Annotated in this window: 51 protein-coding genes (1 of these 51 running past the window's edge); 26 read left to right on the top strand and 25 right to left on the bottom strand. The window is 63.0% G+C overall.

Going from position 1 to position 57,671, the window contains the following annotated elements; translation table 11 throughout:
• The 5 genes in view from UCMB321_RS02735 to UCMB321_RS02715 are tightly spaced (at most 11 nt apart) and all read right to left on the bottom strand, a layout consistent with a single transcriptional unit that may run on beyond the window.
• A protein-coding gene (locus UCMB321_RS02735) for a type IV pilus secretin PilQ (protein WP_040063718.1) crosses the window boundary here: on the bottom strand, window positions 1-2,014 show its 5' portion. It extends 56 nt beyond the left edge of the window; 2,014 of the gene's 2,070 nt are visible here — the first part of the coding sequence; the start codon lies at window positions 2,012-2,014; its stop codon lies beyond the left edge, outside the window.
• Between the two features lie 11 nt (window positions 2,015-2,025).
• Window positions 2,026-2,553 carry a pilus assembly protein PilP gene (locus tag UCMB321_RS02730; protein ID WP_040063671.1) on the bottom strand — a complete coding sequence of 176 codons (528 nt, stop codon included), beginning with the start codon at window positions 2,551-2,553 and terminating at the stop codon, window positions 2,026-2,028.
• Window positions 2,550-3,179: a type 4a pilus biogenesis protein PilO gene (pilO, locus tag UCMB321_RS02725; RefSeq protein ID WP_040063670.1), complete on the bottom strand. Its 630-nt coding sequence runs from the start codon at window positions 3,177-3,179 to the stop codon at window positions 2,550-2,552. Before pilO ends, UCMB321_RS02730 begins: the two co-directional genes overlap by 4 nt.
• Window positions 3,176-3,742, bottom strand: coding sequence for a PilN domain-containing protein (locus tag UCMB321_RS02720; protein ID WP_040063668.1), 567 nt, complete (start codon window positions 3,740-3,742; stop codon window positions 3,176-3,178). Before UCMB321_RS02720 ends, pilO begins: the two co-directional genes overlap by 4 nt.
• A gap of 1 nt (window position 3,743) precedes the next feature.
• Window positions 3,744-4,808, bottom strand: coding sequence for a pilus assembly protein PilM (locus tag UCMB321_RS02715; protein WP_040063666.1), 1,065 nt, complete (start codon window positions 4,806-4,808; stop codon window positions 3,744-3,746).
• A gap of 206 nt (window positions 4,809-5,014) precedes the next feature.
• Between UCMB321_RS02715 and UCMB321_RS02710 the strand changes: the two genes are divergently transcribed.
• Window positions 5,015-7,447, top strand: coding sequence for a penicillin-binding protein 1A (locus UCMB321_RS02710; RefSeq protein ID WP_425338521.1), 2,433 nt, complete (start codon window positions 5,015-5,017; stop codon window positions 7,445-7,447).
• Between the two features lie 209 nt (window positions 7,448-7,656).
• Here the strand turns inward: UCMB321_RS02710 and UCMB321_RS02705 are convergent, their stop codons facing one another.
• Both UCMB321_RS02705 and rpmE read right to left on the bottom strand, forming a co-directional pair.
• Window positions 7,657-8,925, bottom strand: a complete 1,269-nt coding sequence (locus tag UCMB321_RS02705; protein WP_040063661.1) for a malic enzyme-like NAD(P)-binding protein — start codon at window positions 8,923-8,925, stop codon at window positions 7,657-7,659.
• A 289-nt stretch (window positions 8,926-9,214) separates the two neighbouring features.
• The gene (rpmE, locus tag UCMB321_RS02700; RefSeq protein ID WP_040063659.1) at window positions 9,215-9,436 is read right to left on the bottom strand and encodes a 50S ribosomal protein L31; all 222 of its coding nucleotides are present in this window, start codon (window positions 9,434-9,436) and stop codon (window positions 9,215-9,217) included.
• Between the two features lie 186 nt (window positions 9,437-9,622).
• Between rpmE and UCMB321_RS02695 the strand changes: the two genes are divergently transcribed.
• From UCMB321_RS02695 to UCMB321_RS02650, 10 genes are all read left to right on the top strand, one after another.
• Window positions 9,623-11,842: a primosomal protein N' gene (locus tag UCMB321_RS02695; protein WP_040063658.1), complete on the top strand. Its 2,220-nt coding sequence runs from the start codon at window positions 9,623-9,625 to the stop codon at window positions 11,840-11,842.
• Between the two features lie 220 nt (window positions 11,843-12,062).
• The gene (gene argS / locus UCMB321_RS02690) at window positions 12,063-13,799 is read left to right on the top strand and encodes an arginine--tRNA ligase (RefSeq protein ID WP_040063656.1); all 1,737 of its coding nucleotides are present in this window, start codon (window positions 12,063-12,065) and stop codon (window positions 13,797-13,799) included.
• 1 nt (window position 13,800) lies between these two features.
• Window positions 13,801-14,505: an SPOR domain-containing protein gene (locus UCMB321_RS02685; RefSeq protein ID WP_040063654.1), complete on the top strand. Its 705-nt coding sequence runs from the start codon at window positions 13,801-13,803 to the stop codon at window positions 14,503-14,505.
• 140 nt (window positions 14,506-14,645) lie between these two features.
• Window positions 14,646-15,176, top strand: coding sequence for an ATP-dependent protease subunit HslV (hslV, locus tag UCMB321_RS02680; RefSeq protein ID WP_040063652.1), 531 nt, complete (start codon window positions 14,646-14,648; stop codon window positions 15,174-15,176).
• 43 nt (window positions 15,177-15,219) lie between these two features.
• The gene (gene hslU, locus UCMB321_RS02675; protein ID WP_040063649.1) at window positions 15,220-16,557 is read left to right on the top strand and encodes an ATP-dependent protease ATPase subunit HslU; all 1,338 of its coding nucleotides are present in this window, start codon (window positions 15,220-15,222) and stop codon (window positions 16,555-16,557) included.
• A 132-nt stretch (window positions 16,558-16,689) separates the two neighbouring features.
• Window positions 16,690-17,070: a gamma-butyrobetaine hydroxylase family protein gene (locus UCMB321_RS02670; protein ID WP_040063648.1), complete on the top strand. Its 381-nt coding sequence runs from the start codon at window positions 16,690-16,692 to the stop codon at window positions 17,068-17,070.
• Window positions 17,071-17,327: 257 nt separating this feature from the next.
• Window positions 17,328-19,007 carry a class II poly(R)-hydroxyalkanoic acid synthase gene (gene phaC, locus UCMB321_RS02665; RefSeq protein WP_040063646.1) on the top strand — a complete coding sequence of 560 codons (1,680 nt, stop codon included), beginning with the start codon at window positions 17,328-17,330 and terminating at the stop codon, window positions 19,005-19,007.
• 202 nt (window positions 19,008-19,209) lie between these two features.
• Window positions 19,210-20,067 carry a poly(3-hydroxyalkanoate) depolymerase gene (gene phaZ, locus UCMB321_RS02660; protein WP_040063644.1) on the top strand — a complete coding sequence of 286 codons (858 nt, stop codon included), beginning with the start codon at window positions 19,210-19,212 and terminating at the stop codon, window positions 20,065-20,067.
• Between the two features lie 130 nt (window positions 20,068-20,197).
• A complete protein-coding gene (phaC, locus tag UCMB321_RS02655; RefSeq protein WP_040063642.1) occupies window positions 20,198-21,880 on the top strand; it encodes a class II poly(R)-hydroxyalkanoic acid synthase in 1,683 nt (560 codons plus the stop codon).
• A 63-nt stretch (window positions 21,881-21,943) separates the two neighbouring features.
• Window positions 21,944-22,564, top strand: a complete 621-nt coding sequence (locus UCMB321_RS02650; RefSeq protein ID WP_040063640.1) for a TetR/AcrR family transcriptional regulator — start codon at window positions 21,944-21,946, stop codon at window positions 22,562-22,564.
• 406 nt (window positions 22,565-22,970) lie between these two features.
• On the opposite strand, the gene UCMB321_RS02645 is transcribed toward UCMB321_RS02650, so the two are convergent.
• The 3 genes from UCMB321_RS02645 to UCMB321_RS02635 all read right to left on the bottom strand — a co-directional run bounded on the left by UCMB321_RS02645 (window position 22,971) and on the right by UCMB321_RS02635 (window position 24,592).
• The gene (locus tag UCMB321_RS02645; protein WP_040063638.1) at window positions 22,971-23,744 is read right to left on the bottom strand and encodes a phasin family protein; all 774 of its coding nucleotides are present in this window, start codon (window positions 23,742-23,744) and stop codon (window positions 22,971-22,973) included.
• Window positions 23,745-23,754: 10 nt separating this feature from the next.
• A complete protein-coding gene (locus tag UCMB321_RS02640; protein ID WP_040063636.1) occupies window positions 23,755-24,177 on the bottom strand; it encodes a phasin family protein in 423 nt (140 codons plus the stop codon).
• A gap of 139 nt (window positions 24,178-24,316) precedes the next feature.
• Window positions 24,317-24,592, bottom strand: coding sequence for a polyhydroxyalkanoic acid system family protein (locus UCMB321_RS02635; RefSeq protein WP_040063634.1), 276 nt, complete (start codon window positions 24,590-24,592; stop codon window positions 24,317-24,319).
• 154 nt (window positions 24,593-24,746) lie between these two features.
• Between UCMB321_RS02635 and ubiE the strand changes: the two genes are divergently transcribed.
• The 14 genes from ubiE to UCMB321_RS02565 all read left to right on the top strand — a co-directional run bounded on the left by ubiE (window position 24,747) and on the right by UCMB321_RS02565 (window position 37,339).
• Entirely contained in the window at window positions 24,747-25,517 is a 771-nt protein-coding gene (gene ubiE / locus UCMB321_RS02630) for a bifunctional demethylmenaquinone methyltransferase/2-methoxy-6-polyprenyl-1,4-benzoquinol methylase UbiE (RefSeq protein ID WP_040063633.1), read from the top strand.
• Entirely contained in the window at window positions 25,517-26,140 is a 624-nt protein-coding gene (locus UCMB321_RS02625; RefSeq protein WP_040063630.1) for a ubiquinone biosynthesis accessory factor UbiJ, read from the top strand. Before ubiE ends, UCMB321_RS02625 begins: the two co-directional genes overlap by 1 nt.
• Window positions 26,137-27,741: a ubiquinone biosynthesis regulatory protein kinase UbiB gene (gene ubiB / locus UCMB321_RS02620; protein WP_040063628.1), complete on the top strand. Its 1,605-nt coding sequence runs from the start codon at window positions 26,137-26,139 to the stop codon at window positions 27,739-27,741. The genes UCMB321_RS02625 and ubiB overlap by 4 nt, the downstream gene beginning before the upstream one ends.
• Window positions 27,742-27,821: 80 nt before the next feature.
• Window positions 27,822-28,214, top strand: coding sequence for a phosphoribosyl-AMP cyclohydrolase (gene hisI, locus UCMB321_RS02615; RefSeq protein WP_040063627.1), 393 nt, complete (start codon window positions 27,822-27,824; stop codon window positions 28,212-28,214).
• A 2-nt stretch (window positions 28,215-28,216) separates the two neighbouring features.
• A complete protein-coding gene (locus UCMB321_RS02610) occupies window positions 28,217-28,549 on the top strand; it encodes a phosphoribosyl-ATP diphosphatase (protein WP_040063626.1) in 333 nt (110 codons plus the stop codon).
• Window positions 28,550-28,572: 23 nt separating this feature from the next.
• Window positions 28,573-28,851, top strand: coding sequence for a twin-arginine translocase TatA/TatE family subunit (locus UCMB321_RS02605; protein WP_040063625.1), 279 nt, complete (start codon window positions 28,573-28,575; stop codon window positions 28,849-28,851).
• Window positions 28,852-28,861: 10 nt separating this feature from the next.
• Window positions 28,862-29,323 (top strand): Sec-independent protein translocase protein TatB, encoded by a 462-nt coding sequence (gene tatB, locus UCMB321_RS02600; protein ID WP_040063624.1) that lies wholly within the window; start codon window positions 28,862-28,864, stop codon window positions 29,321-29,323.
• Window positions 29,320-30,102: a twin-arginine translocase subunit TatC gene (gene tatC / locus UCMB321_RS02595; RefSeq protein WP_040063623.1), complete on the top strand. Its 783-nt coding sequence runs from the start codon at window positions 29,320-29,322 to the stop codon at window positions 30,100-30,102. The genes tatB and tatC overlap by 4 nt, the downstream gene beginning before the upstream one ends.
• Entirely contained in the window at window positions 30,099-30,806 is a 708-nt protein-coding gene (locus UCMB321_RS02590; protein ID WP_040063622.1) for a 16S rRNA (uracil(1498)-N(3))-methyltransferase, read from the top strand. The genes tatC and UCMB321_RS02590 overlap by 4 nt, the downstream gene beginning before the upstream one ends.
• A 420-nt stretch (window positions 30,807-31,226) precedes the next feature.
• Window positions 31,227-31,484, top strand: a complete 258-nt coding sequence (locus tag UCMB321_RS02585) for an Os1348 family RiPP precursor (protein ID WP_040063621.1) — start codon at window positions 31,227-31,229, stop codon at window positions 31,482-31,484.
• Between the two features lie 112 nt (window positions 31,485-31,596).
• The gene (locus UCMB321_RS02580) at window positions 31,597-32,073 is read left to right on the top strand and encodes a GNAT family N-acetyltransferase (RefSeq protein WP_040063620.1); all 477 of its coding nucleotides are present in this window, start codon (window positions 31,597-31,599) and stop codon (window positions 32,071-32,073) included.
• Between the two features lie 14 nt (window positions 32,074-32,087).
• Window positions 32,088-33,245 carry an aKG-HExxH-type peptide beta-hydroxylase gene (locus tag UCMB321_RS02575; RefSeq protein ID WP_040063619.1) on the top strand — a complete coding sequence of 386 codons (1,158 nt, stop codon included), beginning with the start codon at window positions 32,088-32,090 and terminating at the stop codon, window positions 33,243-33,245.
• 16 nt (window positions 33,246-33,261) lie between these two features.
• Window positions 33,262-35,235, top strand: a complete 1,974-nt coding sequence (locus UCMB321_RS02570) for a multinuclear nonheme iron-dependent oxidase (RefSeq protein ID WP_040063618.1) — start codon at window positions 33,262-33,264, stop codon at window positions 35,233-35,235.
• 160 nt (window positions 35,236-35,395) lie between these two features.
• Window positions 35,396-37,339: a methyl-accepting chemotaxis protein gene (locus tag UCMB321_RS02565; RefSeq protein WP_040063617.1), complete on the top strand. Its 1,944-nt coding sequence runs from the start codon at window positions 35,396-35,398 to the stop codon at window positions 37,337-37,339.
• A gap of 6 nt (window positions 37,340-37,345) precedes the next feature.
• Here UCMB321_RS02565 and UCMB321_RS02560 read toward each other — a convergent pair whose 3' ends face one another.
• The 5 genes from UCMB321_RS02560 to pip all read right to left on the bottom strand — a co-directional run bounded on the left by UCMB321_RS02560 (window position 37,346) and on the right by pip (window position 44,355).
• Complete coding sequence (locus UCMB321_RS02560) at window positions 37,346-38,143, bottom strand: transporter substrate-binding domain-containing protein (RefSeq protein WP_040063616.1); 798 nt, start codon at window positions 38,141-38,143, stop codon at window positions 37,346-37,348.
• Window positions 38,144-38,351: 208 nt separating this feature from the next.
• Window positions 38,352-40,922: a glucans biosynthesis glucosyltransferase MdoH gene (gene mdoH, locus UCMB321_RS02555; protein WP_040063615.1), complete on the bottom strand. Its 2,571-nt coding sequence runs from the start codon at window positions 40,920-40,922 to the stop codon at window positions 38,352-38,354.
• Window positions 40,915-42,684 (bottom strand): glucan biosynthesis protein G, encoded by a 1,770-nt coding sequence (locus tag UCMB321_RS02550; protein WP_040063717.1) that lies wholly within the window; start codon window positions 42,682-42,684, stop codon window positions 40,915-40,917. Before UCMB321_RS02550 ends, mdoH begins: the two co-directional genes overlap by 8 nt.
• 265 nt (window positions 42,685-42,949) lie before the next feature.
• Complete coding sequence (gene dtd, locus UCMB321_RS02545) at window positions 42,950-43,387, bottom strand: D-aminoacyl-tRNA deacylase (protein ID WP_040063613.1); 438 nt, start codon at window positions 43,385-43,387, stop codon at window positions 42,950-42,952.
• Window positions 43,384-44,355, bottom strand: coding sequence for a prolyl aminopeptidase (gene pip / locus UCMB321_RS02540; RefSeq protein WP_040063612.1), 972 nt, complete (start codon window positions 44,353-44,355; stop codon window positions 43,384-43,386). Before pip ends, dtd begins: the two co-directional genes overlap by 4 nt.
• Window positions 44,356-44,627: 272 nt before the next feature.
• Here pip and UCMB321_RS02535 point away from each other — a divergent pair, with 272 nt between their 5' ends.
• Window positions 44,628-45,548, top strand: a complete 921-nt coding sequence (locus UCMB321_RS02535) for a CgnE/CgnB domain-containing protein (RefSeq protein ID WP_040063611.1) — start codon at window positions 44,628-44,630, stop codon at window positions 45,546-45,548.
• A 105-nt stretch (window positions 45,549-45,653) separates the two neighbouring features.
• Here UCMB321_RS02535 and hutG read toward each other — a convergent pair whose 3' ends face one another.
• The 10 genes from hutG to hutU all read right to left on the bottom strand — a co-directional run.
• Window positions 45,654-46,457: an N-formylglutamate deformylase gene (gene hutG, locus UCMB321_RS02530; RefSeq protein WP_040063610.1), complete on the bottom strand. Its 804-nt coding sequence runs from the start codon at window positions 46,455-46,457 to the stop codon at window positions 45,654-45,656.
• A gap of 11 nt (window positions 46,458-46,468) precedes the next feature.
• Window positions 46,469-47,674, bottom strand: a complete 1,206-nt coding sequence (gene hutI, locus UCMB321_RS02525) for an imidazolonepropionase (protein ID WP_040063609.1) — start codon at window positions 47,672-47,674, stop codon at window positions 46,469-46,471.
• A gap of 17 nt (window positions 47,675-47,691) precedes the next feature.
• Complete coding sequence (locus tag UCMB321_RS02520) at window positions 47,692-49,101, bottom strand: amino acid permease (RefSeq protein ID WP_040063608.1); 1,410 nt, start codon at window positions 49,099-49,101, stop codon at window positions 47,692-47,694.
• A 188-nt stretch (window positions 49,102-49,289) separates the two neighbouring features.
• Window positions 49,290-50,828, bottom strand: coding sequence for a histidine ammonia-lyase (gene hutH / locus UCMB321_RS02515; protein WP_157015840.1), 1,539 nt, complete (start codon window positions 50,826-50,828; stop codon window positions 49,290-49,292).
• A 111-nt stretch (window positions 50,829-50,939) separates the two neighbouring features.
• Window positions 50,940-52,463: an HAL/PAL/TAL family ammonia-lyase gene (locus UCMB321_RS02510; RefSeq protein ID WP_040063712.1), complete on the bottom strand. Its 1,524-nt coding sequence runs from the start codon at window positions 52,461-52,463 to the stop codon at window positions 50,940-50,942.
• 16 nt (window positions 52,464-52,479) lie between these two features.
• Window positions 52,480-53,310 carry a quaternary amine ABC transporter ATP-binding protein gene (locus UCMB321_RS02505; RefSeq protein WP_052451057.1) on the bottom strand — a complete coding sequence of 277 codons (831 nt, stop codon included), beginning with the start codon at window positions 53,308-53,310 and terminating at the stop codon, window positions 52,480-52,482.
• Window positions 53,307-54,158, bottom strand: coding sequence for an ABC transporter permease (locus UCMB321_RS02500; protein WP_040063607.1), 852 nt, complete (start codon window positions 54,156-54,158; stop codon window positions 53,307-53,309). Before UCMB321_RS02500 ends, UCMB321_RS02505 begins: the two co-directional genes overlap by 4 nt.
• A gap of 71 nt (window positions 54,159-54,229) precedes the next feature.
• Entirely contained in the window at window positions 54,230-55,198 is a 969-nt protein-coding gene (locus tag UCMB321_RS02495; RefSeq protein WP_040063606.1) for an ABC transporter substrate-binding protein, read from the bottom strand.
• 50 nt (window positions 55,199-55,248) lie between these two features.
• Entirely contained in the window at window positions 55,249-56,718 is a 1,470-nt protein-coding gene (locus UCMB321_RS02490) for a purine-cytosine permease family protein (protein ID WP_040063605.1), read from the bottom strand.
• Window positions 56,719-56,897: 179 nt separating this feature from the next.
• Window positions 56,898-57,671, bottom strand: a 774-nt coding sequence (gene hutU, locus UCMB321_RS02485; RefSeq protein WP_040063604.1) for a urocanate hydratase, incomplete at its 5' end; no start/stop codon positions are given.

Genomic DNA, 57,671 nt, shown 5'->3' with positions numbered 1-57,671 from the left:
GCAGCTCGGATTTTGCTTCCGAGACAATGTCTCGACGGAAAAGACGGCCAACATACGGCACATCGCCGAGAAATGGCACCTTCTCTTCGGTTTTGCTCTGGGTATTGGAGAACACGCCGCCAATCACCACGGTTTCGCCGTCGTTGACCAGGACCTTGGCGTTGACCTGGTTCTTCTTGATCGGCGGCACGTTGTTCAGCACGTTCTGGTAGTCCGGCTCATCCTTGGTCACCTTCACTTCCATGATGATCCGGTTGTCCGGGGTGATCTGCGGGGTCACTTCCAGGGACAACGAGGCTTCCTTGAAGGCCACCGAGGTCGCGCCGCTGGAACTGGATTCCTGGTACGGAATCTCGGTGCCCTTGAGGATCTTGGCGGTTTCCTTATCGGAAGTGACCACCTTGGGCTGGGAAACCACTTCGCCGTTACCGGTTTTTTCCATGGCACTGAGTTCCAGGTCCAGGGTCGTGTTGTTGGTCACGAAGCCGATGCCGATCCCGGAGGTGGCGGTGGTCGCCCCGAGGTCGACGAACGGCGTGCTGCTGCTCTGGCCGGTCAGCTTGGAGAGGGTCGGCGAGCCACCCGAGGTATTCCAGTTGCCGCCACTGATCTTGCCGCCCCAGCGGGCGCCGAGCTGCTTGTCATAGCCGACGTTGGCTTCGACGATACGCGCCTCGATCATCACCTGGCGTACCGGAATGTCCAGCTGGGCAACGATGCGCCGCAGCTCGTCGAGACGGTCCTGGGTCTGGTAGGCGATGATGTTGTTGGTGCGCTCATCCACGGTGATCGAGCCACGCTCGTCGGCCTTGGACTCGGCGCTGGTCACCGACTGGAACAACTTGGCGATATCCGCCGCTTTCGCGTAGTTGACCTGCAACAGCTCACGGCGCAACGGCGCCAGCTCGGCGATCTGTTTCTGCGACTCCAGCTCCTGGCGCTCGCGGGCGGCGATCTCGTCCGCCGGGGCCACCAGCAGCACGTTGCCGATCTTGCGCTTGTCCAGGCCCTTGGTTTTCAGCACCAGGTCCAGCGCCTGGTCCCAGGGCACGTTCTGCAGGCGCAGGGTGATGCCGCCCTGCACCGTGTCACTGGCCACCAGGTTGAGGTTGGTGAAGTCGGCGATCAGTTGCAGCACCGAACGCACGTCGATGTCCTGAAAGTTCAGCGAGAGCTTTTCGCCGCTGTAGACGAAACGCTCGGTGTTACGCCGCTGCACATCGTCGGCGGTGAGCGGGCGCACGCTGATGGTCAGCTTGTTGTCGGTCTGGTACGTCGAGTAATCGAAGGCACCGCTGGGTTCGATGGAAATGCTCGCCTTGTCGGCGGCGGCACTGGCGTTGACGAACTGCACCGGCGTGGCGAAGTCCTTCACGTCCAGGCGAACCCGCAGTGGATCGGGCAATTGGGTCTTGGCGAAGTCCACGCTGATCTTGCCGCCACGTTCCTGGATATCCGGGCTGATGGACGGATCGGACAGCTCGATGATCACATTGCCCTCACCCTGCTCGCCACGCTGGAAGTCGACATTACGGATCGCCCGGCCCACCGCCGCATAGGGTCTGGGCGCCGTCCGCGCCGGCAGTGCCACCGCCGCCGCGGGCCTTGGCATGCTGGCTGCTGCCGGGGCACCCGTACCCTGCCCCACCACCACGAACAGGTTGCTGCCTTCGATACGCGTACTGTAGGGCGCCGGCTTGGTCAGGTTGATGATCAGCCGTGTGCGGTCCTTGGCCTCGACCACGGTGACGCTGCGCGCATTGCCCACCCCCAGGTCGCGGGTCTTGTTGGCCAACTGGCTGGAGACACCGGCCAGGTCCAGGGCGATACGCGCCGGCTGGTCGGTGGTGTAGCCGTGGGGCGCGCTGGGCGGGCTGTCGAAGCCCAGCTTCAGCTCCACCCGATCCCCGGGCAACGCCGCCACATCCAGGGTTTTCAGGTTGGCCGCCAACACCATCGGCGATACCAGCGCTATCCATAGCGAAATGCCGAGGGAGGAAATGATCCTGTTCATATCGAATTCCACTATGAGTGCTCTTTCAAAGGGATGGTGCGCGGTCGTTCCAGCCAGGCGCCTTCGCCATCCGGAACGATCTCGATCACCTCGACCTGGGAGTCGGTGATGGCCACGATACGGCCATCATTGCGTCCCAGGTAGTCGCCCACTTTCAATCGATGAACACCACCGGCCCCACGCAACAAGGCAAAGGTGCCGCTGGCATTGGATAGCGTGCCGACCATCTCGAACTGCTCGATGTTGAAGCCCTCGAGGAACTGCTTGGTCCGATTCGGATCAGGCTTGACCTCGTGGGAGCCTTTCTGGCGATTGACCAGGTCGATCTTCATCGGCGGCTGGAACGGGCTGCGCAGCGCGGCGGCACTGTAGGTGAACGTCTCGTAGGCGCGAAACTTCGGCGTCGGCTCGATACTCCCCGCCGGACGCGCCCGCACCTCTTTCATGTACGCATCCAGGTCGCTGAAGTCGTTGCCGTTGCCGCAGCCACCCAGCATCAGCGCCAGCAGGGCCATACAGATCGCTTGCAAGCGGCTCATTTCTGCAGCCCCTTGTCGTTGTAGCGATAGGTCTTGGCCAGAATGCTCATGCGCAACTTGTTGCCGCCGGACGCGGACGGGGCAATCGGCTTGATCTCGAAATCATGCAGGGTCACGATCCGTGGCAGGGCGGCCACGCCACTGACAAAGGTGGCCAGGTCGTGATAGGCACCGGTCACGGTGATCTGGATCGGCAACTCGATATAGAACTGCTGCGTGACTTCGGGCAAAAGCTTGATCTCCTCGAACTCCAGCCCGCTGCCCAAGCCTGTGCGCGTGATGTCTTCCAGCAGTCCCGGCACTTCGGTGTCGCTCGGCAACTGCTTGAGCAAGGCGCCGAACGAGTCCTCCATCTCCTGCATCTGTCGGGTATAGGCTTCAAGGTTGGCGGCCAGGTGCGCCTTGGTGGCGAACTGCTCCTTGAGGGTCACTTCCACCCCGCGCTGCTGATCCAGTTGATCGGTCAGGTCCTTGATATAGAAGTTGTACCCCAGGGCCAGGACCAGGATCGCGGTCAGTACGCCACTCGCCACCTTGACCACCACCGGCCAGGAGCCGATGTTCTGCATGTCGAGGTCGGCAAGGTCGATCTTGCGCAGGCTTTCCATCCAGGTGGAAACATTCATTTGGCCGCCCCCTCGGACTTCGGCTGGGTCTGGCGCACGCTCAACTGGAACGTATTGGCCTGGTCCACCGCGCCGGCGGTGGTCGCCTTGACCTCGGTCAACGTGGGGCCGGTGAGCCAATCGGAGGCTTCGAGGTTGCGCATCAGATCCGAAACCCGGTTGTTGGACTCGGCCGCACCGCTGATCGCGATGGTCTTGTCTGTCATCTTCACTGCGGTGAAATACACGCCGTCCGGCAGGGTCCGGACCAGTTGATCGAAGACCCGCCCACTGATGGAGCGGTTGCCCTGCAGGTCCTGGATGATCTTCATGCGCTCGATCAGTTGCTGGCGACGCGCCTTGAGCTCGCTGATCTGCTTGATCCGGCTGTCGAGCTGGGCGATTTCCTTGTTCAGGTAGGCATTGCGAGCGACCTGCCGGTCGACGGCGCCGCTGAAGTAGCGGTCCGTCAGCAAGACCACGCCGACCGCCACCACCAGCACGCCGACCAGGGCCGTCAGGAAACGCTTGCGACGCTCTTCGCGCAGTTGCTCGCGCCAGGGCAGAAGGTTGATGCGCGCCATATCAGTCGAAACTCCTCAAGGCCAGACCGCAGGCGATCATCAGGGCCGGCGCATCACTGGCCAGGGCGCCGGCGTTGACCTTGCTGCTCAAGGCCATGTCGGCGAAGGGGTTGGCCACCAGAGTGGGCGTACCGAGCCGCTGCTGGATCAGGTGATCGAGCCCGGCAATGGACGCCGTGCCGCCGGCGAGCAGGATGTAGTCGACATCGTTGTACTGTCCGGAGGCGAAGAAGAACTGCAGGGAACGGGACACCTGCTGGACCACGGCGTCCTTGAACGGTTGCAGGACCTCGGCGATATAGTCGTCCGGCAGGCCGCCCTGCTTCTTCGCCAGCCCCGCCTCTTCGTTGGACAGGCCGTAGCGCCGCTGGATTTCCTCGGTGAGCTGGCGACCGCCGAACAATTGTTCGCGGGTGTAGATGATCCGGCCGTTATGCAGGACGCTGAGGGTGGTCATGGTGGCGCCGATGTCCACCACCGCCACCGTCAATTTCTCGTAGTCGCTGGCCAACTGCGCGGCGAGCAGGCCGAAGGAGCGCTCCAGGGCGTAGGCCTCGACATCGACCACCTGGGCTTCGAGGCCGGCCAGGGCCAGGGCCGCTTCGCGGACCTCGACGTTTTCTTTCCGACAGGCGGCAAGCAGCACTTCGACACGCTCGGGATTGCGCGCCGAATAACCCTGGATCTCGAAATCGATGGCCACTTCTTCCAGGGGATAGGGAATATACTGATCAGCCTCGATCTTCAGCTGGTTTTCCATTTCGTCATCGGAAAGCCCGGCATCCATCTCGATGGTCTTGGTGATCACCGCGGAACCGGCCACCGCCACCGCCACGCCGCGCACACTGGTCTTGGCCTTTAGCAGCACCCGCGCAAGGGCCTGCCCGACGCCTTCGAGCTCGGCGATGTTCTTTTCGACCACGGCATTGGCCGGCAGCGGTTCCACGGCATAGGACTCGACTCGATAGCGATGGCCGGAACGGCTCAATTCGAGGAGTTTTACCGAGGTGGAACTGATGTCTATCCCCAGGAGCGAATGCGCTTTTTTGCCAAAGAGTCCAAGCACTACCGATTCCCTTTTACTATCCGCGACTTACGGACCCTTTATGATCAAGGGCATTTAATAGCAGTCTTGACATAAGCGCAAATGACGCTCACGCCCAAAAATGCTTATAATGCCCAGCGTTTTTTTCCGAATCGCGGAACCTGCGCTTGCTGCGAATTTAGCCTGACGCCTAACTCATTCTTTTATCTGGAAATCCACAAGCCTTGATTCGTCTGCTGAAGTTTTTCGGGTGGTCTTTCGTCGCCGTGTTCTGCGGGCTGCTGCTCGTCTTGAGCGGCGCATTTCTTTATCTTAGTCCGGGCCTGCCGTCCGTCGAGACTTTGCGCAGCATACAGTTGCAGATTCCGCTCAGGGTCTACACCAGCGATGGCAAGCTGATCGCCGAGTTCGGCGAAATGCGCCGTTCGCCCCTGCGTTTCGCCGACATTCCGCCGAACTTCATCAACGCCTTGCTGAGCGCCGAGGATGACAACTTCGCCAACCACTATGGCGTCGACCCCAGCAGCCTGATGCGCGCCGCGACCCAGCTGGTCAAGAGCGGGCACATCCAGTCAGGCGGCAGCACCATCACCATGCAGGTGGCGAAGAACTTCTTCCTGTCCAGCGAGCGCAGCTTCTCGCGCAAGACCAACGAAATCCTCCTCGCCTTGCAGATCGAGCGCCAGCTGACCAAGGACGAGATCCTCGAGCTGTACGTGAACAAGATCTACCTGGGCAACCGTGCCTATGGTATCGAAGCGGCGTCACAGGTTTATTACGGCAAGTCGATCCGCGACATCACCCTGGCCCAGATGGCCATGATCGCCGGCCTGCCGAAGGCCCCGTCGCGTTTCAACCCGCTGGCCAACCCGGTGCGCGCCAAGGAGCGCCGCGACTGGATCCTGGGCCGCATGTACAAATTGGGCAAGATCGATGAAGCCGCCTACCAGGCCGCCATCGTCGAGCCGATCAACGCCAGCTACCACGTGCCGACGCCGGAAGTGAACGCGCCGTACATCGCCGAAATGGCTCGCGCGGAAATGGTCGGTCGTTATGGCAGCGACGCCTACACCGAAGGCTTCCGCGTCACCACCACCGTGCCGAGCAACCTTCAGGAACTGGCCAACCACGCGGTCGAGGAAGGCCTGATCACCTATGACCAGCGCCACGGCTACCGTGGGCCGGAATCGCGCCTGCCGGGCAAGACCCGCGACGCCTGGATCGCCGAGCTGGGCAAGCAGCGCACCATCAGCGGCCTGGACCCGGCCATCGTCACCCAGGTGGACAAGACCAGCCTGCACGTGCTGACCCGCAACGGTCCGGAAATCGTCGGCTGGGACAGCATGAAATGGGCCCGTCCGTACCTCAACACCAACAGCCTCGGTGCCGCGCCCAAGCAACCGGCCGACGTGGCCCAGGTCGGCGACCTGATCCGCGTACAGCGCCAGGCCGACAACAGCCTGAAGTTCAGCCAGATACCGGCGGCCCAGAGTGCGCTGGTCTCGCTCGACCCGCAAAACGGTGCGATTCGTGCCCTGGTCGGTGGTTTCGCCTTCGAGCAGAGCAACTACAACCGTGCCACGCAGGCCAAGCGCCAACCGGGCTCGAGCTTCAAGCCATTCATCTACAGCGCCGCCCTGGATAACGGCTATACCCCGGCCAGCCTGGTGAACGACGCGCCGATCGTGTTCGTCGACGAATACCTGGACAAGGTCTGGCGGCCGAAAAACGACACCAACACCTTCCTCGGCCCGATCCGCATGCGCGAGGCGCTGTACAAGTCGCGCAACCTGGTTTCGATTCGCCTGCTGCAAAGCCTGGGCGTCGACAAGACCATCGACTACATCGCCAAGTTCGGCTTCAACAAGCAGGACCTGCCGCGCAACCTGTCCCTGGCCCTGGGCACCGCGACCCTCACGCCAATGGAGATTGCCACTGGCTGGAGCACCTTCGCCAACGGCGGCTACAAGATCGCGCCGTACCTGATCGAGAAGATCGAAAGCCGTAATGGCGACACCCTGTTCGTCGCCAACCCACCGAGCGTGCCGACGGGCGCGGCGGCCAGCAGCGGCATCGCGGTACCAAGCCAGCCAGCCTTCACCGTCAACAACACCAGCGAAGCACCTGCGCCGGCGGCCCAGGCACCGGCGGTGGCCGAACAGATCATCGACGGACGGACCACCTTCATCCTCAACAGCATGCTCGAAGACGTGATCAAGCTCGGCACCGGGCGTCGCGCACTGGCACTGGGTCGTGGCGACCTGGCGGGCAAGACCGGTACCACCAACGAATCCAAGGATGCCTGGTTCACTGGCTACAACTCCGACTACATCACCACCGTCTGGACCGGCTTCGACCAACCCGAGAGCCTGGGTCGCCGCGAATTCGGCGGCACGGTGGCGTTGCCAATCTGGATGGACTACATGGGCGCCGCGCTCAAGGGTCGACCGCTCCACACCCAGGCGGAGCCGGAAGGCATCCTCAGCCTGCGAGTGGATCCGGTGAGCGGCCGTGCGGCGACACCGGGCACGCCGAACGCCTACTTCGAACTGTTCAAGAGCGAAGACACGCCGCCGTCGGTCAACGAAATCGGCAATGGCGGCAGCGCCCCGGGCAGCCCGCTGCCGGCGGACGAGGCGGCGCCGATCGACCTGTTCTGATCCGAGAGGGTCATCACGCCCTCTCTGTAGGAGCTGGCTTGCCAGCGATGAGGCCTCCGAGCCATGCACCGCTCATGCGGACGCCATCGCCAGCAAGCCGGCTCCTACAGGAGATCGCGTCCAGCCTCACTGATTTACCCCTCAAACGGCAGCCACAAAAAAGCCCCGACTCATTCGAGCCGGGGCTTTTTGTTTGACGCTACAACGACTTAGCCGTTGAACACGTCATCCACGCTTTTCAGCGGGTAGTGCTTCGGATACGGAAGGGTCGCCACGCCGGTCTCGATCGCGGCCTTGGCCACGGCATCGGAGATCAGGGTGATCAGGCGAGCATCCATTGGCTTCGGAATGATGTACTCACGACCGAATTCCAGCTTGATACCGCCGTAGGCGTCGCACACTTCCTGAGGCACCGGCAGCTTGGCCAGTTCACGCAGGGCATTGGCCGCCGCCACTTTCATCTCTTCGTTGATGCGCTTGGCACGAACGTCCAGGGCGCCACGGAAGATGAACGGGAAGCCGAGGACGTTGTTGACCTGGTTCGGGTAGTCCGAACGACCGGTGGCCATGATCACGTCGCTGCGAGTGGCGTGAGCCAGCTCTGGCGAGATTTCCGGATCCGGGTTCGAGCAGGCGAACACGATCGGGTTGGCCGCCATGGACAGCAGGCCTTCAGCGTCCAGCAGGTTCGGGCCGGACAGGCCGACGAACACGTCAGCGCCCTTCAGCGCGTCAGCCAGGGTGCGCTTGTCGGTCGCGTGGGCGAACACCGCCTTGTACTGGTTCAGGTCGTCACGGCCGGCGTGGATCACGCCAGTACGGTCAACCATGAAGATGTTTTCGATCTTGGCGCCCATGCTCACCAGCAATTTCATGCAGGAGATCGCGGCGGCGCCGGCGCCCAGGCAGACGATCTTGGCTTCCGGCAGGGTCTTGCCGGCGATTTCCAGGGCATTGATCATGCCGGCCGCGGTAACGATCGCGGTACCGTGCTGGTCATCGTGGAACACCGGGATATCGCACTGCTCGATCAGAGCACGTTCGATTTCAAAGCACTCAGGTGCCTTGATGTCTTCCAGGTTGATGCCACCGAAGGTGATGGAGATACGCTTGACGGTGTCGATGAAGGCTTGCGGGCTTTCCGAGTCGACTTCGATGTCGAACACGTCGATACCGGCGAAGCGCTTGAACAGCACGCCCTTGCCTTCCATGACCGGCTTGGACGCCAATGGGCCGAGGTTACCCAGGCCGAGAATCGCGGTGCCATCGGAAATGACTGCAACCAGGTTGCCCTTGCCAGTGTACTTGTAGGCCAGCTCAGGATCGCGGGCGATTTCGCGTACTGGTTCGGCTACGCCAGGGCTGTAGGCCAGCGACAGGTCACGGGCGGTAGCGGTGGCTTTGGTGAGCTCGACGCTCAGCTTCCCCGGACGAGGATTGGCATGATACTCGAGAGCGGCAGTTTTCAAATCTGACATGTGGGCATTCCGCTTTTTACTGTGGGACAGACGGACCGCCGAGGATACTCGTGTCGCCAAGTCCTCACAAGACTGACCAGTCACTGGTGTCAAGCACCTGTCCCTACTACTTTGGCCCAAGAGCCAGGAAATACAAGGGCCAAGACTGTGCACAATCGAGCAGAAAAATGTCTACAATTTTTTATACAGAGGCCGCCGACACAAACGGCGCCCACAAAAAAGGCGTCCACGCGGGACGCCTTTTTCATCGACCGGGAAAAACCAGCGGCTTTTCCCGGAGCGATCAGCCTCAGGCCTTTTTGACAGCGCCGAACATGCCGAAACGGTCGGCGAACTTCTGAACGCGGCCGCCGGTGTCCAGGGTCTTCTGCTTACCGGTGTAGAACGGGTGGCATTCGTTGCACACGTCGATCGGCAGTGCCTTGGCGTGGGTCGAACGGGTCACGAACTTGTTACCGCAGCTGCAGGTAACGTCGATGTCTACGTATACTGGATGGATATCGGCTTTCATGGGGACTTCCTCAGGCTGGCGTGCCGCCGCTCAACACGATTGTTGAACACCGCACGTAATTTAGCCGGCGATCATACCAGACCTTTGCCATGACGCAAGCGGCCATGAGGCCCTCCGTCGGGAAGACACTGCCCGGGCGGTCTGCTAGGCTCGCGCCCTCCATGAAGCCCTCCCTGAGAAAACCGCGTGCCCGACGCCATCCTGCGCCTTGCCCTGCCCTCGCCACTGCGTCGTCTGTTCGATTATCGGGCGCCGGAGGGCGTGCCGCGTAGCGCGCTGCAACCCGGCATGCGCCTGCGGGTACCGTTCGGCCGCCGGGAGATGATCGGCATCCTGGTGGAGGTCGCCGCGCACAGTGAAGTCCCGGCGGACAAGCTCAGGCGCGCCACGGCCCTGCTCGACGCCACCACCCCGCTGCCGCCAGCATTGTTCAAGCTGTGCCTGTGGACGGCCCAGTATTATCAGCACAGCCTCGGCGACACCCTGAACTGGGCGCTGCCGGTGCTGCTGCGTCAGGGCGAGCCGGCCGAGGTGCGCCAGGAACGCTTCTGGTCGATCGCCCCCGGCGCCCGCCTCGACGATCCGCGCATCGCCCGCGCCCCGCGCCAGCGCGAAGCCCTGGCGACCCTGGCGCAGCATCCCCACGGCGTGGCCCATCAACTGCTGAGCAAACTGATGCTGAGCAAGGACAGCCTCGACCTGTTGCTGGCCAAGGACCTGGTGCAAGTGGAGGTTCGCCGCCACGCCCCCGGCGAGCGCCACGAACACTGGCTGGCGCAACCGGAGCTGCCGCTCAACAGTGAACAACGCGCCGCCTGCGCCGCCATCCGCGCCGGGCTCGACAGTTTTCACGCGTTCCTGCTGGCCGGCGTCACCGGCAGCGGCAAGACCGAAGTCTACCTGCAACTGATCCGCGAGACCCTGGAAGCCGGCAGGCAGGCGCTGGTGCTGATCCCCGAAATCAACCTGGGTCCGCAGACCCTGGCGCGCTTCGAACAGCGCTTCAATGCGCGCATCGCCCTGCTGCACTCGGCGGTGAACGACCGCGAGCGCCTGGACGCCTGGCTCGCCGCGCGCGACGGTGAGGCCGACATCATTATCGGCACACGTTCGGCGCTGTTCACCCCGATGAAAAATCCCGGGCTGATCATCATCGACGAAGAACACGACGGCTCCTATAAGCAGCAGGAAGGCTTGCGCTATCACGCCCGCGACCTGGCGCTGGTGCGGGCCCGCCAGGAAAACATCCCGATCGTGCTGGGCTCGGCCACGCCGTCCCTGGAAAGCCTGCACAACGCCTACACCGGGCGCTATGGCCTGTTGCGCCTGAACGAGCGAGCCGGCGGTGCCAAGCAACCGCGCTTCCTGCGCCTGGACGTGAAAAGCCGCCCGCTGGACAGCGGTATTTCCGGCCCGATGCAGCAGGCCATCGGCCAGACCCTCGCCGCCGGCCAACAAGTGCTGGTGTTCCTCAACCGTCGCGGCTTTGCGCCGACGCTGCTGTGCCACGACTGCGGCTGGATGTCCGAATGCTCACGCTGCGATGCGCGCATGACCGTGCACCAGCGCTTCGGCGAGCTGCGCTGCCATCACTGCGGCTATGTCGAACGGGTGCCGCGCAATTGCCCGCAGTGCGGCAAGGTCGACCTGCGACCGGTAGGCGCCGGGACCGAACGCGCCGAAGAACGCCTGGGCATCCTGTTTCCCGACTACCCGGTACTGCGGGTCGACCGCGACAGCACCTCGCGCAAGGACGCGATGAACCAGTTGTTCGCCACGATCCAGAAAGGCCAGCCGTGCATCCTGGTGGGCACGCAGATGCTTGCCAAAGGCCATCACTTTCCCCGGGTAACCCTGGTGTCTATCCTCGACGCCGACGGCGGCCTGTTCTCCGGCGACTTCCGCGCCAGTGAGCGCATGGCCCAGCTGATCGTCCAGGTGGCGGGCCGGGCCGGGCGGGCGGAAGAGCCGGGCAAGGTGATTATCCAGACGCACCTGGCGGACCATCCGCTGTTGGTCCAGCTGACCGAGCAGGGCTATTTCGCCTTTGCCGAGCAGGCCTTGAGCGAGCGCCGGGGGGCCGGACTGCCGCCCTTCGCGCACCTGGCACTGCTGCGGGCCGAAGCCCACAAGCCAGGGCAGGCCGAGGGATTTCTCGACGAAGCCTGCAGCGAGGCCGAGCGTTTGCTCGCCGAGATGGGCCTGGGCGGCCTTGAGCTGCTGGGGCCGGTACCGGCGCCCATGGAGCGCCGGGCCGGACGTTACCGGGCGCAGTTGTTGTTGCAGGCCAATGGCCGGGCCTCACTGCACCGACTGTTGAGTAGTTGGTTGCTGGTACTGGAACAGATGCCCAGCGGGCGCCAGGTGCGCTGGTCGCTGGATGTCGATCCGGTGGATTTGTATTGACCCAACGGACGTCATCGCCGGCAAGCCGGCTCCCACAGGGGACCGTATGTTATCCACAATCATTGTAGGAGCCGGCTTGCCGGCGATAGCGATCTGAAGGGCACCACGACACAGCGGCCTGTCGACTGAGGTTGGCAAGCTCGCCCCGGCAACGGATAATGCCCAGTTTTTCCACCTGCGCCTCGAAGCGCCGCCGCGCTTGCGGTCGAAAGAGAAGACCATGAAAGACACCATTCGCCAGCTGATCCAACAAGCCATCACCCAACTCGTCACCGAAGGTGTGTTGCCTGAAGGGCTGTCGCCGGCGATCCAGGTGGAAAACACCCGGGACAAGACCCACGGCGACTTCGCCAGCAACATCGCGATGACGCTGGCGAAGCCGGCCGGCCTCAAACCCCGCGACCTGGCGGAAAAGATCATCGCCGCGCTGCCCGTCGTCGATAGCGTCAGCAAGGCCGAGATCGCCGGCCCCGGCTTCATCAACTTCTTCCAGAACACCCAGGCCCTGGCCGCGCGCCTCGACGCCGCCCTGGCCGACGCCCGGGTCGGCGTGCGCAAGGCCGGCGTTGCGGAGCGCGTGGTGGTCGACCTGTCGGCCCCCAACCTGGCCAAGGAAATGCACGTCGGCCACCTGCGCTCGACCATCATCGGCGACGGCGTGGCGCGTGTCCTGGAGTTCCTCGGCGATACCGTGATCCGCCAGAACCACGTCGGCGACTGGGGCACCCAGTTCGGCATGCTGATGGCCTACCTGCAGGAAAACCCGATTGCCAGCGACGAGCTCTCGGACCTGGAAAACTTCTACCGCGCGGCGAAGAAACACTTCGACGAATCGCCGGAGTTCGCCGACCGCGCCCGCGGCCTGGTGGTCAAGCTGCAAGCCGGCGATCCGGACTGCCTGGCGCTGTGGACCCGCTTCAAGGACATCTCGCTGTCCCACTGCCAGAAAATCTACGAGCTGCTGAACGTCAAGCTGAGCATGGCCGACGTCATGGGCGAAAGCGCCTACAACGACGACCTGATCAACGTCGTCAACGACCTGCGGGCCAAGGGCATGCTGGTGGAGAGCAACGGCGCCCAGTGCGTGTTCCTCGACGAGTTCAAGAACGCCGAAGGCGAACCGCTGCCGGTAATCATCGTCAAGGCCGACGGCGGCTACCTGTACGCCACCACCGACCTCGCCGCCGTGCGCTACCGCAGTGGCCAGCTCAAGGCCGATCGCGCCCTGTACTTCGTCGACCAGCGCCAGGCCCTGCACTTCCAGCAGGTATTCGCGGTCGCCCGCAAGGCCGGCTTCGTGACCCATCCGATGGAAATGGAGCACATGGGCTTCGGCACCATGAACGGCGCCGACGGCCGTCCGTTCAAGACCCGCGACGGCGGCACCGTGAAGCTGATCGACCTGCTGACCGAAGCCCAGGAGCGCGCCTATGCCCTGGTCAAGGAAAAGAACCCGGCGCTCGCCGAGGAAGAACTGCGCAACATCGCCCGCGTGGTGGGCATCGGCGCGGTCAAGTACGCCGACCTGTCCAAGCACCGCACCAGCGACTACAGCTTCAACTTCGAGCTGATGCTCAACTTCGAAGGCAACACCGCGCCCTACCTGCTGTATGCCTACACCCGCGTGGCCGGTGTGTTCCGTAAACTGGGCACGGACTTCACCCAGGTCGACGGGCAGATCAGCCTGGACGCCCCCCACGAGCAGGAACTGGCCGCCAAGCTGGCGCAGTTCGGCGAAGTGCTGGGCAGCGTTGCCGAGAAAGGCACGCCGCATGTGCTGTGCACCTACCTGTACGATGTCGCCGGCCTGTTCTCCAGCTTCTACGAGAACTGCCCGATCCTGGCTGCCGACACCGCCGAACAGAAACAGAGCCGCCTGCGCCTCGCCGCACTGACCGGCCGCACCCTCAAGCAAGGCCTGGAACTGCTGGGTCTGGAAACCCTGGAGCGTATGTAAGTTGGCTGCCAAGAAAACCCCCGCACCCAAACGTGGCGCCAGCCGTTACCAAGCTCCTGCAAAAAAACCGATCCCGGGTTGGTTGTGGCTGGCGATCGGCCTCGGCGTGGGCGCGTTCATCGTCTTCCTGATGAAGCTGGAACCGGGCAAGGGCGATGACGTCAAACGGGTCAAGCAGGAACAGGTGAAGGCGAGCAAGATCGCCGAAGCCAACAAGACGCCGCCGAGTCCGACCCAGCCGGTGAAGCCCAAGTACGACTTTTATACCCTGCTGCCGGAATCGGAAGTCATCGTGCCGCCGGAAGCCGTGCCGGAGAAAACCCTGCCGACGCCGCAGACCGTGCCGACGCCGACCACGCCGGTCACCCCGGCCGAAGCGGCGAAGATCGACACCGCCCGGGCCCAAGCCGCCCTGGCCGGCATCACCCCGCCGCCACCGCCGCCAGTGGCCAAGCCGGCGGCGGTGATACAGTTCTTCCTGCAAGCCGGCTCGTTCCGCAAGGAAGCCGATGCGGACAAGGTACGGGCGCAAATCATCCTGCTCGGGCAGTCGGTGTCGGTGGAATCCGGGACTGTGAAGGACGAAACCTGGTATCGGGTATTGGTCGGACCGTTCAGCAACCGCGAACAACTGACCAAGGCGCAGAAACAACTGGCCGGCAGCGGCTTCAACAACCTGTTGCTGCAACAGCGCCAGAGCCGCTGAAAAGGGTAGTGAGCGGGCTTGCCCGCTCACCCTTTCCTACGCCGCTCATCCTCTACTCCCGCCCACGGTTGAAAAACCCACCACCACCCCCATATGAGTTTCCATCAGGCATTTTCGCCCCGCTGCGTGGAGATTCTCCCTTGACCACCATCGTTTCAGTTCGTCGCCACGGCAAAGTCGTCATGGGTGGCGACGGCCAGGTTTCCCTCGGCAACACCGTCATGAAGGGCAACGCGAAAAAAGTCCGGCGCCTCTATCACGGTGAGGTCATCGCCGGTTTCGCCGGTGCCACCGCTGACGCCTTCACCCTGTTCGAGCGCTTCGAAGGCCAGCTGGAAAAACACCAGGGTCATCTGGTCCGCGCCGCTGTCGAACTGGCCAAGGAATGGCGGACCGACCGCTCCCTGAGTCGCCTGGAAGCCATGCTGGCGGTCGCCAACAAGGATGCTTCGCTGATCATTACCGGCAACGGCGACGTCGTCGAGCCGGAAGACGGCCTGATCGCCATGGGCTCCGGTGGCGGCTACGCCCAGGCCGCGGCCAGCGCGCTGCTGAAGAAAACCGATCTGTCGGCCCGGGAAATCGTCGAAACCGCCCTGGGTATCGCCGCCGACATCTGCGTCTTCACCAATCACAACGCCACCATCGAGGAGCAGGACCTCGCGGAATAACCAGCCCGTCCGGCTGCCGTTCCCGCTTGAGGACCCACATATTATGCCCATGACCCCCCGCGAAATCGTCCACGAACTCAATCGCCATATCATTGGCCAGGACGATGCCAAGCGCGCCGTCGCCATTGCCCTGCGCAACCGCTGGCGGCGGATGCAGCTCCCCGAGGAACTGCGCGTCGAAGTGACCCCCAAGAACATCCTGATGATCGGCCCGACCGGCGTCGGCAAGACCGAAATCGCCCGGCGTCTGGCCAAGCTGGCCAACGCGCCGTTCATCAAGGTCGAAGCGACCAAGTTCACCGAAGTCGGCTATGTCGGCCGCGACGTCGAATCGATCATTCGTGACCTGGCGGACGCCGCCATCAAGCTGCTGCGCGAGCAGGAGATGACCAGGGTCCGCCATCGCGCCGAAGACGCCGCCGAGGACCGCATCCTCGACGCCCTGCTGCCGCCGGCACGCATGGGCTTCAACGAGGACTCCGCCCCGGCCCAGGACTCCAACACCCGTCAACTGTTCCGCAAGCGCCTGCGCGAAGGCCAGTTGGACGACAAGGAGATCGAAATCGAGGTGGCCGAGTCGTTCGGCGTCGAGATCGCCACGCCGCCGGGCATGGAGGAAATGACCAACCAGTTGCAGAACCTGTTCGCCAACATGGGCAAGGGCAAGCGCAAGAGCCGCAAGCTCAAGGTCAAGGAGGCGCTCAAGCTGGTGCGCGACGAGGAAGCCGGACGCCTGGTCAACGATGACGAGTTGAAGGCCAAGGCCCTGGAAGCCGTCGAGCAGAACGGCATCGTGTTCATCGACGAAATCGACAAGGTCGCCAAGCGCGGCAACGTCGGCGGCGCCGATGTGTCCCGTGAAGGCGTGCAGCGCGACCTGCTGCCGCTGATCGAAGGCTGCACGGTGAACACCAAGCTGGGCATGGTCAAGACCGACCACATCCTGTTCATTGCCTCCGGCGCGTTCCACATGAGCAAGCCGAGCGACCTGGTGCCCGAACTGCAAGGCCGCCTGCCGATCCGTGTCGAACTCAAGGCCCTGAGCCCGGAAGACTTCGAGCGCATCCTCAGCGAACCGCACGCCTCGCTGACCGAGCAGTACCGCGAACTGCTGAAAACCGAAGGCCTGACCATCGAGTTCCAGCCGGACGGCATCAAGCGCCTGGCGGAGATCGCCTGGCAGGTCAACGAGAAGACCGAGAACATCGGTGCCCGCCGCCTGCACACGCTGCTTGAGCGCCTGCTGGAAGAAGTCTCGTTCAGCGCCGGCGACCTGGCCAGCACCCACAGCGAAGAGCCGATCCGCATCGACGCCGACTACGTCAACAGCCACCTGGGCGAATTGGCGCAGAACGAAGACCTGTCGCGGTATATCCTGTAATCCTCGACCTGTAGGAGCCGGCTTGCTGGCGATAGCGGTGTATCAGGCGACAACGATGTCGACTACCAGACCGCTATCGCCAGCAAGCCGGCTCCCACAGGAGGCTCTTACATCGACAGGTCAGCGTTAACCATGACTACCAGACTGCCCACCGCCATCAACCTGCACAAAGCCTCGAAAACCCTGACCCTCAAGTACGGTCCGGACGAGGAATACCACCTGAGTGCCGAATTCCTGCGGGTGCACTCGCCCTCCGCCGAGGTCCAGGGCCACGGCAAACCCATCCTGCAATTCGGCAAGCTCAACGTGGCTTTGAGCAAGCTCGAACCCGCCGGCCAGTACGCACTGAAATTGACCTTCGACGACGGTCATGACAGCGGATTGTTCACCTGGGAATACCTCTACGAGTTGGCGCGCCGCCAGGATGAGCTGTGGGCCGACTATCTTGTCGCACTCCAGGCGGCCGGAAAATCCCGCGACCCGTCCGAGTCCGTCGTCAAGCTGATGCTCTAGCCCGGACCTCTGGTCGTTTTGGGGGGCATTTTCTAATCACATCTGATTCAATCCCCCACGGCGTGGCTAACGACTGGCGCGCTTGCGAAATAAATAAAACTCGGGTAACCAATGGGGCTGGCAAGTTCCGTGCATTTAACGATGCGCAATCAACGGTCACCCGAGCAGTAGTGCCTGGTATCAGAAGCAAGTGGCATTCGCTGTGCCATTTGCACAGCTGTACCCGGTACTCGTCTCAGGACAATGGAGCGTCGTAGATGAGTAACAAGAACAACGATGACCTGCAAAGACAAGCCTCGGAAAACACCCTGGGCCTGAACCCCGTCGTCGGCTTGCGTAGAAAGGATCTTCTTACTTCTGCACGAATGGTACTGACCCAAGCCATCAAACAACCCATCCACAGCGTCAAGCACGTCGCCCATTTCGGCGTCGAGCTCAAGAACGTGCTGCTGGGCAAGTCCGGCCTGCAACCGGAAAGTGACGACCGTCGCTTCTGCGACCCGGCCTGGAGCCAGAACCCGCTGTACCGGCGCTACCTGCAAATCTACCTGGCCTGGCGCAAGGAACTGCACGCCTGGATCGACGAGAGCGCGCTGTCGCCCCAGGACATCAGCCGTGGCCATTTCGTCATCAACCTGATGACCGAGGCCATGGCCCCGACCAACACGGCCGCCAACCCGGCGGCAGTCAAGCGCTTCTTCGAGACCGGCGGCAAGAGCCTGCTCGACGGCCTCTCGAACCTGGCCAAGGACCTGGTGCACAACGGCGGCATGCCCAGCCAGGTGAACATGAGCGCCTTCGAGGTCGGCAAGAACCTCGGCACCAGCGAAGGCGCGGTGGTGTTTCGCAACGACGTGCTGGAGCTGATCCAGTACAGCCCCATCACCGAGCAGGTGCATGAGCGTCCGCTGCTGGTGGTGCCGCCGCAGATCAACAAGTTCTACGTGTTCGACCTGAGTCCGGACAAGAGCCTGGCGCGCTTCTGCCTGCGCAGCCACGTGCAGACCTTTATCGTCAGCTGGCGAAACCCGACCAAGGCGCAGCGCGAGTGGGGCCTGTCGACCTATATCGACGCCCTGAAGGAAGCCGTCGACGTGGTGACCGCCATCACCGGCAGCAAGGACGTGAACATGCTCGGTGCCTGCTCAGGCGGCATCACCTGCACCGCCCTGCTCGGCCACTACGCCGCCCTCGGCGAGAAGAAGGTCAACGCCCTGACCCTGCTGGTCAGCGTGCTCGACACCACCCTCGACACCCAGGTGGCGCTGTTCGTCGACGAAGAGACCCTCGAAGCCGCCAAGCGCCACTCCTACCAGGCCGGCGTGCTGGAAGGCAGCGACATGGCCAAGGTCTTCGCCTGGATGCGACCCAACGACCTGATCTGGAACTACTGGGTCAACAACTACCTGCTGGGCAACGAGCCGCCGGTGTTCGACATCCTGTTCTGGAACAACGACACCACGCGCCTGCCGGCCGCCTTCCACGGCGACCTGATCGAGATGTTCAAGAACAACCCACTGGTACGCGCCGATGCCCTGGAAGTGTGCGGCACGCCCATCGACCTGAAGAAGGTCGATGCCGACATCTTCTCCCTGGCCGGCACCAACGATCACATCACGCCCTGGAAGTCCTGCTACAAGTCGGCGCAACTGTTCGGCGGCAAGGTCGAGTTCGTGCTCTCCAGCAGCGGCCATATCCAGAGCATCCTGAACCCGCCGGGCAACCCGAAATCGCGCTACATGACCAGCACCGAGATGCCGGCCAAGGCCGACGACTGGCAGGAGAACTCCACCAAGCACACCGACTCGTGGTGGCTGCACTGGCAGGCATGGCAGGCCGAGCGCTCGGGCAAACTGAAGAAATCACCGACCAGCCTGGGCAGCAAGGCCTACCCGGCGGGCGAGGCAGCGCCGGGCACCTACGTGCACGAGCGGTAGGGATTCAAAAACACCGCGCTACCTATAGGAGCCGCTTGCCGGCGATGAGGCCCTTGAGCCTTGCGGTGTCCATTCGGACGCCATCGCCGGCAAGCCGGCTCCCACAAGGGCCGCGCCCAGCTTCAACATCAGGACACACACCCTGAACCAACAGGGACCACGTTAGATCAGGAAAACCGGTTTTAACCACAGGGCTTCGAGCATGCCGCAACCGTTCATCTTCCGAACCATCGATCTGGATGGCCAGACCATCCGCACCGCGGTTCGCCCCGGCAAGCCTCATCTGACGCCCTTGCTGATCTTCAACGGCATCGGCGCCAACCTGGAGCTGGTGTTTCCGTTCGTCCAGGCCCTGGACCCGGACCTGGAAGTCATCGCCTTCGACGTTCCCGGCGTCGGCGGCTCGTCGACCCCCAACCGGCCGTATCGCTTTCCCTGCCTGGCCAAACTCACCACGCGCATGCTCGATTACCTGGATTACGGCCAGGTCAATGTGGTGGGGGTGTCCTGGGGCGGCGCCCTGGCGCAACAGTTCGCCCATGACTACCCGGAGCGCTGCAAGAAGCTGATCCTCGCCGCCACCGCCGCCGGCATGGTGATGGTCCCGGGCAAGCCCAAGGTGTTGTGGAACATGGCCAGTCCGCGGCGCTACCTCCAACCGTCCCACGTCATCCGCATTGCGCCGACCATCTACGGCGGCGCCTTTCGCCGCGATCCGCACCTGGCCGCCGAGCATGCCGCCAAGGTCCGCTCCGCCGGCAAGCTGGGCTACTACTGGCAACTGTTCGCGGGCCTGGGCTGGACCAGCATCCACTGGCTGCACAAGATCAACCAGCCGACCCTGGTGCTGGCCGGCGACGACGATCCGCTGATTCCGCTGATCAATATGCGCCTGCTGGCTTGGCGAATTCCCAATGCCCAGCTACACATAATCGACGATGGCCATTTATTCCTGATCACCCGGGCCGAGGCCGTCGCACCGATCATCATGAAGTTCCTCGAGGAAGAACGTCTGCGGGCGGTGATGCACCCGCACCCGACACCTTTCAAGAGTACCTAGCAGTCTTTTTCCTGGCAGTAGGCGTGCACGGGTAGGAAGCCCGTGTCGCGCAACGAGGTCCGGGACCGACGAGCCTGCCCGCGCGGCCCCGGTGTTGGTTGATAGCTTGATGACGAAGGAGTGTTGACTCATGCGAGACAAACCAGCGACGGGTTCGATGCCCACACCCGCCACGTTCATCAACGCACAGAGTGCGATTACCGGCCTGCGCGGCCGGGATCTGTTTTCCAGCCTGCGCAGCGTAGCCGCCCATAGCCTGCGCAATCCGTTCCACACCGCCCGGCATGTCCTGGCCCTGGGCGGACAACTGGGCAAGGTGCTGCTCGGCGACACGCTGCACAAGCCCAACCCGCAAGACGCGCGCTTCGCCGACCCGACCTGGAGCCTCAATCCGTTCTACCGCCGTGGCCTGCAAGCCTATCTGGCCTGGCAGAAAGAGGTCAGGCTCTGGATCGACGACAGCCGGATGAGCGCCGACGATCGCGCCCGGGCGCACTTTATCTTCACCCTGCTCAACGACGCCCTGGCCCCCTCCAACACCCTGCTCAATCCGTTGGCGATCAAGGAGCTGTTCAACACCGGCGGCAACAGCATCGTGCGCGGCATCAGCCACCTGGTGGACGACCTGCTGCACAACAATGGCTTGCCCAGCCAGGTCACCAAGCACTCGTTCGAAGTCGGCAAGTCCGTGGCGACCACCCCCGGTTCGGTGGTGTTTCGCAATGAACTGCTGGAACTGATCCAGTACCGGCCCATGAGCGAAAAGCAGTACGCCAGGCCGTTGCTGATCGTGCCGCCGCAGATCAACAAGTACTACATTTTCGACCTGAGTCCGTCCAACAGCTTTGTGCAGTTCGCCCTCAAGAACAACCTCCAGGTGTTTGTCATCAGTTGGCGCAACCCGGATGTACGTCACCGCGAATGGGGCCTGTCCAGCTATGTCGAGGCCGTGGAAGAGGCCATGAACGTCTGCCGGGCGATCACCGCCAGCCGCGAGGTCAACCTGATGGGCGCCTGTGCCGGCGGCCTGACCATTGCCGCCCTGCAAGGCCACCTGTTGGCCAAGCGGCAACTGCGCCGGGTGTCCAGCGCCACCTACCTGGTCAGCCTGCTCGACAGCCAGCTGGACAGCCCGGCCGCCCTGTTCGCCGACGAACAGACCCTGGAAGCGGCCAAGCGCCGCTCCTACCAGCAAGGCGTACTCGATGGCCGCGACATGGCCAAGGTCTTCGCCTGGATGCGGCCCAACGACCTGATCTGGAACTACTGGGTCAACAACTACCTGCTGGGCAGGGAGCCGCCGGCGTTCGACATTCTCTACTGGAACAACGACAACACCCGCCTGCCCGCGGCGTTTCACGGCGACCTGCTGGACTTCTTCAAGCACAACCCGCTGAGTCATCCGGGCGGCCTGGAAGTCTGCGGCACCCCCATCGACCTGCAGAAAGTCACGGTCGACAGCTTCAGCGTCGGCGGCATCAACGACCACATCACGCCCTGGGATGCGGTCTACCGCTCGACCTTGCTGCTGGGGGGCAATCGCCGCTTCGTGCTGTCCAACAGCGGCCATGTCCAGAGCATCCTCAACCCGCCGAGCAATCCCAAGGCCAACTACGTCGACAACCCGAAGTTGAGCAGTGATCCGCGGGCCTGGTACTACGACGGCAAACAGGTCGATGGCAGCTGGTGGAACCAGTGGCTGCTGTGGGTCCAGGAACGCTCGGGAGCCCAGCGTGAAACCCAGATGGCCCTGGGCAATGCCAATTACCCCCCTATGGAGGCGGCACCCGGCACTTATGTCCGGGTGCGCTGACGATGACCGATCACGGCTGCCGGGCAGCCGTGGCGAACTGCCGGAACGACCTAAGAAGGCTGGATGAAAACCCGCGACCGGATCCTTGAATGTGCCCTGCAACTGTTCAACCAGAAAGGCGAACCCAACGTTTCGACCATGGAAGTGGCCAATGAAATGGGGATCAGCCCGGGCAACCTCTACTACCACTTCCACGGCAAGGAGCCCCTGGTCCTGGGCTTGTTCGAGCGCTTCCAGGGCGAACTGACTCCCTTGCTCGACCCACCGGCCGACGCCCGGCTGGCGCCCGAGGACTACTGGTTGTTCCTGCACCTGATCGTCGAGCGGCTGGCCCATTACCGCTTCCTGTTCCAGGACCTGTCCAATCTGTCCGGGCGCCTGCCCAAGCTGGCCAAGGGTATCCGCAACCTGCTCAATGCCCTTAAACGAACACTGGCGTCACTGCTGGCGCGGCTGAAGGCGCAAGGGTTGCTGATGAGTGAAACCCAGGCCCTAGGGCAACTGGTGGAGCAGATCACCCTGACGCTGCTGTTTTCCCTGGATTACCAACGGATCCTCGGGCGCGAAGGCGAGGTGCGACTGGTGGTGTACCAGATCATGATGCTCGTGGCCCCACACCTGCTGACCCCGGCGCGGCTGGCGACGGAGCAGATGGCGCTGCACTATCTCGAAGATCACGACTGAGATGTAGGAGCCGGCTTGCCGGCGATGGCGCCCGGACGGACACCACAAGACTCAAGGGCCTCATCGCTGGCAAGCCAGCTCCCACAAAGGTCCTGGCAACACGATGTTTCGCGGTGATACGCAGACTTATTGTGGGAGCCGGCTTGCTGGCGATGGCGCCCGTGCAGTCGCTGCAAGACTCAAGGGCCTCATCGCTGGCAAGCCAGCTCCTACAAAGGTCGTGGCAACACCATGTTTCGCGGTGAGACGCAGATTTATTGTGGGAGCCGGCTTGCTGGCGATAGCGCCCGGATGGACACCGCAAGACTCAAGGGCCTCATCGCTAGCAAGCCGGCTCCCACAAACAGGCCCAAACAAAAACGCCCGACCTTCACAGGTCGGGCGTTTTCATTCAGCGGGTAACGACTCAGGCTTGAGAGGCTGGAGTCGGTGTGCTGGGTGTCGCCGCCGGAGCGGGCGCCGATGCCGGAGCCGCAGCGGAGTTGGCGGCCGATACCGGAGCCACGGCAGGCTTGGCCGCAGCGGTAGGAGCCGGCTTCGCGGCAGCAGGCTTTTTCGCCGCTGCCGGTTTGGCGGCTGGCTTCACAGCCGGTTTGGCCGCTGCTGGTTTCGCCGCGGGCTTGGCGGCGGCTTTCGCGGCTGGCTTGGCCGCTGCGGTTTTCGCCGCAGGCTTGGCAGCAGGTTTGGCCGCGGCCTTCACCAAGGGCTTGGCTGCCGCTTTTGCCGCAGGCTTGGCCGCAGCCGTTTTCGTCGAGGCCCGGGGCACTGCCTCACCCGTGAGTTTCTCGATCTGCTTGGTCAGGGTATCGACCTTGCTGTGCAGCGCTTTCACTTCATTGCGGCTCGGTACGCCCAGGCGCGAAATAGCGCTGTTCAGGCGCTTGTCGAAAGCCCCTTCCAACTCGTCCCACTTGCCCAGCGCACGGTCCTTGACCCCGGCGATGCGCGACTTGGCGGAACTGGCGGAGTCCTTGGCCGCATCGACTTTCTTGTCGACCGCGGTCTTGGTGAGTTTCTCGGCCTTCTCGCCGTCCTTGACCAGCGACTCGAAGAGTTTGCTGCCGTCGGTATCGATCTTCGAGTACACGCCTAAACCAGCCAGCCAGATTTTGCGGGAATACTCCTCAACCTTCCCGATCCACGAGCTGCCTTCTTTCTCGGTATTCTTCTTGCCAGCCATCCCGTTCTCCTTAATGTTTACGCGCAACACGTTCGAGCAATGCCGTCAGCTCATCGAGCTTGGCAGAAAGTGTTTCCACATCATGTTTAGACGGAATCCCAATGCGATTCAAGGCACTGGCGACCCGATGGTCGAAGGCTTTCTCGACCTTGTCCAGTTGCACTTCCACCTTGCCCTTGAGACTGGTGACTTCGCCCTTCACGCTGTCGATCTGACTGTTGGCCGCTTCACGCTGCACGCCAATCAGTTTTTTACCTTCCTTTTCAACGTCTTGACCGGCTTTCACGAGCTCCTTGAAGTACTCGCTGCCTTCCCGGCCGACCTTGGTATAAGCACCCAGACCCGCCAGCCAGATCTTGCGCGCATACACTTTCACTTCAGCCAGGGCGGTTGGCTGACCGTCGGATTTTTTCTTCAGACTTACTTTGGCCATGGTGCACCTCACGGGTGAACGGTTGGAGGATCTGCCCACCGGAATGGGGGCTCATGCACAAAGTAATGAGAAAAATTAGAATGGGCACCCTAACCCGAAGCCACCCTGCTCCCCTCTTCGCGGGAGCAGGAACGGCGTATCAGGCCAGCGCCTTGTCCAGGGCCCTTTCGATCTCGGCCTTGATGGTGCCGCTCATGGCCGACATCAGCAGGCCCAGTTCGACATCGATGCGGATCGTCTCGTCGCCCACATGCACCGCGCCCTTGACCCCGGAACGCCTGAGGTTCAGGGTGTCGCCGGACCACTGCGGCTCCAGGCCATACTGCCCGGCCAACTTCTGCGCCAACTGATCGGCCTTCTCGCGCGCACCGGCCTTACCCAGGCGGTGGACGCGTTCAACACTAATACGGGCCATCGAATGACTCCTGCTCTATCGGGTCTTGCCCGGCGAATCCTGACCCTGAATGCGTCAAAACGTCCCGGCGGTTGCCTATCTTACATGCACCCTTGCCAAGACAAAGCCGCCCACCGGGATTAGAATGCCCGCACTCTCTTCTGGTGACAGCGACATGACTGATCAGCGCAAAGGCAGCGATGCCGAACCCACCACACACTTCGGCTTCAAGAACGTACCGGAAAGCCAAAAGGCGGAAAAGGTCGCCGAGGTGTTCCACTCCGTGGCCGCCAAGTACGACTTGATGAACGACGTGTTGTCCGGTGGCCTGCACCGCCTCTGGAAGCGCTTCACCATCGAGCTGTCCGGCGTGCGCCCGGGTAACCGGGTGCTGGATATCGCCGGCGGCACCGGCGACCTGACCCGCAAATTCTCGCACCTGGTAGGCCCCACCGGCCAGGTGGTGCTGGCCGACATCAACGCCTCCATGCTCAAGGTCGGCCGTGACCGCCTGCTGGACCTGGGCGTGGCCGGCAACGTCGAGTTCGTCCAGGCCGACGCGGAGAAACTGCCCTTCCCGGACAACCATTTCGACTGCGTGACCATCGCCTTCGGCCTGCGCAACGTCACCCACAAGGAAGACGCCCTGCGCTCCATGCTGCGGGTACTCAAGCCCGGCGGCCGCCTGCTGGTGCTGGAGTTCTCCAAGCCGACCAGCGCGCTGATGTCCAAGGTCTACGACGCCTACTCGTTCGCCTTCATGCCACTGGCCGGCAAGCTGATCACCAACGACTCGGAAAGCTATCGCTACCTGGCCGAATCGATCCGCATGCACCCGAACCAGGAAACCCTGAAATCGATGATGGTGGAGGCCGGTTTCGACCGCGTGACCTACCACAACATGACCGCGGGCATCGTCGCCCTGCATCGCGGCATCAAGCCCTGATGCTGCTCAGCGGCCTTCTCGCCGGCGTCGAGCACGGTCTCAACCGGGTGCTGCGCCTCGACGGCACGGCCTTGAGCCGCCTGGGCCACCTGACGGGCAAGCTCATCGAAGTCGACTGCGCCAGCCCGGCCCTGAAGCTGTTCATCCTGCCCAGCGACCAAGGCCTGCTGCTGGCCGCGCACTGGGCCACCGAGGCCGACTGCATCCTCCACGCCCCGGCCTCGAGCCTGCTGAGCCTGGCCCTGAGCCGCGACAAGACCGCCGTCCTGCACAGCCCCGAGGTCAGCCTGGAAGGCGACAGCGCGGTGCTGCTGGACCTGGCCGGGGTCCTCCAGGACCTGGAGCTGGACTGGGAGTATGAACTCTCGCGCTGGCTCGGCCCGATCGCCACACCCTTGCTCAGCGGCCACTTGCGCAGCCGGGCCGGCTTGTACCGGCAGGGCCTGGTCAGCCTGAAGCAAAACCTGGCCGAATACCTCAGCGAAGAATCCCGTGCCCTGGTGGGCACCCACGAGGCCGAAGCGCGCTTCGACGAACTGGACCGGGTCAAGCTCGACCTGGAACGTCTCGAGGCGCGCGTCGAGCGCCTTTCCCGATCCCTCAACTCCAGCGATAACGCATGAAGCTGCTTGCCGTCCGCCGTCTGTTGCGCATCCAGCGCGTCGTGATCCGTTACCGTCTCGATGACCTGCTGTTCGAGCTGCCCCTGCCCTGGTTCCTCCTGGCACTGCGCTTTGCCCTGCCCTGGCGCTGGCTCCCGCGCAAGACCCTGGCGCTGAGCCGCGGGGAGCGGTTACGCCTGGCCTTGCAGGACCTGGGACCGATCTTCATCAAGTTCGGCCAGATCCTCTCCACCCGCCGCGACCTGCTGCCCGAGGACATCGCCGACGAGTTGATGCTGCTGCAGGACCGCGTGCCGCCGTTCGACTCGCAGACCGCCGTCGCGCTGATCGAGGCGCAACTGGGCAAGAAGGTCGGCGAGGTCTTCAACCGCTTCGACATCGAACCGCTGGCCTCGGCCTCGGTGGCGCAGGTCCATGCGGCACAGTTGAAGAACGGCGAAGAAGTGGTGGTGAAGGTCATCCGTCCTGGCCTCAAACCGGTCATCGCCCAGGACCTGGCCTGGCTGTTCCTGCTCGCCCGGGCCGCCGAGCGGGTCTCGGCCGACGCCCGCCTGCTGCACCCGGTGGACGTGGTCAGCGACTACGAAAAGACCATCTACGACGAACTCGACCTGCTCCGCGAAGCGGCCAACGCCAGCCAGCTGCGGCGCAACTTCGAAGGCTCGGACATGATGTACGTGCCCCAGGTCCATTGGGACTGGTGCCGGCCGAAAGTGCTGGTGATGGAGCGCATCTACGGCATCCAGGTCACGGACCTGGCGACCCTGGCCGACCAGCGCACCGACATGAAACTGCTCGCCGAGCGCGGTGTCGAGATCTTCTTCACCCAGGTGTTCCGCGACAGCTTCTTCCACGCCGACATGCACCCCGGCAACATCTTCGTCAGCACCGTGAACCCGTGGAGCCCGAAGTACATCGCCATCGACTGCGGCATCGTCGGCAGCCTGACCCCGGAAGACCAGGACTATCTGGCCCGCAACCTGTTCGCCTTCTTCAAGCGCGACTACCGCCGCGTCGCCCAGCTGCACATCGATTCGGGCTGGGTGCCGGCGCACACCAAGCTCAACGAGTTCGAGGCGGCGATCCGTACCGTGTGCGAGCCGATCTTCGAAAAACCGCTCAAGGACATTTCTTTCGGCCAGGTGCTGATGCGCCTGTTCCAGACCGCGCGGCGCTTCAACATGGAAGTCCAGCCGCAGCTTGTTCTTTTGCAGAAGACCCTGCTCAACATCGAAGGGCTGGGCCGCCAGCTGTACCCGGAACTGGACCTGTGGAGCACCGCCCAGCCGTTCCTCGAACGCTGGATGCGCGAGCGCGTCAGCCCGAAAATCCTGCTGGGCAACCTGCACGGCCAGATCGAGCAACTGCCGCACCTGGCCCACATGACCCGCGACCTGCTGGAACGCCTGGCCCAGCCCCATGTCGTCACTCCCGAGCCGCATGGAAACCGGCGCAAGGACGACTGGCTGCTGCGCCTGCTCGGCTGCGCGCACCTGGGCGGCGGCGCAGTACTGGCCGCCAGTGGGCCGCTGCACGAACTGGGTCACTGGCCGGCGGGTATCATGGTCGTCGTGGGCTTGTATCTGATCGTGCGCCGATAGCCAGTCAGGCCGTGGGCTGGCACACTGTTCATTCACCGAGGCACAACCACGCGGGTGGTGCCCGGTTGTCGGAGTCGAAGATGAAAGACTGGCTGGACGAGATCAAATGGGACAGCGACGGCCTGGTGCCGGCCATTGCCCAGGATCACAAGACCGGGCGCATCCTGATGATGGCCTGGATGAACCGCGAATCGCTGCAGCTGACCGCCGCCGAGAATCGCGCCATTTACTGGTCACGTTCCCGTGGCAAGCTGTGGCGCAAGGGCGAAGAGTCGGGCCACGTGCAGCACCTGCACGAAATGCGCCTGGACTGCGACGCCGACGTGATCATCCTGATGGTCGAGCAGGTCGGCGACATCGCCTGCCACACCGGCCGCCACAGTTGCTTCTACCGCGTGTATGAAAACAGCGGCTGGAAGATCGTCGATCCGGTCCTCAAGGACCCGCACAGCATCTACGCCGCAGGACACTGAACATGACTGACACCCTGAACCGTCTGGCCCAGGTGCTGGAAGAGCGCAAAGGCGCCGCCGCCGACAGCTCCTACGTCGCCAGCCTCTATCACAAGGGTCTGAACAAGATCCTGGAAAAAGTCGGCGAAGAATCGGTCGAGACTATCCTGGCCGCCAAGGATGCCGCGATCAGCGGCGACTGCAGCGACCTGATCTACGAAACCGCCGATTTGTGGTTCCACAGTCTGGTCATGCTCGCCCAACTGGGGCAGCATCCGCAGGCCGTGCTGGACGAACTGGATCGTCGCTTCGGCCTGTCCGGACACGTCGAGAAAGCCTCGCGTCCGTCCGCCTAACAACTTTCGAGAGGAGCAGCACCATGGGCATTTTTGACTGGAAACACTGGATCGTTATCCTGATTGTCGTCGTGCTGGTGTTCGGCACCAAGAAAGTGAAAAACCTCGGCGCCGATGTCGGCGATGCGATCAAGGGCTTTCGCAAGGCCATGAGCGACGACGAAAAGCCTGCCGAGCCGACAGCCCCTCCTGTAGTGCAACCGGCGCCGCCGGTGCAGCCGCAGGCCACCACCCAGCAGAACACGCCGCATACCATCGACGTGCAGGCGCAGAAGGTTGAAGAACCCCGCAACCACTCGTGAGCACTGACTAATGTTCGGTATCAGCTTCAGTGAACTGCTGCTCGTGGGCCTGGTGGCCCTGCTGGTGCTCGGCCCCGAGCGCCTGCCCCATGCCGCGCGCACGGCAGGCCTGTGGGTCGGCCGGTTGAAGCGCAGCTTCAATGCGATCAAGCAGGAAGTGGAACGCGAGATCGGTGCCGACGAGATCCGCCGGCAACTGCACAACGAGCACATCCTGTCCCTGGAGCAGGAAGCCCGCAAGATGCTCTCGCCGACGCCCGCGAGCACCCCGGCCGAACCAGTGGTGGAACAGACGATCCACACCGTGCCGCCGGTGTCGCCGGAAGTCCCGTTGACGCCAGTGAGCGCCGCCGAGCCGGTAGCGGTCGCCGGCGCCGTGGAACCCGCGGCGCACCCGACAGAACCCGCAAGCGCGACGCCAAGCGGCACGCCTGCGCCTCATGACCCTACTTTGCCGCCGCGAGCCCCATGAGCGATATTCCGGAAAATGACCAGCACATGCCGCTGGTTTCGCACCTCACCGAGTTGCGCACCCGCCTGCTGCGCTGTGTCGCGGCGATCTTCCTGATCTTCGCCGGGCTGTTCGCCTTTACCCAGCAGATCTACACCTTCGTTTCCATCCCGCTGCGCCAGTACCTGCCGGCGGGGGCGACGATGATCGCCACCGACGTCTCGTCGCCGTTCCTGACGCCGCTCAAGCTGACCATGATGGTCTCGCTGTTCCTGGCCATCCCGGTGATCCTGCACCAGATCTGGGGCTTTATCGCGCCGGGCCTGTACAAGCATGAAAAACGCATCGCCGTGCCGCTGCTGGTGTCGAGCATCGTGCTGTTCTACACCGGCATGGCCTTCGCCTACTTCCTGGTGTTCCCGCTGATCTTCAAGTTCTTCGCCGCCGCGACCCCGGCCGGCGTGGAAATGATGACCGACATCACCAGCTACCTCGACTTCGTCATGACGCTGTTCTTCGCCTTCGGCGTGGCCTTCGAAATCCCGGTGGCGGTGGTACTGCTGGTGTGGATCGGCGTGGTCGACGTCAAATACCTGAAGAAGATCCGCCCCTACGTGATCATCGGCTGCTTCGTGGTCGGCATGATCCTGACCCCGCCGGATGTGTTCTCCCAGACCCTGCTGGCCGTGCCGATGTGGCTGCTGTTCGAGATCGGCGTGCTGTTCGGCGGCCTGGTGCGCAAACACCGCGATGAAGAGTCCGCCGACAACGACGCCCAACCGCCAGCCCCGCTGACGTGAACCTGCTGCTATTGGAGGAGGCCGACTTCATCGCGGCCGACCTCGTCGTGCTGCGCGACCGGCGCCTGACCCATATGCAGGAAGTCCACCGGGTGGCGGTGGGCGACAGCCTGCGGGTGGGGCGTATCGGCGGCCTGATGGGCAGCGCCGAGGTGCTGCGCCTGGACGCCAACGAGGCCGAGCTGCGGGTCAGCCTGGATCGAGCGCCACCGGCGAAACTGCCGCTGACCCTGGTGCTGGCCCTGCCGCGCCCGAAAATGCTCCGGCGGGTGTTCCAGACCGTCGCCACCCTGGGTGTGCCCAAGGTGGTGCTGGTGAACAGCTACCGCGTGGAAAAGAGCTTCTGGCAGACGCCGTTCCTGGAGCCCGAGGCGATTCGTGAGCAACTGATCCTCGGGCTGGAGCAGACCCGCGACACCGTTCTGCCGGAAGTCATCATCGAGAAGCGCTTCAAGCCCTTCGTCGAGGACCGTCTGCCGGCCATCAGCGCCGGCACCCTCGGCCTGGTTGGCCATCCCGGCAACTACCCGCCCTGCCCACGTGGCCTGGATGAGCCGGTGACCCTGGCCATCGGCCCGGAAGGCGGCTGGATTCCCTACGAGATCGACCTGCTGGGCAAGGCCGGGCTGCAACCGGTACAGCTCGGCGAACGCATCCTGCGGGTCGAGACCGCCGTGACCGCCCTGCTCGCCCGCCTGTTCTGAGTATTTCCGGGCTATCCATTGCCTGCCTGACCGAGCGTCGTTTCCGGCGCTCTGACTTAATAGCGTTTATTTAAGCGACATTGATAAGAGCCTATAAAAATATAGGACTATCGGTACAGGCGAGCTTCCTGGAATTAGATATAGGACACGTCTGAATCGCGCAGTTTTTTAGTAATAAGCCGATAGTTGTTCACTGCCCCTATTCCGCTGTTTCCCAACCCGAAATACAGGGCTTACGTTGTTTTTTTGGTCCATTACTCCTCAAACCCCATTATCGTGAAACGGTTTAAAGGGGGATAGGGTTATGACTGGAAAAGAACAGCGGCCTTGCTATATTCAAAGTCCTCAGGACGGACAAGGAAGTTTTCAGGCTTCGTCAGGGGGCATTTTTCGCGTGTCGAAACAACAAGGAGAAGTACCATGAGCAATAAAGTCAATCAGGAGCGTTTGGCCACGGTAGTTGGACGTGCCGTGATGGATGAACAATTTGCCAGTGCTCTGCAGAGCGATCCTGTTGCTGCAGCCAAGAGTATCGGCGTGCATTTAAGCACTGATGAAGTCGCGGCGGTCAAAGGAATTAATGCCGCACAGCTGACAGTCGCCTCTTCCGGTATCCGAAACAGCCTGGGGACGCGTGCCATATTTGATACCCAGCAGCAACAAGCGCGGATGGATTAACCACCGCTGATGCCATTTGGCGTGCCCCGAAAGATGAGTCTTTCTGGGGGTACGTCGAATGGCTTTATGAACCGTCATGAGACGAAGCGGTCGAGTGCGGAGTGAATGACACATGTCTGTCACCTTGGCTCCCATGGATGACGCGGACTTTATCAGGTTCGCCGAAAGAGCGGTTGCTGAATATAGCGACGGTATGGTTGCCGCGGGCGAATGGACCCGGGTGCAAGCGTCGCAAAAGGCACGAAGCGTCTTCGAGCAATTGTTGCCGCAAGGACGACTGACTGAAGACAACCAACTCTGGGTGATCAAGACCCAAGAGCATCGTATTGGCGAATTATGGGTGGTCGAACGATACGCCGGTGTCGGCAAGATCGCCTTCATTCTGGATATTTACATTGACCCTGGAGAGCGTCGCCAGGGTTATGCCAGACAATCACTGCTGGCCCTTGAGTCATGGGCACGCCAGGCAGGATGCGAAGAAGTGCGACTGCATGTCTTTGGTTCCAACGCTGCGGCGCGTCGACTTTATGAACAACTGGGTTATGGCATCGCCAGTCTGACGATGGCGAAGCCGTTACCGTCTACCTGAGGGAAAGTTGAAAAATGGACATCGGGAACAGTGGTCTGCATGAGCTATCCGTCGACGATTTATTTCAGGGCACGACCTTCCTGCCAGATGCAGATCATTCACGATTTGAAGCATTACTGGAACGTGTCAGTCAAAATCGCTACACAAATTTTGTTGAGCTGTACACCGAGCTTTTTCAACTGTTTCCCCAGGCTCCGCATTTGGCGGATTTTTTCGAGCAGGCGTTCAATCTTATCGTGCCTCCGAGCCACGAACAGCGTTTGATCATTAATGACCCGGTGTTTCAAGTGTGGCAGGTATTGACCACTCATCATGTCAACCTGATCATCACAAAAAAGGTGGCGGATACACAGGCGCTGGAAAACATGTTGCTCGAGTTTCCACACATGTTGCTCCGCGTGAAAACAACCGACCGTGCTCGTACGAACGATTATTGCCCCCCGGTGTATCGGTTCGATGTCGACCCGCTGGTGGCGAGGGTGGCACCTCCCAGTTATGAGTTTCCGGAAGATGAAGCGACCCGTAAACAATTGCAGCGCAATGGTCATTCCGTGAATTTCTTTTGCGATGTGGTGAATATTGCCTTGTTGCGGATAGAACGCACATGGCCCGCCTGCCGTGAGCAGTTCAGAAAACTGGTCAAGTCTATCTGTTATTTGCCCGACGGTTCATTTCGAAGCTGTTCGGCTTCGCGTTTCACCAGCGTCATCCTCCTATCGAACCGGGATGATTCGATACTCGACCTGGAAGAGTCACTGGTGCATGAGGCCACTCATCAGTTGCTCTATAACATTGTCGAAGTGTGCCCGGTGGTCAAGGAAGAGGCCTCTCGCGAGGCGTCGTTCACCTTGCCGTGGTCAGGACAGAAACGTGATTTCTATGGCTATTTCCATGCGTTTTTCGTCTACATCGCGTTGGTCAAATACCTGGGGCGGGTTCACTCGTACCCACCCCGTGAGCTGCAACGGGCTCAGAGCCGCCTGGTGTTCATCCTGCAAGGTTTGATCAAGGCATTGCCGGATTTCGAAGCCAGCGCTGATTTCACCCCCCAGGGACGCCAGCTTCTGGAGAACCTGGCCAAAGAAGTCAGGGCACTGGAAAGTCAACACGCCGGACTATTGGTGATATCGAGATCGGCGGGGGATGGACAGTTGCTGGGGCTGACCGCTTGAAGCCAAGGAGGCGAGCATGACGATGTTTGATGCTTCGAACTTTCCCGAGGCCGGAGTCGGGCTGGAATACCATTTGCCACGGCGCTCCGCTCAGGATGAATTATCGGAGGCGGGGCTCGACCGGACTGTCGAACGGATTCTCACCGAGGGTTTGCCGCACTTCGATTACGTCGAGTTTCAACCGACGCACTGCATTCTGGAGCCTCGCCTGATTGAGCTCGGCGCCCGGGTGCCGAGCTTGCTGCATTCTTCCAGTTTGTCCCTGGGCAGCGTGGGCATCGCGATGGACCGCGAGTATCTGCAAATGACTCGGCGACTGTGCGACAAAACCCGTTCGCCCTGGCTGGCCGAGCATATTTCCTGGTCGCGCTTTCAGGGCGGAGACACTCAGCATTTCATCTTGCCGAGCCTGGCCCAGGAGGTGGCCGACACGGTGGTGGCCAACGCCATTGAATTGCGTGAACTCACGGCAACGCCGCTGGTGCTGGAAAACGCGCCGCGGTTGTTTTCGTTGCACGATGCCCAGGCGCAATCCGAAGGCGAGTTCATCTCCCGCGTGGTCGAGCGCAGCGGCTCGGGCTTCCTGCTGGACCTCGACAGCGCGATCACCACCGCCAGAACCCTGGGTTACGACCTGAACGACTACTTGCGCTCATTGCCGCTGGACCGACTGATTGAAATACACATCGGCGATCCGCAGCGGGATTGGGACATCTTGCGTCAGTTGCTCGCCTCCTCACCGGTGAAAGCGATCACCTTGGAGTGGGATATTTCGCAAAAAGCCGATGACGCAGAACTGTTGACGTTGATCACGGCCATCAAATCCCTTCGGCCCAGAGCCTTGTTCTGGCGGGGCTGCGACCGGCAGGAGGCACAAACACAATTCGAGCAGGGGGCAAAAGCCCTGTTGAAGCTCAGGGAAAGCACCTGGCTCAGTGTTGGCTCGGCGTCGTTCTTTATCCGCGATCGGCAGCGGGATCTGAGCCTGGAGTTTGGTGTGACGTTTCTGCCGTTGCTGCGCCATTTCCTGAGTCCCCAGACGCTGGCCAGTGCCTTGTTGCTGCCGGGTGTTTTGCAGAGTCCCACACAGGGTGAGAACCTGGCGTTCCTGCGGGCACTGATCAGCCACGGTGTGCTACTGCCGGTCGCAACGCCATCGGACACGGCCACCGGCGATGAGCGCAACCCGCCACTCGAGCTCTGGACCCATTGGGACGCCGCGCTGGAGTTTTACCTGAGCACCCGGACCGGGCTGCACACGCCCTACATCAGCGTCAGCGATCTGGAAACCGAGCTTGAGCACAAGGCCTCGGAGCAACGTCAGCCGTCGGCGTTCAAGGACTATTTCTCCCATCCGTTCATTCCCCTGGAGAACCCGCTGCTGGTGCCTTCCGGCGCGACCGCTCAAGCGACGTTGCTCGATTCGCTGTGCAATCGCCGCACGACGCGAACCTTCAGTGACCAGCCGTTGAGCGCTCAGCAACTGTCCCTGTTGCTCTACTACACCTGGGGCGCAACTGTCATGGAACAGAACCGCATGGGCGACTATTTCCTGAAGAAAACCTCACCGGCCGGCGGTTCGTTGCAAGGCACCGAGGTGTATGCGGTGCTGATGAATGTGCAAGGTTTCGAACGCGGCCTCTATCACTACTCGGTACGCCGCCATGGGCTTGAGCTGATTTCCCTGGAAGATCCGCGAGCCTGGATCTGCGAGGCCTGCGGTGAGCAGCCGTGGATCAGGGACGCCGCAGCGGTGTTTGTTTCCACGGCGCGGGTCGAACGAATGGCCTGGAAATACGCGTTCAGCCGGGCACTGCGGGTGGCGCTGATGGATGCCGGGCATTTGAGCCAGACCTTTTCACTGGTCGCCACCGCCCTGGGCCTGGGCAGTTTCACCACCGCGGCGTTACGCGATGAACTGTTCGAAAACCGACTGGGACTCGACTATCTGGAGGAACCGGTGTTTCTGGTCAATGGGGTAGGAGGGTGATCTCGACCTGGGTTGGTCGAGCGTAAAAACCTTCATATTTCAAAGAATTACCCTACAGCCCATTCAGGTCGCGTCTCCCGCCGCCAAGCCGATGAGAGGACATGCCCCACGCATTTGCGCGTGAGGGCCATGGACTCATCTGTTTGGCAGGAGATTCACCATGTTCCGTTGGCTGACCCGCGCACTGCGCGACCGCAGTATCCGCTTCAAACTGGCCCTGGGCTTCGGCCTCGTACTGCTCTTGACCCTGGGGGTCACCCTGACCGGCTGGCACGCCCTGGGCACCACCATAGAGCGCTCGCAAACGCTCTCGAGCATTGCCAGGCTCAGCCGTCTCACCAGCGACATGCGCGCCGACCGCATCGCCTTCCGGGTGCTGAACGACCCACAGAGCCGCACCCGGATCACGCGCCAACTGGCGGGCATCGAGAAGCTCTTGAGCGGGCTTCTGCCACGCCTGCCGGACCCGAGCGACCGACAGGTCCTGAACGACCAGCAACAGGCGATCCAGGGTTTCCAGACCACCCTCGACGATCTCGATGAAAGCCTTCGCGACCGCGAACGCGCCCGCAAGCGGATGAATGCCGGCGTGATCCAGGCCACGCAGGCGGTGGCCCGCTTCGAAGCCCATCAACTGCGCGAGGCGAGCAAAAACACCCAGGACCTGCAGTGGCAGGCGCCGCTCAAACGGGTCGAAGCGCTGCGTCAACTGATCAACGACACCCACGCCAGCATCCAGGCACCGGCTTATCTGTCCGATTCGCTGCAGGCTTATTCGGAGCAGGCGCTGAAGGCGATCGACCGCCTGGGGCAACTCGAGGCACAAGTGATGCCACTGACCCCGGCCCTGGCCGACGACCACAAGCGCATGCTGGTGGAGCTGCGCCACTATCGCGAGGCGCTCCAGCAGTTCAAGGACGCACAACTACTCGCCGAAGCCGCTCACAACGTCATGGAAGGATTGGGCGACAGGCTGCTGGCCGGCAACGAGGAACTGAGCCGCAGCCAGACCCAGACCCGCGACCGTCAGGCGCAGGCGGCCAAATGGATGCTGGCGAAAATAGCCCTGCTGGCCTGGTTGATCGCCAGCCTCGCCGCCTGGCTCCTCAGCCGCCAGTTGCTGATCCCGCTGTCGCGCAGCCTGAAGCTGGCGCGCCACATCGCCGCCGGCGACCTGAGCCGCGATGTGGCGGTCGATCGCCGCGACGAGCTCGGCCAGTTGCAGCAGGCCATGCAAGGCATGACCCTCGGATTGCGGGAACTGATTCGTGGCATTGGCACCAGCGCTTCCCGGGTGGCGAGCGCCGCCGAGCACCTGTCGACCAGCACCGAACAGACCGATGCCAGCGTCAGCAGCCAGAACGCCGCTACCGAGCAAGTGGCCGCCGCCATGAAACAGATGACCGCCAGCGTGCGGGAGGTGGCCCGTCACGCCGACGCCGCCTCCCTGGCAGCCACCCAGGCCGACCAGCAGGCCCGCGACGGTGATGGTGCAGTCGCCGATGCCATCGAGCAGATCGAACAGCTCGAGCAACAGATGCAGCTCTGCTCCCAGGCCATGGACGGGCTCCAGCGGGAAAGCGAACGGATCGGCAGCGTACTGGACGTGATCAAGTCGGTGTCCCGGCAGACCAACCTGCTGGCCCTCAATGCCGCCATCGAGGCGGCCAGGGCCGGCGAGGCCGGGAGCGGTTTCGCCGTGGTTGCCGATGAGGTGCGCAGCCTGGCGCAACGCACCCAGGACTCGGCCCAGGAGATCAAGGAGCTGATCGCGGCCTTGCAAGGCGGCACCCAGCAGGTCGCGGGCATGCTCGACAGCAGCCGCAAGCTGACTCGCAACAGCGTCGAGTCGAGCCGCCACAGCGGCGGCAAGCTGGAGGCCATCAGCCGTAGCGTGTCGCAGATCCTCGGGATGAATGAGCAGATCGCGGCGGCAGGCGAAGAACAGAGCGTCGTGGCCGAGCAGATCAGCCGCAGCGTGCTGCATGTGCGCGACATGTCACAGCAGACCGCCAGCGCTTGCGACGAGACCGCCGCCGCCAGCCTGCAACTGAGCCAGTTGGGCGCTCAGTTGCAGCGCCTTGTGGAGCGCTTCAAGGTGTAGGAGCGGTCAATCGATCTCGGCCAGCCAGTCGCTCGCCTTGAACCACTGGTCATGGATACGATCGTAGGTGCCGTCCTCGGCGATCTGGTGCAGGAAGTGGTTGATCCAGTTGAGGCTGTCGTGGTCACCCTTCTTCAATCCGAAGGCCAGCGGTTCGTAGGTGAACGGCTGGTCCAGGCACAACAGCTTGCCGTCGCCCAGCTTGTTCACCGCCACCAGGTTGTAGGGCGCATCGTGGACAAAGGCATCGGCCTTGCCCTCGAGCACCGCCCGCACCCCCTCCTCCTCATTGGCATAAGTGCTCAGCTGGGCCGCGCCCATCATTTTCCTGGCGACAATCTCACCCGTGGTCCCGGCCTTGGCCGCGATGCGATAACCCGCCTCGTTCAGGTCTTCGAAACCCTGCACCTTGCCACCCAGCGCCAGGGGAATCAGCAGCGTCTGCCCGACCACGATAAAGGCATCGCTGAAATTGAGCCGCAGGTTACGTTGCTGTGTCAGGGTCATGCCGCTGGCGATCAGGTCGAACTTGTTCGCCAGCAAACCGGGGAGCAGCTCAGCGTAGGAGCTGGACACCAACTCCAGCTTCACCCCCAGCGCCCGACTCATTTCACGCAACAGATCGATTTCGAAACCGATGATTTCGCCGCGCTTGTTCGTCATCTCAAAGGGGATATAGGTGGGATTGGTCCCCACTTTCAGCGTGCCGCGCTTGACCGCATCGTCAATGGCCCCCGCTTGCAGCGCACACGCATGAGTGAGCACCACGACCCCCAGCAGCAACATCGACAGAAACCTTTTCATCCTGAAACTCCCCTGGGCCGCTTTTCCGGTCGTGCCGGCGAGCCCCGCGACGCCTGCGTGAACGCACAGTCGCCTGGGTCTGGCGGGCACAATTTTGGGGGGCGATCCTAACGTACTCGGGTGCGGGGCAACACCGAGGGGAGACGGGTCTTTTGTTACCAAATGACAAAGGGGCCGCGGTGTTCGTCACACCGCGGCCCCTCGGGCGTCAGGCGGGCTGGGCCGCCGATGTGGTCGGCTGCAGGGGCAGCAGCGGCGCATGGGGATCGGCCTTGATCGAATCGCGCCAGGCCCCCAGCCACTCGGCATGGTCTTCGCTCCAGACCAGCGCATGCAGGCGGGTCAGGGCCACCGGATCGCTCAGCAAGTGCAGCCGCGACTGATTGTCCAGGCCGGCCGGGCCGACCTTCAACGCATGCCGTACACGCTCGACACGCAGCCATTCGATAGGCTCGGCGTGACCGTGACGGGCGGTCGCCAGGGCGCAGGCCAGGGCGTTCTGCCGCGGATCGACCACGGCCCGGACAAAGCCGTCATTGAGCGCATGCCAACGGTTTTCGTGGGTGTACTCATCCGTCGCCAGCAGCGCCTGGGGCGGATTGTATTCCTCGGGGATGAGGAACAGGCTCTCATCCTTGGAACGCAACCCCAGGTTGACCCGGCTGGAGATCACCGAGACCGGGATCGACAGCATCAGCGAACCGACGATCGGCACCAGCCACCAGAGGAAGCTCGGGTTGAGCCAGATCACCAGCAGCGCCCAGAGCGCGCCCAGCAGGGTTTGCGGACCATGGCGGCGCACCGCCTCGCTCCACGGCGTGGAGTCGTCGTCACGCTGCGGAGAGTTCCAGGTCGCCGCCCAGCCGAGGAACGCGGCCAGGACGAAACGGGTGTGGAAAATCATCCGCACCGGCGCCAGCAGCATGGAGAACAGCATCTCCAGCAGCATCGACACGGTGACCTTGAACTTGCCGCCGAACTCTTTCGCGCCCTTGGCCCAGATCAGGATGATGCTCAGCAGCTTGGGCAGGAACAGCAGCACGATGGTGGTGGAGAACAGCGCCACCGCCTTGTCCGGATGCCATTGCGGCCACAGCGGATAGAGCTGGCGCGGCTCCATGAAGTATTGCGGCTCCATCAGCGTGTTGACCGCCAGCAGGGCCGTCGACAGCACCAGGAAGAAGAACCACAACGGCGCCGACAGGTAGGACATCACCCCGGTGAGGAACACCGCGCGGTGCACCGGGTGCATGCCCTTGACCAGGAACAGGCGGAAGTTCATCAGGTTGCCGTGGCACCAGCGCCGGTCGCGCTTGAGCTCGTCGAGCAGGTTCGGTGGCAGCTCTTCATAGCTGCCCGGCAGGTCGTAGGCGATCCACACGCCCCAGCCGGCACGGCGCATCAGCGCTGCCTCGACGAAGTCGTGGGACAGGATCGCCCCGGCGAAGGCGCCTTTGCCGGGCAACGGCGCCAGGGCGCAGTGCTCGATGAACGGCTTCATGCGGATGATCGCGTTGTGCCCCCAGTAGTGGGACTCGCCCAACTGCCAGAAGTGCAGGCCGGCGGTGAACAACGGACCATAGACGCGGGTCGCGAACTGCTGCATGCGGGCGTAGAGGGTGTCCATACCCGACGCCCGTGGCGCGGTCTGGATGATCCCGGCGTCCGGCGTGGCTTCCATCAGGCGCACCAGGCTGGTCAGGCATTCGCCGCTCATGACGCTGTCGGCGTCGAGCACCACCATGTACTTGTAGTCACCGCCCCAGCGACGGCAGAAGTCGTCGAGGTTGCCGCTCTTGCGCTTCACGCGACGACGGCGACGGCGGTAGAAGATCTTGCCGAAGCCCGAGGCTTCGCGGCAGACGTCCAGCCAGGCCTGTTGCTCGGCGACGCAGATATCGGTGTCGTTACTGTCGCTCAGGACGAAGAAGTCGAAGCGATCCAGGTCGCCGGTGGCGGCGACCGACTCGAAAGTCGCGCGCAGGCCGGCAAACACCCGTGGCACGTCTTCGTTGCAGATCGGCATGACGATGGCGGTACGCGCATCCTTGGCGATCGGCTCGCTGCCGGCGCTGGCGCCGGAGATCCGGTACTTGTCATGCCCGGTGAGCAATTCGAGGAAGCCCATCAGGGCGGTCCAGAAACCCGCCGAGACCCAGCAGAACAGGATCCCGAACAGCACCAGGATGCTGGTTTGCAGCAGATAGGGCAGCACTTGCTGGGCGGTCTGCAACAGCGGTTGATGCACTACTTCGTTGAGATCGACGAACGACCAGCCCTGGTAGGGCATGATGCCTTTCATGTACCAGCCGGCGACAACGGTCTGGCCGAGCATCAGCACCAGCAGGATATAGCGGCGGATGGAGCCCACGGTGCGCCAGCGCGCATGGGGCAGCTCGCGTTTATCGTCCTTGGGCGCGGGCGGGTTGCTGCGCCCGGTCAGGCGCCGCCAACCGCGCACCAGGATATTGGTGCGCCACGGCTCCGGGACAACCCGGGTCCGGCGGATCGGCGGCGTGGCCTTGAGACACACGCGCCCGGCGGCATCCACCGCGAGCATCTCGGCGTCTTCCAGCTCGGCCGCCGAGTCGAGGATCAGGCGCTGCCCCACCGAAGCCTGCGCGGCCTCGGCGGAGTCAACGGCCGGCTGCGCGCTCAGGCGCTCATGCAGCTCGGCGAACGAGGTGCAGCTCGACAGCTCCGCACGCTGCTCATTGCTCATCGGCAAATGCGCCAGGTACTCGGAAAGAGCCTCTGGCTGTACGATCGGGTTACTCATCGGCAGGCAACTGGTAGCTCCAGGTCTCGGTCAGGACTTGTTCAGTCGGCACCGGTTCCGGGGTGGGTGGGGTAGCCTCGGGAGCAGGCGCCGCGGCGGCTTGCTCTTTCTTGTCCTGGGCTTGCTCTTTCTTCTCCTGGGCCTTCTCTTTCTCTTGCTGCTTGGCCGCGACCTTGTCGGCCTTGACCACCTGGGACGAGACCGAGATCTTCGCCGAATCCGCCGTAGGGAGGTCCTTGACCAGGGCCGCACGCAGTTCGGTGGCCTTGCCCGGTTCCTTGACCTTCAGGCGCAGGGTCAGGCGCCAGCCCTGGGTTTCCGGGTTGTAGCGCAGGCTGTTTTCCACAAGTTCCGCGTTGTCGCCGACGCTGACCTGGCTGCGAACCGGCGCGTCTTCAGGCAAGGCCTTGAGGGACGGACCTTCGAAGTCGATCAGGTAGGCCACGCTGCCGTCCGGTTGGCGGATCAGGTTCGACTGCTTGACGTCGCCAGTGGACTTGAGGGTCTGCTTGACCCAGGCGCTCTCCGGCGAATGCAGGGCCGCTTCGTCGGTGGTCCAGTGCAGGCGGTAGGCGAAACTCATCGGCTGGCCAACGTCGGCGCGCTCGGCGGGGTTCCAGAAAGCGACGATGTTGTCGTTGGTTTCGTCGGCGGTCGGAATTTCCACCAGGTCGACCGTGCCCTTGCCCCAGTCGCCCTTGGGCTCGATCCAGGCGCTTGGACGCTTGTCGTAGCGGTCGTCGAGGTCTTCGTAGTGGCTGAAATCACGGCCACGCTGCAGCAAGCCGAAGCCCCGCGGGTTTTCCACGGAGAAATTGCTCACGGCCAGGTGTTTCGGATTGTTCAGCGGACGCCAGATCCACTCGCCATTGCCGGCGTGGATCGACAGACCGCTGGAATCATGCAGCTCGCGACGGTAGTTGAGGACCTTGGACGGCTGGTTGGCGCCGAACAGGAACATGCTGGTCAGCGGGGCAACGCCCAGCTTGCCGACCTTGTCGCGCAGGAACATCTGCGCGTCCACGTCGACGATGGTGTCGGTGCCGGGACGCAGGGTCAAGCGGTAGGCGCCGGTGGCACGCGGCGAGTCCAACAGGGCGAAAATCACCAGGTGCTTGTCGGCCGGCTTGGGTTGCTGGATCCAGAACTCGGTGAAACGCGGGAACTCTTCACCGGACGGCAAGGCGGTGTCGATGGCCATGCCACGGGCCGACAGGCCATAGGTCTGGCCCTTGCCCACGACGCGGAAGTAACTCGCGCCGAGCATGGTCATGATCTCGTCCTGCTTGTCGGCCTTGTTGATCGGATAAAGCACACGGAAGCCGGCATAGCCCAGCTGCTCGGTGGCCTTGGGATCGAACTTCACATCGCCGAAATCGAAGCGGGTCGGGTCGTACTTGATCTCTTTCACGTCGTCCGCGGTGATTTCGTTGATCTTCACCGGCGTATCGAAATGCATGCCCTGATGGTAGAACGACAGCTTGAACGGGGTTTTCTCGCCCGCCCATTCGGCCTTGTCGGTCAGGAAGCGGATTTTCTGGTAGTCCGCGAACTTCATGTCACGGAACTCGTTCGGCAGATTGCTGCGCGGAGCTTCGTACTTCTGCCCGGCCAGCGTCTTGGCCTTGGCCGCCACATCATCCAGGTTGAACGCAAAGAGTTGTCCCGCGCTGAGCAGGCAGAGCAGTGCCGAGCCCGCCACCAGCGCTTTTCGTAACCCTTTGGCAGTCAGTGTTGAAGCATTACAGGGACTAACAATCACGAGCAACCCTCGCCGAAAACAGATCAAAAACCAACGGCTAGCTATCTATATGCCAGGTTGGCGAGCATTGTTCCGACTCCGCTGGGGCCAAATGATTCCCCAAACGGTCGCGGACAAGTCTCTACCTAAGTCAAAATGGACCAACGAACGCCGATCCCCGTAGCGCGCGATTATCTAGTAGGCCGCGTTACAACGCATCAGGTGAAACAAAGTATTTATCGCGAAAACCCCCTGTTTTCAGTCAAATACGTCGTTTTTGGTGCTTTCAGGTCTGTAACAGGAAGGTTACCGGGCCATCATTGACCAGATGCACCTGCATGTCCGCCCCGAAACGCCCGGTCGCCACTTGCCCATGCAAACCTTGCGCCTGTGCCACCACATAGTCGAACAGCGCCTCGGCCAGCGCCGGGGGCGCGGCCGTGGAGAAACTCGGACGCAATCCGCTCTGGGTATCGGCCGCCAGGGTGAACTGCGACACCAGCAGCAAACCGCCACCGGTGTCCGCCAGGGACAGGTTCATCTTGCCCTGCGGATCGCTGAATACCCGATAGTTAAGCAGCTTCTTCAGCAGTTTGTCAGCGTGCGCCCGGGTGTCGCCCGGCTCCACCGCCAGCAGCACGAGCAGGCCCTGGTCGATGGACCCGACCACTTCTCCCGCCACCTCCACCCGCGCGCCGCTGACGCGTTGCAGCAAGCCCTTCATGCTTCTTCGAGTGGCAGGTCGAGCAGACGGCGGGCCATCCGGTCGGCCGCCCGCACCAGCGCATCGGTGATGCCCGGCTCGGAAGCCGCGTGACCGGCGTCGCGAATCACCTGCAACTCGCTGTTGGGCCAGGCCTGGTGCAGTTCCCAGGCGTTGTCCAGCGGGCAGATCACATCGTAGCGACCGTGCACGATCACACCCGGCAGGTGGGCGATCCTGTCCATGTTGCGGATCAGTTGATCGGGTTCGAAGAACGCGTTGTTGGTGAAGTAGTGACATTCGATCCGGGCAATCGACAGCGCGCGCTGCGGCTCGGAGAAGCGGTCAACCACCAGCGGGTTCGGGCGCAGGGTCGCGGTACGGCCCTCCCACAGGGACCAGGCCTTGGCGGCGTGCATCTGGGCGATCTGGTCGTTGCCGATCAGGCGCCGGTGGAACGCGCCGAGCAGGTCGTCACGTTCATCCAGCGGGATCGGCGCCACGTAGTCCTGCCAGTAGTCCGGGAACAGACGGCTGGCGCCGGCCTGGTAGAACCACTCGATTTCCTGTGGGCGGGCCAGGAAGATACCCCGCAGGATCAGGCCGTGAACCCGCTCCGGGTGGGTCTGGGCGTAGGCCAGGGACAGCGTCGAGCCCCAGGAGCCGCCGAACAGCACCCACTTGTCGATCTCCAGGTACTGGCGAATGCGCTCGAGGTCCTCCACCAGGTCCCAGGTGGTATTGTTCTCCAGGCTCGCGTGCGGGGTCGAGCGTCCGCAACCGCGCTGGTCGAAGGTGATGATGCGATACAGGTTGGGGTCGAAATAGCACCGGCTCTGGGCATCGCAACCGGCTCCCGGGCCTCCGTGGATGAATACCACCGGCAATCCTTCCGGCGAACCGCTCTCGTCGACATACAGCACATGTGTTTCATCCACGGCCAGATCGTGCCGGGCGTAGGGTTTGATCTGCGGGTACAAAGTCTGCATCACGCGCTCCGTAGGGGTCGAGGTCATCCCTGCTGGGGACTTCATATTATTCTGTCGTCCGGCATCATAAACCCGAATCACGGAATCGGCATGCCCTTGTCAAAAGCGCGGGCATGTGGGCGCATTCATCGCGGTCTCCCTCCCGTCGGACGCTGCCTAGCCATTCGGCCAGTGTTCAAGTCCGCCCGATAAACGCTTCAATAGCGAGGTCACAGAGAAAGGCAGGAGCCGTTCTGCCGGGGTATCCGCGCAAAAGTGAAAGGGAGTTTCCAATGCAGCAAGACTGTTTGCCGGGCCTGCTTTCCTACCCGGAGAAGGCCATCATCCTCGCCGACAACGAAATGTTTATCCGCGCCCTCTCCGAGCTGGGTCTGGACGCCGCCGCCGTGGACTCACCGCAACCACTGCCGGCACAAAGCCTGGTGTTTTCCTTCACCAGCCAGGGCGCCCGGCAGTTCTATGAGCGAGCGGCCAGGACGCGGCGCAAACAAAGCATTCTCTGCCCGCTGCACGCCTTCGACCCGGGCCTGGAGAACGCGCTTTACAGCCTGATGCTGTTGCTGCGCAGCGACTTCGCCAACTGCCTGAGGCGCCAGCGCGACCACCTCCGGCTGCTGAACCGGCACCAACGACTGCACCTGGCCGGCGAGGGATCGCGGGCCGACGTCTGGTTGAAAAGCCGCTCGGCCCCTTACGTCACGACCCGTGATGAAATCAGCGAGCATTTCGTGCTGTGCGTCTCGGAGTTGTTCGAAGTGCACTACGCCCATATGCGCCCGGACAGCCCCGACCTCTTTCAATTGAACGGCATTTTGCGCATCAGTGGCCTGTTGACGTCCCAAGGCAGCAGCCGGGCGCCACTCGCCCTGGGCGTCGATGAACAGCTGATGGAGCTGGCCCAAGGTGTTGCCAGGCACCAGGCCTGGCTGCACATCGAACACAACCAGGTGCGCTCCTTCAAGGTCGCCGGGCAGGAACATGTCGGCCTGCTGGCTCGGGCCGCGGGCGACAGGGGGCTGAATCTGAGTGAATTCGCCATCGGCGTGAACGACACCATCGGGCCGAACATCAACTACAGCCACAACTCGCCGATGAACGAGGGCATCGGCGGTGTGCATGTGGGCCTGGGGGACGGTGCCAGCGGCTATCACATCGACTTCCTGAGCCCAGGCGTCGATGTGCTGCCGGGATAATTGTAGGAGCCGGCTTGCCGGCGATGAGGCCTGTGAGCCTTGCATAGCCCGGTCGACCGCTATCGCCGGCAAGCCAGCTCCTAGAAAAAGCGCATTCAGCCCGTCTTAGCGGCCGTAGTGCTCGCGGCCCCAGGCCAGAAGGCCTTGCAGCAGCTCCTTGAGCACCACCCGCGTCGGCTCGGCCAGGTCGCTGCGGTAGTTGAACGGCTCGAACTCTTCCATATAGGTGCACTGCCCCAACTCGAGCTGCACCGCGTGGATGTCCTGCGCCGGATCGCCGTAATGACGGGTGATATGCCCGCCCTTGAAACGTCCGTTCAACACATGGCTGTAGGCCGGATGCCCGGCACAGATGGCCTCCAGTCGCGCCGCCAGTTGGGGATCGCAGCTGGCGCCGTTGAAGGTGCCCAGGTTGAAATCCGGCAGCTTGCCGTCGAACAGATGCGGGATCACCGAGCGGATCGAGTGGGCATCGAACAGCAAGGCATAGCCGAACTCGGCCTTTAGCCGCGCCAGCTCCTGCTGCAGGGTCTGGTGATACGGGGTCCAGACCTGCTCCAGGTAGTTGGCCCGCTCCGTGGCCGACGGCTCCTGCCCCTCGACGAACAGCGGCACGCCATCGAACAGGGTCGCCGGGTACAGACCGGTGGTGGCCCCGACATACATCGGCTTGTCATCGGACGGCCGGTTCAGGTCGATGACAAACCGCGAGTAACCGGCGGCCAGGGTGCTGGCACCCAGTTCGGCGGCAAAATCATAGAGCCGCGGGATGTGCCAGTCGGTGTCCGGCAGGCTTTGCGCCTCGGGGATCAACCCGGCCTTGACCGCCGGGGTCAGTTGCACCCCGGCATGGGGCATGCTGATCAACAGCGGCACGCGACCTTGTTTGAAGCTCAGAACGTTATCCACAGGACAGTCTCCTAGATCAATACTTCGACACCATGGCGCACCACGCGCTTGCCCAGATCACCACCCAGCCAATAGGCCAGGTCCGCCGGACGTTCGATCCGCCAGGCGACGAAATCCGCGAACTTGCCGACTTCCAGCGAACCGTGGGTGGCGCCCATGCCCAGAGCCGTGGCGGCATGCTGGGTGACCCCGGCCAGGGCTTCTTCCGGGGTCATGCGGAACAGGGTGCAGGCCATGTTCAACATCAGGCGCAGCGACAGCGCCGGCGAGGTGCCGGGGTTGAGGTCGCTGGCGATGGCGATCTTCACGCCGTGCTTGCGCAAGGCCTCCATCGGCGGCAACTGGGTTTCGCGCAGGAAGTAGAACGCCCCCGGCAGCAACACCGCGACGGTACCGGAGGCGGCCATGGCGATGGCATCCTCCTCGGTCATGAATTCCAGATGGTCCGCCGACAGCGCCTGGTAACGCGCCGCCAGGCTGGAACCGTGCAACGACGAAAGCTGTTCGGCATGCAGCTTCACCGGCAAGCCCAGTTGTTGCGCGACCTTGAACACCCGCTCGACCTGGGCCGGGGAAAACGCCAGGTATTCGCAGAAGGCATCCACCGCATCCACCAGGCCTTCGGCGGCCAGGGCCGGGAGCATCTCGGCGCAGATATGCTCGATGTAGTCGTCGGCCCGCCCGGCATATTCCGGTGGCAAGGCATGGGCCGCCAGGCAGGTGCTGCGCACACTGACCGGCAGCTCGGCGCCCAGGCGGCGAATCACCTTGAGGATCTTGCGCTCGCTGTCCAGGTCCAGGCCGTAGCCGGACTTGATCTCGACACTGGTCACACCGTCGCGCAGCAGGCAGGTCAGGCGTTGCCGGGCGCTGGCGAACAGTTCGTCCTCGCTCGCGGCACGGGTCGCCCGCACCGTGCTGGCAATACCGCCACCGGCGGCGGCGATCTCGGCATAACTCACGCCTTGCAGGCGCTGCTCGAATTCGCCGCTGCGGTTGCCGCCGAACACCGTGTGGGTGTGGCAATCGATCAGCCCCGGGGTGACCCAGGCGCCTTCCAGATCATTGACCTGTGGATAATCCGCAGCCGGCAGTTCGGCGCGCGGGCCGATCCACTCGATCTTCGACGCCACGGTCACGATGGCGGCATCCTCGATGATCGAGTAGCTGCCTTGCGCCATGCTTGCAACGTGACAGTTCTGCCAAAGCGTTTTCATCCGGGGTCTCCGTTAGGTTATCGACTAGACAAAGCAGGGGCTTGCTGAACGCGGGCATCCCGGGCCGCCGCCGGCTTGACCCAGACCTGGTAGGCCAGCATCAGCAGGCCGATCCATACCGCGCCGACGATCAGCGCCGGCCGGGTGTCGGGGAAGTAGCCCAGCACGCCGAAGATGAACACCATGAAGGCAATCGCCGCCATCGGCGCATAGGGCCAGAACGGCACCGGGAACTTCAGTTGCGCGGCCTCTTCACGGCTCATGGAACGGCGCATGGCCACCTGGGTGACCAGGATCATGATCCACACCCACACGGTGGCGAAGGTGGCGATGGACGCGATCAGCAGGAACACGTCTTCCGGGATCAGGTAGTTGAGCAGCACCCCCAGCAACAGGGCGACGGCCATCACCAGCACGGTCATCCACGGCACGCCGGCGCGGGACAGCTTGGCGAAGCCCTTGGGCGCATGGCCTTGCTGGGCCAGGCCGTACATCATCCGGCCGGCACCGAAGATATCGCTGTTGATGGCGGAGATCGCCGCCGAAATCACCACGATATTCAGGATAGTGGCCGCCGAACCAATTCCCAGGTTCTGGAAGATCTGCACGAAGGGGCTGCCCTGGTTGCCGATCTGCTGCCATGGGTAGAGGGACATCAGCACGAACAGGGTCAGCACGTAGAACAGCAGGATGCGCAGCGGCACCGCGTTGATCGCCCTGGGGATCACTCGCTGCGGATCCTGGGCTTCACCGGCGGTGACGCCGATGATCTCGATGCCGCCGAAGGCGAACATGACCACCGCGAACGAAGCGATCATCCCCGCCGCGCCATTGGGCATGAAGCCGCCCTGGCTCCAGAGGTTGCTGATACCGACGCTCGCCGAGGGCGTGGCGGTGCTGATGCCGAAGAACAGGATGCCGAAGCCGCCGAGGATCATCGCCACGATGGCGCCAACCTTGAGCAGCGACAGCCAGAACTCCATTTCGCCGAAGACTTTCACCGTGCACAGGTTCAGGCCGCCGATGACGAAGACGACGCCGAGCACCCAGATCCAGCGGTCGACCTCGGGGAACCAGAAGCCCATATAGATGCCGAAGGCGGTGACGTCGGCCAGGCCGACGATGACCATCTCGAACGCGTAGGTCCAACCGAGGATGAAACCGGAACGGGGACCGATGTAGGTGCTGGCGTAGTGGCCGAAGGAGCCGGCCACCGGCTCGTGCACGGCCATTTCGCCGAGGGCGCGCATGACCATGAACACCGCGGCGCCGCCGATCAGGTAGGCCAGCAGCACGGCGGGGCCGGCCATCTGGATGGCCGAGGCGGAACCATAGAACAGCCCGGTACCGATGGCGGAACCCAGGGCCATGAAGCGAATATGTCGGGCCGAAAGCCCGCGTTTCAAACCTTTGACTTGCTGTTGCATTGCTAGTCCTTGATTGTTCTTATCGGTGAACCTCGATGAGAATCAGACTGGAGGCGAGTGTCTTGCGACCGGCCGGCCGCAAAAGGGGGCGCAGAGTACCCAACCCGGCACGCGCAGGCAAAACGCGCTGCCGGGTGGGGCCCACTGTAGGAGCGTCATTCACGCCCCAGTCTGCTCTCAAGCAATGCTTACAGGCTTGGCAACAACTTCGCCGGTACCAGCTCGTTCAGGCAACGCGATGCCAGCAACCCGGTGGCCGCCTCGATATCCGGTGCGAAGAAACGATCCTTCTCGTAATACGCCACCTGCTCGCGCAAGGTCGCCCGGGCGATTTCCAGGGCCGGCGAGGTTTTCAGGCCATTGCGCAGGTCCAGGCCCTGACACGCCCCCAGCCATTCCACGGCGAGGATCCCACGGGTGTTCTCGGCCATTTCCCACAGACGCTTGCCAGCCGCCGGTGCCATCGACACGTGGTCTTCCTGGTTGGCGGAGGTCGGCAGGCTGTCGACGCTATGCGGGTGCGCCAGCGCCTTGTTCTCGCTGGCGAGGGCCGCCGCGGTGACCTGGGCGATCATGAAGCCGGAGTTGACGCCGCCATTGGCCACCAGGAACGGCGGCAACTGCGACATGTGCTTGTCCATCATCAGGGAGATGCGGCGCTCGCTCAGGGAGCCGATTTCGGCAATCGCCAGAGCCAGGTTGTCAGCGGCCATGGCCACCGGCTCGGCGTGGAAGTTGCCGCCGGAGATCACGTCGCCTTCAGCAGCGAACACCAGCGGGTTGTCGGACACGGCGTTGGCTTCGATCACCAGCACTTCGGCGGCCTGGCGGAACTGGGTCAGGCAGGCGCCCATGACCTGTGGCTGGCAGCGCAGGGAGTACGGGTCCTGGACCTTCTCGCAGTTCTCGTGGGAATCGGACACTTCGCTGCGCTCGCCCAACAGGTGGCGATAGCCGGCAGCGGCATCGATCTGACCGCGTTGACCACGGGCCGCGTGGATGCGCGGGTCGAACGGCGAGCGCGAGCCCAGCACAGCCTCGACTGTCAGCGCACCGGCGACCAGGGCGCCGGCGAACAGGTCTTCACCTTCGAACAGACCGCGCAGGGCAAAGGCGGTGGACACCTGGGTGCCGTTGAGCAGCGCCAGGCCTTCCTTCGCGGCCAGGGTCAGGGGCTTCAGGCCAGCCTGTTTCAGCGCGGCGTGTGCATCCAGCCATTCGCCCTTGTAGCGCGCCTTGCCTTCGCCCAGCAGCACCAGGGACATATGGGCCAGCGGCGCGAGGTCGCCGGACGCACCGACCGAACCTTTCAGCGGAATGTGAGGGTAGACCTCGGCATTGATCAAGGCGATCAGCGCGTCGATCACCTGGCGGCGAATCCCGGAGAAACCGCGGCTCAGGCTGTTGACCTTGAGCACCATGATCAGGCGCACCAGCGCATCGCTGATCGGCTCGCCGACACCGGCGGCATGGGACAGCACCAGCGAGCGCTGGAGGTTTTCCAGGTCTTCGCTGGCGATGCGGGTCGAGGCCAGCAGGCCGAAACCGGTGTTGATGCCATAGGCGGTGCGGTTTTCGGCGAGGATCTGTTCAACGCAGGCAACGCTGGCTTCGATCTGTGCCGAGGCACTGTTGTCCAGGGTCAGTTTCACCGGCTGCTGATAGACGGCACGCAGTTGGGCCAGGCTCAGTTGGCCGGGAATCAGGTTCAAAGCAGTCACATTCATTCTCCTTTTGAGAGTTTTTATCAACTACCAGACGCTCCGGAGGTTTCCGTTATCCGTCGTCGCCGGCTTTCTTGAGCAGGCGACGCCTTGGCACGCTGGTTATTCTTGGTATCAGCGCAGGTCGGGAAACCTGCCCTGGATCAATGTCGGGTCCTTGAGCAAAGCCGCCGCGCGGGCGATGTCCGGGGCCAGCCAGCGGTCCTGGTCATAGGCCGGAACGCGCTCGCGCAGCAGTTTCCAGGCGACGTCGGTGCCGGCACCGAAGCGTTGCTCCTTGAGGAATTCGAAGGCCTGGGCCGCCAGCAGGTACTCGATGGCGAGGATCTGCGTGCAGTTTTCCAGGGCCCGGTGCAATTTCAGCGCGGCGTTGGTGCCCAGGCTCAGGTGGTCTTCCTGCAGGCCCGAGGTGACGTAGTTGTCGAGCACCGCCGGCTGCGCCAACTGGCGGTTTTCCGCGCAGAGGGAAGCGGCGACGTACTGCACGATCATCATCCCGGAGTTGACCCCGGGGTTGCTCACCAGGAAGGCCGGCAGGCCGCTGACGTGCGGGTTGATCAGGCGGTCGAGACGACGCTCGGCAATCGAGCCGACTTCCGCCATGGCGATCGCCAGCAGGTCCGCCGCCAGGGCGACCGACTGGCCATGGGGGTTGGCCTGGGACATCACCCGGTAGTTGTCCGGCGTACCCAGCAACAGCGGGTTGTCGGTGCAGCCGTTGAGTTCGGTTTCGATCTGCCGGGCGGCATGGGCCAGTTGATCACGGGCGGCGCCGTGCACCTGCGGGATCGAACGGATGCTCAGGGCGTCCTGGGTGCGAATGCCCTTGCTGGCGGCAATCACTTCGCTGCCGTCGAGCAGGCTGCGCAGATTGACGCCGACCTGCTGCATGCCGGGATGCGGCTTGAGCGCGATGATTTCCGCGTCGAACGCAGCGATCTGCCCGCGCTGGGCCTCGAAGCTCATGGCCCCGACCACGTCGGCCCATTGCACCAGGCGGGTCGCGTCGGCCAGGGCCAGGCAGCCCAGACCGGTCATGCACGGCGTGCCGTTGACCAGGCAGAGACCGTCCTTGGCCCCCAGTTGCACCGGTTGCAGGCCTTCCTCGGCCAACGCCTGTTGCGCCGGGACGATCCGCCCGCGATAGCTCACCTGGCCGACACCCAGCAAGGCAATGCCGATATGGGCCATATGGGTCAGGTAGCCCACCGAACCCTGGGCCGGCACTTGCGGGGTGATACCCCGGTTGAGCAGGGCCAGCAAGGCTTCGACCACCTGGCGGTGCAGGCCGGACTTGCCGTGGCTGTAGTTGACGATCGCGGCGCAGATAATCGCCCGGGTCTGCTCATCGGGCAGCGGCGCGCCGACCCCACAGGCATGGCTGAGCAGGGTATTGCGCGACAACTGGCTGAGCTGTTCGCCGGACAGCGACACGTTGCACAGGGCGCCGAGGCCGGTGTTCACGCCATAGGCGCGCTCGCCGCTGACGACGATGCGCTGGACGATGGCCTGGGCGTTGTCGATCCGGCCCCAGGCCTGGGGCGACAATTCGAGCAGCGCGCCATGACGGGCAACCGCAACCACATCCTGCCAGCGCAACGGCGCATCGGCGATAACGATTTTTTCAGACTGGGACATCTTCAACCTCATCTGCTTAAACGATCGCGGCACGCCGCTGAACAAACCGATCCACATACTCATCCGCCGGCGAATGCAGGATCTCCTGCGGCGTCCCGACCTGGATCAACTTGCCATCCTTGAGAATCGCGATGCGGTTGCCGATCCGCACCGCCTCATCCAGGTCATGGGTGATAAACACGATGGTCTTGTGCAACGTCTTCTGCAGCTCCAGCAACTGATCCTGCATCTCGGCACGGATCAACGGGTCCAGGGCACTGAACGCCTCATCCATCAGCAGGATGTCGGTGTCCGCCGCCAAGGCCCGGGCCAGGCCCACACGCTGGCGCATACCGCCCGACAGCTGGTGCGGGTACTTGTTCTCGTAGCCCTTCAAACCCACGGTATTGATCCAGTGCAAGGCGCGCTCGGCGCACACCGCCTTGCTCTCGCCACGCACCTTGAGGCCGTAGGCGACGTTTTCCTGCACGGTCTTGTGGGGCAACAGGCCGAAGCTCTGGAACACCATGCTGATCTTGTGCCGGCGAAACTCGCGCAACGCCTCCATGTCGTGCTGGAGGATGTCCACGCCATCCACCAGGATCGCGCCACTGGTCGGGTCGATCAGGCGGTTGAAGTGCCGCACCAGGGTCGACTTGCCGGAACCGGACAGGCCCATGATCACGAAGATCTCGCCGGTACCGACGGTCAGCGACAGGTCGTTGACCCCGATCACGCAACCGGTCTCGGCCAGCACCTGGTCCTTGGTCTTGCCCTGGCGAATCAGGCTCATCGCGTCATTGGCGCGTGAACCGAAGATCTTGAAGACGTTCCTGACTTCGATCTTGCTGACGATGGGCTCGCTCATTTGCTCACCTCATGGCGCGGACGCCCGTAGGCTTGCGTAATACGGTCGATCACCACCGCGAGAATCACGATCGCCAGGCCCGCTTCCAGGCCGCGACCGACGTTCAGGGTCTGGATGCCCACCAGCACGTCTTCGCCCAGGCCACGGGCACCGATCATCGAGGCAATCACCACCATCGACAGCGCCATCATGGTGGTCTGGTTGATCCCGGCCATGATGCTCGGCAGGGCCAGCGGCAGTTGCACGCCGAACAGTTGCTGCCAACGGTTGGCGCCAAAGGCGTTGATCGCCTCCATCACCTCGCCGTCCACCTGGCGGATGCCCAGGTCGGTCAGGCGGATCAGCGGCGGCGCCGCGTAGATCACCGTGGCGAAGATCGCCGGGACCTTGCCCAGGCCGAACAGCATCAGCACCGGAATCAGGTACACGAAGCTGGGCATGGTCTGCATGATGTCCAGCAGCGGCATCAGCACCGAACGCAGGCGGTTGCTGCGTGCCGAGAGAATGCCCAGCGGAATGCCGATCAGCACCGAAATCAGCGTGGCCACCAGCATCAGCGCCAGGGTCTGCATCAGCTTGTCCCAGAGACCGACCGCCCCCACCAGGAACAACAGGCCGACGATCACCACGGTGGTCAGCCACTTGCGGGTGGCGTGCCAGGCGATACCGCCGACGATGGCCAGCATCAGCCACCAGGGCGCCATGCGCAGCAGGCCTTCCAGGTTGACGATGGCCCACAGCAGGGTGTCGGAGATCTGCCGAAACACATCACCGTAGCGGGTCACCAGTGCATCGACCCAGGCGTTGACCCAGTCGGCGATGGAAAATGTGAAACGTTCGGGAAACATTGGAAACTCTCAATCAAGTGGATGTGGCGAACTTCCCGGCCCGCCTCTCGGTTAGCCGGGAGGTAGTCGACCTACAGAGCCGCGTTGATTTTCCTGGCAGCGTCAGCGCTGACCCAAGCCTGCCAGACCTCAGGGTGTTCCTTGAGGAAGATTTTCGCCAGCTTCGGCGATTCGATCCGTTCCTTGGCCATGCGACCCAGGTTCTGGTTCAACAGATCGATGGGCAGGTTGGCCTTTTCCAGTACGGCGACCAGCTCGGGCGCTTGCTCATGGAAGGCCTTGGACAGACCGACCTTGATGCTCACGTGCTTGTCGACACCTGGCTTCTCTTCCAGTTTCACCAGGTCGACCTGGCCCATCAGAGGCGTCGGCGACCAGTAGTAGAAAAGAATAGGCTCGCCACGCTTGTAGCTCGACAGCACGGCGGCGTCCAGTGCCGGGCCGGTTCCAGGGCGAAAGTTGGTATAGGACTTTTCCAGGCCGTAGCTTTTCAGCATTTCGCTGTTGTCCAGCTCGCAGGTCCAGCCGGCCGGGCAGTTGTAGAAGCGGCCCTTGCTCGGTTCCTCCGGATCCTTGAACAGGGCGGCGTACTGGCCCAGGTCGGCGATGTGCTTCAGGTTCGGCGCCAAGGCCTTGAGGTTGCGCTTGGCGTCGCCTTCGATCACGTAGCGCGGCACGTACCAGCCTTCGACGGCCCCCACCACCGGTGCGCCGACACCGACGACCTTGCCGGCCTTTTCCGCCTTGTTCCAGACTTCGCTGCGGCCTACCCACTCCTCGGCGAACACCTGGATATCGTTGCTGCTCAGGGCGTTTTCCATGGTGATGGAATTGCCCGGCAGGCTGTCGGTCTTGCAGTCGTAACCCTTTTCCAGAACGAATTGCAGCACGTCGGTCAGGAGCATGCCGCTTTCCCAGTTCAGACCCGCGAACTTCACCGGCTTGCCGGATTCGCACCAGCCGGCGGCCTGGCTTGCGCCGGCCGCTACCAACAGGCCGAGGGACAGCACCGTGGTCAGCAGGGTCTTGGTCATGTTCATTCTGTGCCGCTCCAAATCATCAAAGGGTTAACGCCGCAAGCGACATCCGGCTAGTTCGCCGCCGGTTGCACACGACCATTGGCCTTGGCTGCCACGGTCTCGCCCGGCTCCACCGGCAGGATCAAACGATCGGGAACCGCCCCATGCCACTTCTTCGCCGCGACGTAGTACAGCGCCGCCGGCACCACCAGGCCGATGATCCAGGAGATATCGGTATCGCCCAGGCTCGCCACCAGGGAGCCGGTATAGAAGTGGGTGGAAATGAACGGCATCTGGATCAGCACGCCGAACACATAGATGCTGATGCCCATCAGGTTCCAGCCGCCGTAGCGGGCCTTGGGATCGGACAACGCGGGGATGTCGTAGCGTTCCTTGGTGATGCAGTAGAAATCCACCAGGTTGATCGCGCTCCAGGGCGTGAAGAACGCCAGCAGGAACAGGATGAAGGCGGAGAATTCCTTGAGGAACGAATCCTTGCCCAGCAACGCCAGGGCCGCCGATACGCTGACCATGACGAAGATGTACAGCAGGCGCACGCCGCTGGAGATATGCCGGCTGCCGCGGAAACCGCTGATGATGGTGGCAATCGACATGAAGCTGCCGTAGGCGTTCAGGGTGGTGACCGTCACCTTGCCGAAGGCCACGGCGAAATACAGCGCCGCCGCGACGGCCCCGGTGCCGCCGAGACTGACGATGAACGAGACTTCGTGGTGGGAGAACTGCGAGCCGGCCAGGGCCGCGGCGAACACGCCGAAGACCATGGACGCCTGCGCGCCGATCACCGAACCCAGGCCCACGGCCCAGAAGGTTTTCACCGCCGAAGTGCTGCGCGGCAGATAACGCGAGTAATCCGCCACATAAGGCCCGAACGCGATCTGCCAGGATGCCGAGAGCGACACCGCCAACAGGAAACTCGCCAGGGAGAAATGCTTGTTGTCCAGCAAGGCCGAGATATCGTTGCCGGCCAACAGTTTGTAGAACAGGTAGAAGAAGGCGATCACCCCCAGCACGCTGGCGATCCGGCCGATGCCGTGGATCACCCGGTAGCCGAAGATGGTGCAGACCATGATGCTGGCGGCAAACAGCACGATGCCGACCCAGTCTTCCACGTGCAGCAACTGCGCCACCGCCTGTCCGGCCAACAGCGAACCGCTGGCGGAAAAACCGACGTACATCAGGCACACCAGCACCAGCGGGATCACCGCGCCATAGACGCCGAACTGCACCCGACTGGAAATCATCTGCGGCAGGCCCAGTTGCGGACCTTGCGCGGCGTGCAGTGCCATGACCCCGCCGCCGATCAGTTGCCCGATCAGCAGGCCGATCAGCGACCAGTACACATCGCCGCCGAGCACCACCGCCAACGCACCGGTGACAATCGCGGTGATTTGCAGGTTGGCCCCCAACCACAGGGTGAACTGACTGAGTAGACGACCGTGTCTTTCCGCTTCCGGGATGTAGTCGATCGAACGCCTTTCGATCAACGGTTTGCTGCTTGCACGATCATTTGACGCAGACATTGTTCAACCTCTGTGGATTGTTTTAGTTAGGTGCACAGCGTTTGTGGAACATGCTCCAGGTGAAACACCGTCCTGTAGGAGCTGGCTTGCCGGCGATGAGGCCCGTGAGTCTTGCATCGACTGTTCGGCCGTCATCGCCAGCAAGCCGGCTCCTACATGGGCGCTATCTCTGCAATCCCTTACTTGCCGGTGATCATCGGCAGGTTCAGGCCCTGCTCCTTCGCGCAGTCGATGGCGATCTGGTAACCGGCATCGGCGTGACGCATGACCCCGGTGGCCGGGTCGTTGTGCAGTACGCGGGCGATCCGCTCGGCCGCCTCGTCGGTACCGTCACAGACGATCACCATGCCCGAGTGCTGGGAGAAGCCCATGCCGACGCCGCCACCGTGGTGCAGCGAGACCCAGGTCGCGCCGCTGGCGGTGTTGAGCAAGGCGTTGAGCAGCGGCCAGTCGGACACGGCATCGGAACCGTCCTGCATCGACTCGGTTTCGCGGTTCGGGCTGGACACGGATCCCGAGTCCAGGTGGTCGCGACCGATCACGATCGGCGCCGACAGCTCGCCGCTACGGACCATTTCGTTGAACGCCAGGCCGAGTTTGGCGCGCAGGCCCAGGCCGACCCAGCAGATCCGCGCCGGCAGACCCTGGAAGCTGATGCGCTCGCGGGCCATGTCCAGCCAGTTGTGCAGGTGGGCGTCGTCCGGGATCAGTTCCTTGACCTTGGCGTCGGTCTTGTAGATGTCCTGCGGGTCACCCGACAGCGCGGCCCAGCGGAACGGCCCGATGCCGCGGCAGAACAGCGGACGGATGTACGCCGGCACGAAGCCCGGGAAGTCGAAGGCATTTTCCACGCCTTCTTCCTGGGCCATCTGGCGGATGTTGTTGCCGTAGTCGAAGGTCGGGATGCCTTGTTTCTGGAAGTCGAGCATCGCCTTGACGTGCACGGCCATCGA

The sequence above is a fragment of the Pseudomonas batumici genome (assembly GCF_000820515.1).
Taxonomy (GTDB): Bacteria; Pseudomonadota; Gammaproteobacteria; order Pseudomonadales; family Pseudomonadaceae; genus Aquipseudomonas; species Aquipseudomonas batumici.
This window is presented reverse-complemented; position numbering and strand designations above follow the sequence as displayed.

Coding starts and splice junctions, on each gene's coding strand:
- UCMB321_RS02730 (WP_040063671.1), bottom strand. CDS start 2,553: ATGAGCCGCTTGCAAGCGATCTGTATGGCCCTGCTGGCGCTGATGCTG.
- pilO (WP_040063670.1), bottom strand. CDS start 3,179: ATGAATGTTTCCACCTGGATGGAAAGCCTGCGCAAGATCGACCTTGCC.
- UCMB321_RS02720 (WP_040063668.1), bottom strand. CDS start 3,742: ATGGCGCGCATCAACCTTCTGCCCTGGCGCGAGCAACTGCGCGAAGAG.
- UCMB321_RS02705 (WP_040063661.1), bottom strand. CDS start 8,925: ATGTCAGATTTGAAAACTGCCGCTCTCGAGTATCATGCCAATCCTCGT.
- rpmE (WP_040063659.1), bottom strand. CDS start 9,436: ATGAAAGCCGATATCCATCCAGTATACGTAGACATCGACGTTACCTGC.
- argS (WP_040063656.1), top strand. CDS start 12,063: ATGAAAGACACCATTCGCCAGCTGATCCAACAAGCCATCACCCAACTC.
- hslU (WP_040063649.1), top strand. CDS start 15,220: ATGCCCATGACCCCCCGCGAAATCGTCCACGAACTCAATCGCCATATC.
- UCMB321_RS02670 (WP_040063648.1), top strand. CDS start 16,690: ATGACTACCAGACTGCCCACCGCCATCAACCTGCACAAAGCCTCGAAA.
- phaC (WP_040063646.1), top strand. CDS start 17,328: ATGAGTAACAAGAACAACGATGACCTGCAAAGACAAGCCTCGGAAAAC.
- phaZ (WP_040063644.1), top strand. CDS start 19,210: ATGCCGCAACCGTTCATCTTCCGAACCATCGATCTGGATGGCCAGACC.
- phaC (WP_040063642.1), top strand. CDS start 20,198: ATGCGAGACAAACCAGCGACGGGTTCGATGCCCACACCCGCCACGTTC.
- UCMB321_RS02650 (WP_040063640.1), top strand. CDS start 21,944: ATGAAAACCCGCGACCGGATCCTTGAATGTGCCCTGCAACTGTTCAAC.
- UCMB321_RS02645 (WP_040063638.1), bottom strand. CDS start 23,744: ATGGCTGGCAAGAAGAATACCGAGAAAGAAGGCAGCTCGTGGATCGGG.
- UCMB321_RS02640 (WP_040063636.1), bottom strand. CDS start 24,177: ATGGCCAAAGTAAGTCTGAAGAAAAAATCCGACGGTCAGCCAACCGCC.
- UCMB321_RS02635 (WP_040063634.1), bottom strand. CDS start 24,592: ATGGCCCGTATTAGTGTTGAACGCGTCCACCGCCTGGGTAAGGCCGGT.
- ubiE (WP_040063633.1), top strand. CDS start 24,747: ATGACTGATCAGCGCAAAGGCAGCGATGCCGAACCCACCACACACTTC.
- UCMB321_RS02625 (WP_040063630.1), top strand. CDS start 25,517: ATGCTGCTCAGCGGCCTTCTCGCCGGCGTCGAGCACGGTCTCAACCGG.
- ubiB (WP_040063628.1), top strand. CDS start 26,137: ATGAAGCTGCTTGCCGTCCGCCGTCTGTTGCGCATCCAGCGCGTCGTG.
- hisI (WP_040063627.1), top strand. CDS start 27,822: ATGAAAGACTGGCTGGACGAGATCAAATGGGACAGCGACGGCCTGGTG.
- UCMB321_RS02610 (WP_040063626.1), top strand. CDS start 28,217: ATGACTGACACCCTGAACCGTCTGGCCCAGGTGCTGGAAGAGCGCAAA.
- UCMB321_RS02605 (WP_040063625.1), top strand. CDS start 28,573: ATGGGCATTTTTGACTGGAAACACTGGATCGTTATCCTGATTGTCGTC.
- tatB (WP_040063624.1), top strand. CDS start 28,862: ATGTTCGGTATCAGCTTCAGTGAACTGCTGCTCGTGGGCCTGGTGGCC.
- tatC (WP_040063623.1), top strand. CDS start 29,320: ATGAGCGATATTCCGGAAAATGACCAGCACATGCCGCTGGTTTCGCAC.
- UCMB321_RS02585 (WP_040063621.1), top strand. CDS start 31,227: ATGAGCAATAAAGTCAATCAGGAGCGTTTGGCCACGGTAGTTGGACGT.
- UCMB321_RS02580 (WP_040063620.1), top strand. CDS start 31,597: ATGTCTGTCACCTTGGCTCCCATGGATGACGCGGACTTTATCAGGTTC.
- UCMB321_RS02575 (WP_040063619.1), top strand. CDS start 32,088: ATGGACATCGGGAACAGTGGTCTGCATGAGCTATCCGTCGACGATTTA.
- UCMB321_RS02570 (WP_040063618.1), top strand. CDS start 33,262: ATGACGATGTTTGATGCTTCGAACTTTCCCGAGGCCGGAGTCGGGCTG.
- UCMB321_RS02565 (WP_040063617.1), top strand. CDS start 35,396: ATGTTCCGTTGGCTGACCCGCGCACTGCGCGACCGCAGTATCCGCTTC.
- UCMB321_RS02560 (WP_040063616.1), bottom strand. CDS start 38,143: ATGAAAAGGTTTCTGTCGATGTTGCTGCTGGGGGTCGTGGTGCTCACT.
- mdoH (WP_040063615.1), bottom strand. CDS start 40,922: ATGAGTAACCCGATCGTACAGCCAGAGGCTCTTTCCGAGTACCTGGCG.
- dtd (WP_040063613.1), bottom strand. CDS start 43,387: ATGAAGGGCTTGCTGCAACGCGTCAGCGGCGCGCGGGTGGAGGTGGCG.
- pip (WP_040063612.1), bottom strand. CDS start 44,355: ATGCAGACTTTGTACCCGCAGATCAAACCCTACGCCCGGCACGATCTG.
- UCMB321_RS02535 (WP_040063611.1), top strand. CDS start 44,628: ATGCAGCAAGACTGTTTGCCGGGCCTGCTTTCCTACCCGGAGAAGGCC.
- hutI (WP_040063609.1), bottom strand. CDS start 47,674: ATGAAAACGCTTTGGCAGAACTGTCACGTTGCAAGCATGGCGCAAGGC.
- UCMB321_RS02520 (WP_040063608.1), bottom strand. CDS start 49,101: ATGCAACAGCAAGTCAAAGGTTTGAAACGCGGGCTTTCGGCCCGACAT.
- hutH (WP_157015840.1), bottom strand. CDS start 50,828: ATGAATGTGACTGCTTTGAACCTGATTCCCGGCCAACTGAGCCTGGCC.
- UCMB321_RS02510 (WP_040063712.1), bottom strand. CDS start 52,463: ATGTCCCAGTCTGAAAAAATCGTTATCGCCGATGCGCCGTTGCGCTGG.
- UCMB321_RS02505 (WP_052451057.1), bottom strand. CDS start 53,310: ATGAGCGAGCCCATCGTCAGCAAGATCGAAGTCAGGAACGTCTTCAAG.
- UCMB321_RS02500 (WP_040063607.1), bottom strand. CDS start 54,158: ATGTTTCCCGAACGTTTCACATTTTCCATCGCCGACTGGGTCAACGCC.
- UCMB321_RS02495 (WP_040063606.1), bottom strand. CDS start 55,198: ATGAACATGACCAAGACCCTGCTGACCACGGTGCTGTCCCTCGGCCTG.
- UCMB321_RS02490 (WP_040063605.1), bottom strand. CDS start 56,718: ATGTCTGCGTCAAATGATCGTGCAAGCAGCAAACCGTTGATCGAAAGG.